At 68.6% G+C, this 54113-nt stretch carries 59 protein-coding genes (1 of these 59 running past the window's edge); 24 read left to right on the top strand and 35 right to left on the bottom strand.

The window, feature by feature from the left end; translation table 11 throughout:
* The 5 genes from VEC04_RS05895 to VEC04_RS05875 form a co-directional block, all read right to left on the bottom strand.
* Nucleotides 1–772: the start of an ATP-binding protein gene (locus VEC04_RS05895; protein ID WP_324774783.1), read on the bottom strand. It extends 1172 nt beyond the left edge of the window; only the first 772 of its 1944 coding nucleotides appear in the window; it begins with the start codon at nt 770–772; its stop codon lies off the left edge, out of view.
* A gap of 65 nt (nt 773–837) precedes the next feature.
* Nucleotides 838–1875 (bottom strand): quinone-dependent dihydroorotate dehydrogenase, encoded by a 1038-nt coding sequence (locus tag VEC04_RS05890; protein WP_324774781.1) that lies wholly within the window; start codon nt 1873–1875, stop codon nt 838–840.
* Nucleotides 1866–2222 (bottom strand): DUF952 domain-containing protein, encoded by a 357-nt coding sequence (locus VEC04_RS05885; RefSeq protein WP_324774779.1) that lies wholly within the window; start codon nt 2220–2222, stop codon nt 1866–1868. Before VEC04_RS05885 ends, VEC04_RS05890 begins: the two co-directional genes overlap by 10 nt.
* Complete coding sequence (locus VEC04_RS05880; RefSeq protein WP_324774777.1) at nt 2219–2722, bottom strand: SixA phosphatase family protein; 504 nt, start codon at nt 2720–2722, stop codon at nt 2219–2221. The genes VEC04_RS05885 and VEC04_RS05880 overlap by 4 nt, the downstream gene beginning before the upstream one ends.
* Before the next feature lie 49 nt (nt 2723–2771).
* Nucleotides 2772–3512 (bottom strand): class I SAM-dependent methyltransferase, encoded by a 741-nt coding sequence (locus VEC04_RS05875; protein ID WP_324774775.1) that lies wholly within the window; start codon nt 3510–3512, stop codon nt 2772–2774.
* A gap of 44 nt (nt 3513–3556) precedes the next feature.
* Between VEC04_RS05875 and gloB the strand changes: the two genes are divergently transcribed.
* Nucleotides 3557–4285 (top strand): hydroxyacylglutathione hydrolase, encoded by a 729-nt coding sequence (gene gloB / locus VEC04_RS05870; protein ID WP_324774773.1) that lies wholly within the window; start codon nt 3557–3559, stop codon nt 4283–4285.
* On the opposite strand, the gene VEC04_RS05865 is transcribed toward gloB, so the two are convergent.
* The 8 genes from VEC04_RS05865 to VEC04_RS05830 all read right to left on the bottom strand — a co-directional run bounded on the left by VEC04_RS05865 (nt 4282) and on the right by VEC04_RS05830 (nt 9865).
* Nucleotides 4282–5028 carry a DUF4908 domain-containing protein gene (locus tag VEC04_RS05865; RefSeq protein WP_324774771.1) on the bottom strand — a complete coding sequence of 249 codons (747 nt, stop codon included), beginning with the start codon at nt 5026–5028 and terminating at the stop codon, nt 4282–4284. The two genes, gloB and VEC04_RS05865, sit on opposite strands and share 4 nt — an antisense overlap.
* A gap of 99 nt (nt 5029–5127) precedes the next feature.
* A complete protein-coding gene (gene phbB, locus VEC04_RS05860; protein ID WP_324774769.1) occupies nt 5128–5853 on the bottom strand; it encodes an acetoacetyl-CoA reductase in 726 nt (241 codons plus the stop codon).
* A 94-nt stretch (nt 5854–5947) separates the two neighbouring features.
* A complete protein-coding gene (locus VEC04_RS05855; RefSeq protein ID WP_324774768.1) occupies nt 5948–7018 on the bottom strand; it encodes an NAD(P)-dependent alcohol dehydrogenase in 1071 nt (356 codons plus the stop codon).
* 71 nt (nt 7019–7089) lie between these two features.
* Nucleotides 7090–7638 carry a hypothetical protein gene (locus tag VEC04_RS05850; RefSeq protein ID WP_324774766.1) on the bottom strand — a complete coding sequence of 183 codons (549 nt, stop codon included), beginning with the start codon at nt 7636–7638 and terminating at the stop codon, nt 7090–7092.
* A 109-nt stretch (nt 7639–7747) separates the two neighbouring features.
* On the bottom strand, nt 7748–8119 hold the full coding sequence (locus VEC04_RS05845) for a GFA family protein (protein ID WP_324774764.1): 372 nt from the start codon (nt 8117–8119) through the stop codon (nt 7748–7750).
* Nucleotides 8116–8868 carry a DUF72 domain-containing protein gene (locus VEC04_RS05840; protein ID WP_324774762.1) on the bottom strand — a complete coding sequence of 251 codons (753 nt, stop codon included), beginning with the start codon at nt 8866–8868 and terminating at the stop codon, nt 8116–8118. The genes VEC04_RS05845 and VEC04_RS05840 overlap by 4 nt, the downstream gene beginning before the upstream one ends.
* Nucleotides 8865–9239: a VOC family protein gene (locus VEC04_RS05835; protein WP_324774760.1), complete on the bottom strand. Its 375-nt coding sequence runs from the start codon at nt 9237–9239 to the stop codon at nt 8865–8867. The genes VEC04_RS05840 and VEC04_RS05835 overlap by 4 nt, the downstream gene beginning before the upstream one ends.
* Nucleotides 9240–9286: 47 nt before the next feature.
* A complete protein-coding gene (locus VEC04_RS05830; protein ID WP_324774758.1) occupies nt 9287–9865 on the bottom strand; it encodes a TetR/AcrR family transcriptional regulator in 579 nt (192 codons plus the stop codon).
* 146 nt (nt 9866–10011) lie between these two features.
* Between VEC04_RS05830 and VEC04_RS05825 the strand changes: the two genes are divergently transcribed.
* Nucleotides 10012–10308, top strand: coding sequence for a CC_3452 family protein (locus VEC04_RS05825; protein ID WP_324774756.1), 297 nt, complete (start codon nt 10012–10014; stop codon nt 10306–10308).
* A gap of 7 nt (nt 10309–10315) precedes the next feature.
* Here the strand turns inward: VEC04_RS05825 and VEC04_RS05820 are convergent, their stop codons facing one another.
* The 8 genes from VEC04_RS05820 to VEC04_RS05785 all read right to left on the bottom strand — a co-directional run bounded on the left by VEC04_RS05820 (nt 10316) and on the right by VEC04_RS05785 (nt 20297).
* Nucleotides 10316–11911: a PAS domain-containing hybrid sensor histidine kinase/response regulator gene (locus VEC04_RS05820; protein ID WP_324774754.1), complete on the bottom strand. Its 1596-nt coding sequence runs from the start codon at nt 11909–11911 to the stop codon at nt 10316–10318.
* A gap of 67 nt (nt 11912–11978) precedes the next feature.
* The gene (locus VEC04_RS05815; protein WP_324774752.1) at nt 11979–13340 is read right to left on the bottom strand and encodes a glutamate--cysteine ligase; all 1362 of its coding nucleotides are present in this window, start codon (nt 13338–13340) and stop codon (nt 11979–11981) included.
* Nucleotides 13341–13436: 96 nt separating this feature from the next.
* Nucleotides 13437–14201 (bottom strand): 16S rRNA (uracil(1498)-N(3))-methyltransferase, encoded by a 765-nt coding sequence (locus tag VEC04_RS05810; RefSeq protein ID WP_324774750.1) that lies wholly within the window; start codon nt 14199–14201, stop codon nt 13437–13439.
* Between the two features lie 177 nt (nt 14202–14378).
* A complete protein-coding gene (locus VEC04_RS05805) occupies nt 14379–15542 on the bottom strand; it encodes an acyl-CoA dehydrogenase family protein (protein ID WP_324774748.1) in 1164 nt (387 codons plus the stop codon).
* A 167-nt stretch (nt 15543–15709) separates the two neighbouring features.
* Complete coding sequence (locus tag VEC04_RS05800; RefSeq protein WP_324774746.1) at nt 15710–17497, bottom strand: acyl-CoA dehydrogenase C-terminal domain-containing protein; 1788 nt, start codon at nt 17495–17497, stop codon at nt 15710–15712.
* Nucleotides 17498–17501: 4 nt separating this feature from the next.
* Entirely contained in the window at nt 17502–17987 is a 486-nt protein-coding gene (locus VEC04_RS05795) for a MerR family DNA-binding transcriptional regulator (RefSeq protein ID WP_324774744.1), read from the bottom strand.
* Nucleotides 17988–18156: 169 nt separating this feature from the next.
* On the bottom strand, nt 18157–18579 hold the full coding sequence (locus tag VEC04_RS05790) for a DoxX family protein (protein ID WP_324774742.1): 423 nt from the start codon (nt 18577–18579) through the stop codon (nt 18157–18159).
* 302 nt (nt 18580–18881) lie between these two features.
* On the bottom strand, nt 18882–20297 hold the full coding sequence (locus tag VEC04_RS05785) for a protein adenylyltransferase SelO (RefSeq protein WP_324774740.1): 1416 nt from the start codon (nt 20295–20297) through the stop codon (nt 18882–18884).
* A 225-nt stretch (nt 20298–20522) separates the two neighbouring features.
* On the opposite strand from VEC04_RS05785, the gene nhaA reads away from it, so the two are divergent.
* Together nhaA and VEC04_RS05775 are read left to right on the top strand one after the other, a co-directional pair.
* The gene (gene nhaA / locus VEC04_RS05780) at nt 20523–21734 is read left to right on the top strand and encodes a Na+/H+ antiporter NhaA (RefSeq protein ID WP_324774738.1); all 1212 of its coding nucleotides are present in this window, start codon (nt 20523–20525) and stop codon (nt 21732–21734) included.
* A 234-nt stretch (nt 21735–21968) separates the two neighbouring features.
* A complete protein-coding gene (locus VEC04_RS05775) occupies nt 21969–24599 on the top strand; it encodes a TonB-dependent receptor (RefSeq protein ID WP_324774736.1) in 2631 nt (876 codons plus the stop codon).
* A gap of 124 nt (nt 24600–24723) precedes the next feature.
* On the opposite strand, the gene VEC04_RS05770 is transcribed toward VEC04_RS05775, so the two are convergent.
* From VEC04_RS05770 to VEC04_RS05755, 4 genes are read right to left on the bottom strand one after another with little or no spacing between them, the layout of a single operon-like run.
* Nucleotides 24724–24921, bottom strand: coding sequence for a DUF6894 family protein (locus VEC04_RS05770; RefSeq protein WP_324774734.1), 198 nt, complete (start codon nt 24919–24921; stop codon nt 24724–24726).
* Nucleotides 24918–25697 carry a Crp/Fnr family transcriptional regulator gene (locus VEC04_RS05765; RefSeq protein ID WP_324774732.1) on the bottom strand — a complete coding sequence of 260 codons (780 nt, stop codon included), beginning with the start codon at nt 25695–25697 and terminating at the stop codon, nt 24918–24920. Before VEC04_RS05765 ends, VEC04_RS05770 begins: the two co-directional genes overlap by 4 nt.
* Nucleotides 25698–25744: 47 nt before the next feature.
* Nucleotides 25745–28822 carry an efflux RND transporter permease subunit gene (locus VEC04_RS05760; protein ID WP_324774730.1) on the bottom strand — a complete coding sequence of 1026 codons (3078 nt, stop codon included), beginning with the start codon at nt 28820–28822 and terminating at the stop codon, nt 25745–25747.
* Between the two features lie 9 nt (nt 28823–28831).
* Nucleotides 28832–30007, bottom strand: a complete 1176-nt coding sequence (locus VEC04_RS05755; RefSeq protein WP_324774728.1) for an efflux RND transporter periplasmic adaptor subunit — start codon at nt 30005–30007, stop codon at nt 28832–28834.
* A gap of 227 nt (nt 30008–30234) precedes the next feature.
* Here VEC04_RS05755 and lepA point away from each other — a divergent pair, with 227 nt between their 5' ends.
* Nucleotides 30235–32043 carry a translation elongation factor 4 gene (lepA, locus tag VEC04_RS05750; RefSeq protein ID WP_324774726.1) on the top strand — a complete coding sequence of 603 codons (1809 nt, stop codon included), beginning with the start codon at nt 30235–30237 and terminating at the stop codon, nt 32041–32043.
* Nucleotides 32044–32067: 24 nt separating this feature from the next.
* Here the strand turns inward: lepA and VEC04_RS05745 are convergent, their stop codons facing one another.
* From VEC04_RS05745 to VEC04_RS05735, 3 genes are all read right to left on the bottom strand, one after another.
* A complete protein-coding gene (locus tag VEC04_RS05745; RefSeq protein ID WP_324774724.1) occupies nt 32068–33654 on the bottom strand; it encodes a reverse transcriptase domain-containing protein in 1587 nt (528 codons plus the stop codon).
* Nucleotides 33655–33942: 288 nt separating this feature from the next.
* The gene (locus VEC04_RS05740) at nt 33943–34743 is read right to left on the bottom strand and encodes a hypothetical protein (protein ID WP_324774722.1); all 801 of its coding nucleotides are present in this window, start codon (nt 34741–34743) and stop codon (nt 33943–33945) included.
* Nucleotides 34744–36063 (bottom strand): DNA cytosine methyltransferase, encoded by a 1320-nt coding sequence (locus tag VEC04_RS05735; protein WP_324774720.1) that lies wholly within the window; start codon nt 36061–36063, stop codon nt 34744–34746. It lies immediately after the preceding gene.
* A gap of 131 nt (nt 36064–36194) precedes the next feature.
* On the opposite strand from VEC04_RS05735, the gene VEC04_RS05730 reads away from it, so the two are divergent.
* From VEC04_RS05730 to VEC04_RS05720, 3 genes are all read left to right on the top strand, one after another.
* On the top strand, nt 36195–36656 hold the full coding sequence (locus VEC04_RS05730; RefSeq protein WP_324774718.1) for a DNA mismatch endonuclease Vsr: 462 nt from the start codon (nt 36195–36197) through the stop codon (nt 36654–36656).
* A 27-nt stretch (nt 36657–36683) separates the two neighbouring features.
* The gene (locus VEC04_RS05725) at nt 36684–37103 is read left to right on the top strand and encodes a hypothetical protein (RefSeq protein ID WP_324774716.1); all 420 of its coding nucleotides are present in this window, start codon (nt 36684–36686) and stop codon (nt 37101–37103) included.
* Between the two features lie 84 nt (nt 37104–37187).
* A complete protein-coding gene (locus tag VEC04_RS05720) occupies nt 37188–37892 on the top strand; it encodes an SseB family protein (protein ID WP_324774714.1) in 705 nt (234 codons plus the stop codon).
* 12 nt (nt 37893–37904) lie between these two features.
* Here VEC04_RS05720 and VEC04_RS05715 read toward each other — a convergent pair whose 3' ends face one another.
* The gene (locus tag VEC04_RS05715) at nt 37905–38615 is read right to left on the bottom strand and encodes a Crp/Fnr family transcriptional regulator (RefSeq protein ID WP_324774712.1); all 711 of its coding nucleotides are present in this window, start codon (nt 38613–38615) and stop codon (nt 37905–37907) included.
* A 132-nt stretch (nt 38616–38747) separates the two neighbouring features.
* On the opposite strand from VEC04_RS05715, the gene VEC04_RS05710 reads away from it, so the two are divergent.
* From VEC04_RS05710 to VEC04_RS05700, 3 genes are all read left to right on the top strand, one after another.
* Entirely contained in the window at nt 38748–39560 is an 813-nt protein-coding gene (locus VEC04_RS05710) for an NYN domain-containing protein (protein WP_324774710.1), read from the top strand.
* Nucleotides 39561–39746: 186 nt separating this feature from the next.
* Entirely contained in the window at nt 39747–40949 is a 1203-nt protein-coding gene (dcm, locus tag VEC04_RS05705) for a DNA (cytosine-5-)-methyltransferase (RefSeq protein WP_324774708.1), read from the top strand.
* Nucleotides 40942–41433 (top strand): very short patch repair endonuclease, encoded by a 492-nt coding sequence (locus tag VEC04_RS05700; RefSeq protein WP_324774707.1) that lies wholly within the window; start codon nt 40942–40944, stop codon nt 41431–41433. The genes dcm and VEC04_RS05700 overlap by 8 nt, the downstream gene beginning before the upstream one ends.
* Here the strand turns inward: VEC04_RS05700 and VEC04_RS05695 are convergent.
* From VEC04_RS05695 to VEC04_RS05680, 4 genes are all read right to left on the bottom strand, one after another.
* Nucleotides 41411–42355: a hypothetical protein gene (locus VEC04_RS05695; RefSeq protein WP_324774706.1), complete on the bottom strand. Its 945-nt coding sequence runs from the start codon at nt 42353–42355 to the stop codon at nt 41411–41413. The genes VEC04_RS05700 and VEC04_RS05695 overlap by 23 nt on opposite strands.
* Before the next feature lie 66 nt (nt 42356–42421).
* Complete coding sequence (locus VEC04_RS05690) at nt 42422–42847, bottom strand: hypothetical protein (RefSeq protein WP_324774705.1); 426 nt, start codon at nt 42845–42847, stop codon at nt 42422–42424.
* Between the two features lie 4 nt (nt 42848–42851).
* Nucleotides 42852–43361 (bottom strand): DUF1993 domain-containing protein, encoded by a 510-nt coding sequence (locus VEC04_RS05685; protein ID WP_324774703.1) that lies wholly within the window; start codon nt 43359–43361, stop codon nt 42852–42854.
* A 208-nt stretch (nt 43362–43569) separates the two neighbouring features.
* Nucleotides 43570–44697, bottom strand: coding sequence for a zinc-dependent alcohol dehydrogenase family protein (locus VEC04_RS05680; protein ID WP_324774702.1), 1128 nt, complete (start codon nt 44695–44697; stop codon nt 43570–43572).
* A gap of 165 nt (nt 44698–44862) precedes the next feature.
* Between VEC04_RS05680 and VEC04_RS05675 the strand changes: the two genes are divergently transcribed.
* Nucleotides 44863–45300 (top strand): thioesterase family protein, encoded by a 438-nt coding sequence (locus tag VEC04_RS05675; protein WP_324774701.1) that lies wholly within the window; start codon nt 44863–44865, stop codon nt 45298–45300.
* Here VEC04_RS05675 and VEC04_RS05670 read toward each other — a convergent pair.
* On the bottom strand, nt 45297–45497 hold the full coding sequence (locus VEC04_RS05670; protein WP_324774700.1) for a hypothetical protein: 201 nt from the start codon (nt 45495–45497) through the stop codon (nt 45297–45299). The two genes, VEC04_RS05675 and VEC04_RS05670, sit on opposite strands and share 4 nt — an antisense overlap.
* Nucleotides 45498–45659: 162 nt before the next feature.
* On the opposite strand from VEC04_RS05670, the gene VEC04_RS05665 reads away from it, so the two are divergent.
* Entirely contained in the window at nt 45660–46433 is a 774-nt protein-coding gene (locus VEC04_RS05665; RefSeq protein ID WP_324774698.1) for a YebC/PmpR family DNA-binding transcriptional regulator, read from the top strand.
* Nucleotides 46434–46505: 72 nt separating this feature from the next.
* Nucleotides 46506–47033: an energy transducer TonB gene (locus VEC04_RS05660; RefSeq protein WP_324774697.1), complete on the top strand. Its 528-nt coding sequence runs from the start codon at nt 46506–46508 to the stop codon at nt 47031–47033.
* Between the two features lie 8 nt (nt 47034–47041).
* Here VEC04_RS05660 and VEC04_RS05655 read toward each other — a convergent pair whose 3' ends face one another.
* The gene (locus VEC04_RS05655) at nt 47042–47251 is read right to left on the bottom strand and encodes a hypothetical protein (protein ID WP_324774695.1); all 210 of its coding nucleotides are present in this window, start codon (nt 47249–47251) and stop codon (nt 47042–47044) included.
* 135 nt (nt 47252–47386) lie between these two features.
* Between VEC04_RS05655 and VEC04_RS05650 the strand changes: the two genes are divergently transcribed.
* The 10 genes from VEC04_RS05650 to VEC04_RS05605 all read left to right on the top strand — a co-directional run.
* A complete protein-coding gene (locus tag VEC04_RS05650) occupies nt 47387–48085 on the top strand; it encodes an MgtC/SapB family protein (RefSeq protein WP_324774693.1) in 699 nt (232 codons plus the stop codon).
* Between the two features lie 62 nt (nt 48086–48147).
* On the top strand, nt 48148–48837 hold the full coding sequence (locus VEC04_RS05645) for an MgtC/SapB family protein (protein ID WP_324774691.1): 690 nt from the start codon (nt 48148–48150) through the stop codon (nt 48835–48837).
* A gap of 46 nt (nt 48838–48883) precedes the next feature.
* A complete protein-coding gene (gene ruvC, locus VEC04_RS05640; protein ID WP_324774689.1) occupies nt 48884–49390 on the top strand; it encodes a crossover junction endodeoxyribonuclease RuvC in 507 nt (168 codons plus the stop codon).
* Nucleotides 49387–50001 (top strand): Holliday junction branch migration protein RuvA, encoded by a 615-nt coding sequence (gene ruvA / locus VEC04_RS05635; protein WP_324774687.1) that lies wholly within the window; start codon nt 49387–49389, stop codon nt 49999–50001. Before ruvC ends, ruvA begins: the two co-directional genes overlap by 4 nt.
* 172 nt (nt 50002–50173) lie before the next feature.
* Nucleotides 50174–51208, top strand: coding sequence for a Holliday junction branch migration DNA helicase RuvB (ruvB, locus tag VEC04_RS05630; protein WP_324774685.1), 1035 nt, complete (start codon nt 50174–50176; stop codon nt 51206–51208).
* A gap of 53 nt (nt 51209–51261) precedes the next feature.
* Nucleotides 51262–51642 carry a hypothetical protein gene (locus VEC04_RS05625; protein WP_324774683.1) on the top strand — a complete coding sequence of 127 codons (381 nt, stop codon included), beginning with the start codon at nt 51262–51264 and terminating at the stop codon, nt 51640–51642.
* Entirely contained in the window at nt 51639–52088 is a 450-nt protein-coding gene (ybgC, locus tag VEC04_RS05620) for a tol-pal system-associated acyl-CoA thioesterase (protein WP_324774681.1), read from the top strand. The genes VEC04_RS05625 and ybgC overlap by 4 nt, the downstream gene beginning before the upstream one ends.
* Before the next feature lie 128 nt (nt 52089–52216).
* Complete coding sequence (gene tolQ, locus VEC04_RS05615) at nt 52217–52966, top strand: protein TolQ (RefSeq protein ID WP_324774679.1); 750 nt, start codon at nt 52217–52219, stop codon at nt 52964–52966.
* A 2-nt stretch (nt 52967–52968) separates the two neighbouring features.
* On the top strand, nt 52969–53433 hold the full coding sequence (locus VEC04_RS05610; protein ID WP_324774677.1) for a biopolymer transporter ExbD: 465 nt from the start codon (nt 52969–52971) through the stop codon (nt 53431–53433).
* 5 nt (nt 53434–53438) lie between these two features.
* Nucleotides 53439–54113: hypothetical protein (locus tag VEC04_RS05605; RefSeq protein ID WP_324774675.1), on the top strand; the 675-nt coding region annotated here is incomplete at its 3' end.

Raw genomic sequence — 54113 nt, 5'->3', positions numbered from 1 at the left:
TGATCAGCCGGGCCTGGGCCCGGGCGTTGCCGTCGACGGCGCCGCGCTCCAGTTCCGCCGAACCGGTCAGGATGGCGCTGATCGGCGTGCGCAGGTCATGGCCGACGGCGGCCAGGAAGGCGCTGCGGCCCTCCATGATGCGCTCGGCCGTGGCGCGCTTCTCCTCGGCGTCGATGCGCGCGGCGCTTTCGGAGTCCCGCGCCTGGTTCATGCGCTGCCAGGTCGACAGACAGTAGGTGATGAAGACCCCGACCGCGACCGAGGCTGCGGTCACGAAGGCGGGCGAGGCCCCGTGGGCAGCCATGAAGAACGGCGTCGAGGCGAGATAGAGAAACTGCGGCGTCACCGTCAGCATCAAGACCGAGGTCGAGCGCGGTGCGTTGATCATCGAATAGATCGCGCCGGCCGACAGCAGCATTGAGGCGCAGATGCCGCCCATGGCGCCGCCGACGATCCACAGCGGAATGGCCAGGCTGCCGAAATAGCTGGCGTTTATGGCCAGTATGGCGTGACCGGCCAGACTGCGCAGGCCGCGCAGCCGCTCGGTCTTGCCGTCGTTGATCGGGCCGAAAATCCACAGGTCGATCAGCTGGACCGTGAAATATCCCAGCATCCACGCGGCGCTGAGCGACCAGCCGAGCAGGGGGCTGAACACCAGCGCGCACGCGGCGGCCATGCCCAGCCGCTGCAGCAGCGCCTTGCGCCGCTGGCGGACGGCGCCGGCCCAGCTGTCGGGGGCGGCGGCAGGCATGTCGGCTTTGGCGATCGCCATGCGGCTCCCCCGGATCGGGCTCGTTCGCCCTCGTCGCATCATGCCGGGCTTGCCCTAACGCTCCGTCAACGGGCCGCCGCCGTGGCCTCCGCCGCTGTGGAGAAGCCGTCGGACTTCAGGCGGTCGGCGAGTTCGTGTTTGATCCGTCCAACCAGCCCCGGCCCCTCGAACACGAGCGCGCTGTAGATCTGCACCGCCGAGGCCCCGGCCCGCAGGCGATCATAGGCCTCCGCGCCGGAGTCGATGCCTCCGACGGCGATCAGCGGCAGGCGGCCGGCCGCCGCCTCCGCCGCCGCCTTCAGGGCCGCCCGCGCCCGCGCCTTCAGGGGCGCTCCGGACAGCCCGCCGCTCTCGTTCCGGTCCTGGGAGCGCAGGGTCTCCGGCCTGTCGAGGGTGGTGTTGGCCACGATCAGCGCGTCGATGCCGTGATCGAGGGCGGCCTCGACGATCAGGCCGATCTCCGCCCCGCCCAGGTCGGGCGCGATCTTGAGGAACACCGGCGTGGGATCGCCCCCACGGGCTTCGGCCAGCCGGCCGAGCAGGTCGTCCAGCGCCGCCCGGCCCTGCAGGTCGCGCAGCCCCGGCGTGTTCGGCGACGAGACATTGACGGTGACGTAGTCGGCCAGCCCCTTCAGCCGCCTCAGCCCGGCGACATAGTCGGCGGCCTTGTCCTCCGTCTCCTTGTTGGCCCCAAGATTGGCCCCGATCACCGCCCCGCCCGGGCGCCGGGCAAGGCGGGCCGCGAAGGCCTCGAGACCGTCGTTGTTGAAGCCCATCCGGTTGATCACCGCGCGGTCTTCAGACAGCCGGAACAGGCGCGGTCGGGGATTGCCCGGCTGCGGGCGCGGCGTGACCGAGCCGCATTCGACGAAGCCAAAGCCGAGCCGCGACAGTCCGCGCAAGGCCTCGCCGTTTTTATCCAGCCCCGCGGCCAGACCGACCGGATTGGTCAGACGCAGGCCGGCGACGGTCGTGGCCAGCACCGGATCGTCCGCGCGGGGCGCGGGCAGGGGCGTGACCCTCAGGACCTGGATGGCGAGACGGTGCGCCGTCTCGGGATCGAGCGAACGCAGGACCGCGGCCCCGATGTCGGTCATGGCCATCCGACCGCTCCGTCCTCGAAGACCGGGGTTCCGTCGTCCCGCACCGACAGGGCGCGTTCGGATCGCGCCGCCGACAGGAGCAGGGGGCCGTACACGTGCGGGAACAGGTCGCCGCCCCGCGAGGGCTCCCAGCGCAGCGCCTCGCCCAGGGCCGTCACGGCCACCTCGACCAGCACCAGCCCCCGGCGGCCGGCGTAGTGGCGGCGCGCCGTCTCCGCGAGCTGTGCGCCGCTCGACAGATGGATGTAGCCGTCGGCGCGGTCGACCGCCGACCCGTGATAGGCGCCGGCCGCGCGGGCCGCCTCCCACTCGCTGCGGTCGACCAGCTTGTAGATGGCCGCCGTCATTCCGCAGCCAGGTCGCGCGGCTGCAGATAGCCCTCGAGCGTGCGGCGTCCGGCGGCGTCGACGCTGAAGACCGCCGCCGCACCCGGCGGAAAGCCGCCGGTCATGCGGTCAAGGATCGACGGAGAGGCGGCGCTCTCGATCAGATACTCCACCGCCAGCACGTGAACCCCCGGATTGTGCGCCACCAGCATCAGGCAGCCGGCCTCGTCCTCGGCCGCCTCGACCAGCCGGCGCAGGGTGTCGGCGCCGCCGTTGTACAGCGCCTCGTCATCGCGGATCTGAACGTCGCCGAAGGCGTCGTGGAGCAGGTCCCAGGTCTGGTGCGTCCGCGTCGCCGGCGAGACCAGCGCCAGATCCGGCCGCAGCCCGCGCGCCGCCAGCGCCCGCCCCATGGCGGCGGCGTCGAGCCGGCCCCGCGCCGACAGGGCGCGATCACGGTCGCGGCCCGAGCCGGCGGCCCGCTCGGCTTCGGCGTGCCGCATCAGGATCAGTCTCTGCATGTCCGCCCTTTAGGGCCTGACGGCCGGCCTGCAAAGCAGGGGAAACGCCTCAGGCGCGCACCCGGCGGCTGCGCGAGGCCGGCTGGGGATGGAGGGCGGGCGCCAGCACGGAAGCCGTGGCCACGGCGCTGCCCGGATGCACCCGGGCATAGGCCTGTCGCGTGGCCTCCAGCAGGATGACGCCGGCGGCGCCTGGCATGACCCGGCGGCCGACCTGTTCGAAGCCGTCGGCCAGAGGCAGCAAGGGTCCCCACGGCGGCACGTACAGGGTCTGCGACCAGGCGGTGGGCTCCAGCCCGGCGTCGCGGACCAGCCGCTCCAGCTGGCGGCGGGTGAAGGGGCGGCCGTGGCCGAACGGGGTCGCCTCGACCCGCGACCACAGCCCGCCCCGGGCGGCGGCGATCAGGATGATTCGCCCGGCCGGGGTGAGGGCCCGCACCGCTTCCGCCAGCAGGCCGGCGGCGTCTTCCGCCTCCTCGAGGGCATGAACCAGCAGGATGCGGTCGAAACTCCCCGCCGCAAACGGCAGGCGCCGGTCGTCGACGAGGACGGTTCGGTTGCGCCCGACCGACGGCCACAGCTCGACCCCCTGTCCGCCCGGCATGGCGGCGACGATCCGCCGGGCCCCGACGAAGGCGTCCAGCCACGGGGTCGCATAGCCGACGCCCAGCACGTCGCAATTGGCCGCCTCGCCCCAGGCGTCCTCGAGCCGGCGGGCCAGCAGCCGTCGGGCCAGCGCGCCGGCCGGCTCGCCGTAGAAGGTCCGAAGCTCCTCGATGCTGCGCCGCATCCGGTCACCATAGGCCGCGGAAGGGGCCGCTGCTAGAATGCGGCATGCCCCTGGACGTTCGCCTGTTCCCCTGCCTTTCCGACAACTACGGCTTCCTCGTCCGCGACGTCGCCACCGGCGCTGTGGCGACGATCGACACGCCGGACGCCAACGCCATCCTCGCCGATCTGGAGCGCTCCGGCTGGGGACGGCTGGACCTGATCCTCAACACCCACTGGCATCTGGACCACACCCAGGGCAACGCGGCCGTCAAGGCGGCGACCGGCTGCGGGATTCTCGGCCCGGAGGAGGTTCGCCGGGCGGCTCCGCTGGACGGTGTCGTCCGCGGCGGCGAGACGGTGATGCTGGGCGAAACCGGGCTGGAAGTGACCGATACGCCCGGCCACACCCTCGGCCACATCGTCTACCGTGACCCGGCCGGCGGCCAGGCCTTCGTCGGGGATGTGCTGTTCGCGCTCGGCTGCGGCCGCCTGTTCGAGGGCACGCCGGAACAGATGTGGGACAGCCTGCAGAAGCTCGCCGCCTGGCCCGACGGGACCACGGTCTGGTGCGCTCACGAATACACAGCGGCCAACGCCCGCTTCGCCCTCAGCCTCGATGACCGGCCGCAGATGGCGGCGCGGGCCGCGGCGGTGTTCGCGGCGCGGGAGCGGGGTCAGCCGACGGTTCCGACCACCATCGGAGCGGAGAAGGCGTTCAACCCATTCCTGCGGGCCGCCGACGCTGCGGATTTCGCGACCCGGCGAGCGGCCAAGGATCAGTTCCGCGGTTAGGTGCGGGGCACGATGGCGCGGATCACCCGGGCCGAGGAGGGTCGCCCGGCCATGCCCTCGCCCGGGTCGACGGTGACGGTCAGGACGCCGCGCGAATAGGTCACTCCGGCCCGCGAACCCTCCACGATCGAGATGCGGCGCAGTTCGGCGACATACTGCCGGGCGGTGGGCGAGCGGGCGATGCGGATGACAGCCTCGGTGGTGACGACCAGGGCCTCGACGCACAGGGCTTCCGACTGGTCGCCGTCCAGATCGACCTGGACGAGATGGCCGACGACCTGGCTGACCATGGCGCTGCGCTGGGCCATCAGGCGGAACAGCAGCATCGGGCCGAGCGTCGGCGGGGTCAGGCTCCGGCCCGCGCCGCTGAACGAGGCGGGCGATCCCCCGGGCGCGCGAGACGTATAGACGGTCATGCCGCCGCTGGGCGTCACCCGCAGCACCTGCTCGCCGGCGTCGTTGCGATAGATCACGTCGCCGCGCGGCGCCGCGGTGGGCCTCAACACCCATGTCTCGTCGCGCCGGTCGAAGCGCAGCAGCGGATGGCGTCCGGAACGGTCGAGGATGAAGCCCTCGCCAGACTCCGCCACATAGCGGCCGACGGGCGGCAGGGCCGGCGCGGACGGCCGGCGATCGCGCAGCGACTGGCTCTGCTCGGCCTGGGCGTTGCCGCGGTTTTGGGCGGTGGCGTCGGAGGCGACGAACAGCAGCGACAGCACGGCCGCCGCGAGGGCGATCGCCATCGCGGTCAAAAGCGGCCTGCGCGCCGTTCTGACCCTCGCCGTCAACTCCATGGCGTCCGTCGTGGAATTGCTGCGCGGCGGATTTTGGGCGGCCGCGCCCTAGCCCACCAGATACTGACCGCCGTTCAGCGACAGGGTGCAGCCTGTGACATATCCGGCACGTTCCCCGGCCAGCCACGACACCATATCGGCGATTTCCTCGCCTTTTCCGAGCCTTCCCACCGGGATCTGGGCGACGATTCCGGCCAGGACCTTCTCGTCCATGGCCCCCACCATCTCGGTGTCGATATAGCCGGGGGCGATACAATTCACCGTGACCCCCTTGCGCGCATTCTCCAGCGCCAGCGCCTTGGTGAAGCCGATCATCCCCGCCTTGGCGGCCGAATAGTTGGTCTGGCCGATCTGGCCCTTCTGGCCGTTGATGGAACTGATGTTGACGATGCGTCCGAAGCCGCGGTCGCGCATGCCGTTGATGACCTGCCGCGTCATGTTGAAGACGCTGTCCATATTGACCCGGATCACGTCGGACCACTGGTCGGCGCTCATCTTGTGGAAGAAGCCGTCGCGGGTGATGCCGGCGTTGTTGACCAGGATGTCGATCGGGCCCAGCTCGGCCTCGATCTGCTGCACCGCCCGCTGGCAATCCTCGAACGAGCCGACGTTGCCCTTGACCACCATGACGCCGAGCTCCTCGGCGGTCGCCCGCGCGGCCTCCTCGTTGCCGGAATAGCCGGCGGCCACGGCCATGCCGTCTTCTTTCAGCCGCTGGGCGATCGCCTTGCCGATGCCGCGGGTGCCGCCCGTGACCAGAGCCACTCGTGCCATGTCCGTTTCCCTGTCCTGAGCGGCGGCCTCTCGTCCGGGCCGCCTGCTTATGGATACGCTTTAGCCCGCCAGCCGTTGCGCGGAAAGGACAGGCTCACGCGGCTTTATCGAAGCGGCCCATGTCGATCACGAAGCGGTAGCGCACGTCCGAGCGCTCCATGCGGGCATAGGCTTCGTTGATCTGGTCCGGCGCGATGACTTCGATATCGCAGGCCAGGCCGTGTTCGGCGCAAAAATCCAACATTTGCTGGGTCTCGCGGATCCCGCCGATCAGCGACCCCGCGATGCGCCGGCGGCGCCACAGCAGCGGCATGGCGTAGACCGGCAGGCCTTCGGTGGTCAGGCCCAGCATGACCATGGTGCCGTCGCGCGCCAGCAGGTTCACATGGCTGGCGATCTCGTGCGTGGCCGAGACGGTGTTGATAATCAGGTCGAACGTTTCGCCGGCCGCCTTCATGGCCGCCCTGTCCGAGTTGATCAGGAAATGCTTCGCGCCCATCCGCTCGGCGTCGGCCTTCTTGCGGTCGGAGGTCGACAGCACCGTCACCTCCGCCCCCATCGCCGCGGCCAGCTTGACGGCCATGTGGCCAAGTCCGCCCAGCCCGACTACCGCGACCTTCGATCCCGGCCCGATCCCCCATTGCCGCAGCGGGCTATAGGTCGTGATACCGGCGCACAGCAGGGGCGCGGCGACGTCCAGCGGGATGCTGTCGGGAATGCGCAGCACATAGTTCTGGTCGACCGTGATGCGATCGGAATAGCCGCCCTGGGTCATGGTCTGCCCGACCGCTGCGCCCTTCGGATCGGGGGAGCCATAGGTCTGGGTCATGCCGGGAACGCAGTACTGCTCCTCGCCCTCGAGGCAGGCCGGGCAGGTCCGGCAGCTGTCGACCATGCAGCCGACGCCGACCCGGTCGCCTTCCCGGAACCGCGTCACATTAGTCCCCACCGCCGTCACCACGCCGGCGATCTCATGGCCCGGGACGATCGGATAGCGGGTGTTGCCGAGGTCGTTCTTCGCCACGTGCAGATCCGAGTGGCAGACGCCGCAGAATTTGATGTCGATGGCCACGTCGTCCGGGCCCGGATCGCGCCGGTCGAAGCTGTACGGCGTCAGCGGGGCGTCGGCCGCGGTGGCGGCGAAGGCGCGGGTGGCGATGGGCATGGCGGATTTCCGGAAGCGCGGGGAGGGTGGCGCCTCTAGCTAGGCGCCGCGCCTTTCCGCGGCAACCGCCGTCACTCGCCGAGCGAGACCTCGCGCCGGGTGTCGTCGCCGTAGGTGAGGCGCCGGATGCGCGCCTTCCGTTCGGCGTGGTCGAACTCGATCAGCTCCACCCCGCCGCCGCCTTCTGCATCGGTCACCAGCCGCACCGGCACGCCGGTGTCGTTGTTGTTCAGCTGGATCGCGGCGGCGCCCGTGCTCGACACCACCAGTCCCAGTCGGTCCGGCATCGGCGCGCCTACGCCGGCCGGCGCGTCCAGTGCGATGGACGCCTGGCCATTCTCGAAAGTGCCCATGCCGCCGCGTTCGGCGCCGGTCTCGTCATAGATCCAGACGGCGGCGGAGCGCCCGTGCCGGCGGCCCGTGTCTTCGCCCATCACCACCCGCTCGACCCCGCGGGAGTCGACCAGCGCGATCCGCCGCGCCTTGATCTCGTCCTTGATCGGGTCGCGCGCGGCCCCGCTCACCAGCACCGCGGCGAGGCCAAGTCCCATCGCCACGGTGACTGCCTGCAAACGGCCGACCTGCTTCTGCAGGCGGACGATCGTTTCATCACCGGTCATTGCTGCCTCCTATCGTGCGTGGCCAGCTACCTATCAAAGCAAGGGTCATCGGGTTGCTTAATTCGCCGTAATGCCAGGCTGGCCGCGGAGGGGCGCAGACGTGTTCAGTTCACCAGCCGTTGCGGCCGTCGACGTAGCGCACCGGCACGGCAGCGAGGTCAAAGTCGTCGAACAGCCGCGCGTTCAGGGTGATCCGTTCTGGCCGGTCCTCGCCCTCGTCCGTCGTCCACGCATCCGACTCCGCGAAAACGGCGCAGCCGCACGTCGCGCAGTGATGGAAGGTCATCATCCGGTCGCCCCACTCGTAGGCGACGAGCGTCTCCGGCGTCAGGCTGAGCTCGACCTCCTCCGGCGCGTAATAGGCTGCCACCGTCCCCCGTTTGGTGCAGCTCGAGCAGTTGCAGTGGGTCACCATCTCCGGGGCCGGGGCGGTGAACCGCTGGGCCCCGCAGTGGCAGCTTCCCTGCACCCGGCCGGTCACTGTCCCAGCTTCGCGATCAGCGCCTGCGCCGCCGCCGGATTGCGCACCTTGGCCCCGGAGATGAAGTAGGCGAACACGTCGCCCTTCTTCGCCCATTCGCGGGTCTGCTTCACGATCCCGTCCAGCTCGGCGGAGGTCATTCCGGTGGGCTCATCCTCCCGGCTCGACATAAGCCGGGCGTATTTGAAGTCTGCGGTGTCCTGATCGATGCGCGGCCATTCCGGCGCCTCGTCGTCATGGCCGTAGACGATCGCCGCTCCGTATTCTCGGGCGAGGTCGTAGAACCGCTCGTTGTCGAAGGTGCCGCTGCGGACCTCCAGCGCATGCCGCAGCCGGACCCCGTCCTTCTCCTTCGGCAACAGCTTCAGGAAGCCCTCGAAGTCGACCGGGTCGAACTTCTTGGTAGCCATGAACTGCCAATTGATCGGCCCCAGTTTGTCTCCCAGGGCGGCCAGCCCCTGATCGAGGAACCGTTCCAGGCTCTCATTGCCCTCGGACAGCACCTTGCGGTTGGTGCAGAAGCGGCTGGCCTTGACCGCGAAGACGAAATCGTCGGGCGTCTCGTCGCGCCACTTCATCCACGTCTCGGGCTTGAAGCCGGAATAGTAGGTGCCGTTGATCTCGATCGAGGTCGTGTGCCTGCTGGCGTATTCCAGCTCACGCTTCTGACTCCACTTCTCCGGATAGAAGACGCCCCGCCACGGTTCATAGGTCCAGCCGCCGATTCCGACGCGAATGGTTCCGGTCATGCCGTCTGCTCTCCGCCCATCCATTGTCCGAAGGTGATCCAGAAGCCGTTCAGGTCGCGCACGATGAATTCGCGCATGCCGTGGTAGGCGTCATAGACGTCCTGGATGATCTCGATCTCCTCCGGCAGGCGATCGCGCCACGCCCCGACGTCGTTCACGCCCACATAGAGATCCACGTCCCGGCGGTCATGTTGGGCGGGCCGGCCGCCGCAGTTCAGCATCACCGCGTTTTCGCCCAGCGTCAGTTTCGCCCAGGTCGTCTCGCGCCCGTCCGACGCCGAGCCCTCGATGGTGAATCCGAGCCGTGCGTACCAGGCCGCCGCCGCCTCGACGTCGGGCACATGGATCATCGGCGTGACGGTCGTCGGCATGTCCGGGCTCCTGTCGCCGGCGACCTTCGTCTGCTCGCGCGCGCCGATCAAGCCGCCCCGACCAGCATCCGGTAGGCCGCGGTCGCCTGCGCCCGCGCCGTCTCGTCGTCCAGCAGGCGGCGCGAATGCCCGTAGGCCAGCACGATGCCCTTGAACTGGAACACCAGCACTTCCAGGGTGGCGTCGTCGGCGTTCGGATTCAGCGTCCGGAACTCGCGCTTCAGCACCCTGGCCCAGCGTTGCTGGCTGGCCTTCAGCGTGTCGCGCAGCGGTCCGGGCTGGTCGTCCAGTTCCATCGCCGCCGCCTTCAGCGGGCAGCCGCCGGGGCGGTCCTCGCCATCGATCCAGTCCAACTCGCCCTGAAAGATGCGGTCCAGCCGCTCGCGGCCGGGGGGCAGGGGCTCGGCCGGCCGCCACACCGCCTCGGTGAAGCGCTCGATCATGGTGTCGACCACCTCTGCCTGCAGCGCCTCCTTGGACTGAAAATGCTTCAGCACCGCGCTCTTCGACACGCCCGCGGCGCCGGCGACGTCCTGCAGGCTGACGGCCGCCAGACCGCGCACCGTGACCTGCGTCATCGCCTCTTCGATCAGCCGGGCGTGGGTGGCGGCGCCTTTGGGCGGCATGCAGACCTCCATGACAAAAGTATCCGAGCGGACACTTTTCTGTTGACTCGAAGTGACCGAGCGGTCACTCATATGTGCACGGTCGGTCACTTTCGCACGAACCGGCCGCCTTGAACAGCCCCAGAAGACCAGCCCAGGAGGCTCCGATGCTTCTCATGTCCCTGATCGCCGCGACCCTCGCGGCCGCCCAGCCCGCTCCTCTTCTCGACGCCGCCGCCACCCTCGCGGCCCCGGGCGAGGCCCGCCGCCTCGTCCTCGACGGCCGCTCGTGGTCCTGCGGGCCGGACGGCGCCTGCGTCGCCCGCGGTCCCGGAGCCTCGCAGCCGGTGCTGCGCGAATGCCGCCGCTTCGTCGCCCGCTTCGGCGCGGTGACCCGCTACGAGCGGAACGGCGTCGCGCTCACCGAGGCCGAGCTGGCCCAGTGCAACGCGGCCGCCGCCTGAACGCCGTCTAGGATCCGATCACCGCCTCGATGCCGGCCAGCAGGCTGGCGGCGGTGATCGGCTTGGCGACATGGCTGTCCGCCCCGGCCGCCAGCGCGTCCTCGCGGTGCTCGGCCATGGCGTTGGCGCTCAGCATCACCACCGGCGTCCGCGCCAGGCCCGGGCTGGCGGCTTCATGGGCGCGGATCTCCCGCGTCGCCGTCAGCCCGTCCATGACCGGCATCTGCATGTCCATCAGCACCACGTCGAACGGCCCCGCCTTGAAGGCCGCGACCGCCTCGGCGCCGTCGCCGGCGATCACCACCTCGGCACCCTGGCTGGCCAGGATCAGCTGCACCACGCGCTGGTTGGTCGGGTGGTCCTCGGCCAGCAGCACCCGCAGGGTCCGCCCGGGCTTCGGCGAGCCCGGGGCCGCGGCGTCGGGCTTGCGGGCGTCGTAGTCGGCGAGGCTGCCGGCCCGGTTCAGCGGCAGGACGAAGCGGAACCGGCTCCCGACGCCGGGCGTGGAGCGGGCCTCGATCTGGCCGCCCATCATCTCGACCAGCGACCGGCAGATCGACAGGCCCAGGCCGGTGCCCCCGAACCGGCGGGTGATGGTGCTGTCGGCCTGGTTGAAGCGGTCGAAGAGCCGCGCCGCGTGGGCGGAGCCGAAGCCTACTCCGGTATCCTCGACGGTCAGGGCCAGCCAATGGGCGTCGCCCAGCCCCTCCGGGTCCTCGGACCAGACCTCGACCGAGACCGACACCGCGCCCTCAGCGGTGAATTTGACTGCGTTCGACAGCAGGTTGCCGAGCACCTGCCGGATCCGCGTGCTGTCGCCCATGAACACGCCCCGCGCTTCCGGCGAGCGGCGGACGTGGAAGGCCAGCCCCTTGTCCCCGGCCCGGGCCCGCATCATAGCCAGCGGCTCCAGCGCCTCCTCGAGATCGAACGGCCGGCATTCCAGATCGAGCTGCCCGGCCTCGATCTTGGAGACATCGAGGATGTCCGAGACCAGTCGTTCCAGCGTATGGCCGGAACTGCGGATCAGTCCCACCATCTCCGCCTGCTCGGCGGACATCGGCGTGCGCGACAGCGCGTCGACGATCCCGATCACCCCGTTCAGCGGGGTGCGGATCTCATGGCTCATATTCGCGAGGAAGTCGGACTTGGCCCGGTTGGCGGCCTCGGCCGCGGCCATGGCGTCGCGCAGGGTCTGTTCGGCCGCGACCCGGTCGGTGACGTCCCGCGCCACGCCGTAGATGCGGTCGCCGAACCGTTGCGCCCGCCATTCCAGGGTGCGGTAGTTGCCGTCCTTGTGACGGTAGCGGTTGATCTGGCCCAGCACCGGATCGCCGGGCTTGCGGTTCTCCACCTCGAGCACGCTCTGCCGCGTCGCCGGCATGTCGTCGGGGTGGACCAGCCGCAACAGGAGGGTTCCCTGCATTTCCTCGGGCGTATAGCCCAGCGCGGTCTGCCAGGACTGGCTGACCCTGACGACCCGCCCCTCGAGATCGCGAATGACGAGCAGGTCGAGCGAGACGTCGAAGAACCGCGCCAGTTCCGCGTCATCGCCGGCGAGACCGGCGCCGTCGTACAGGGCGGCGACCGCGCTGCAACTCATGCTGGTATTCGCCTCCGCCTCCGAACGAGCAGGCATAACCCGGTTCGGGTTAAGGCCGCATTGCCGTTCAGTAGGCGAAGTCGCGATAAATGCGTCCGACGTCGCCATGCCAGTCGCCGTGGTACAACTCCAGCAGGCGGTCGGCGGGCGTGACGCCGCTGTCGGCGATGTCCTCCAGCTCCGACAGATAGCCGCGCTCGTCGACCATTCCGCCCGAGAAGCGGGCGCGGTTCTTCAACCCATGCTTGGCGATGTCGACCAGATCGACGGCCACCTCGCGCACCGAGCGTCCGGCCACCTCGGCCTTGAGTCCCAGCCGGGTGACGTCGCGGCGCAGCCGTTCGTGATCGGCGATGTCCCAGTTCTTGACCAGGTCCCAGGCCGCCGCCAGCGACGGCGCGTCGTACAGGACGCCGGCCCACAGCGCTGGCAAGCCGCAGATGCGGCTCCACGGTCCGCCGTCGGCGCCGCGCATCTCCAGATAGGACTTCAGCCGTACCTCGGGGAACAGGGTGGTCAGGTGGTCGCCCCAGTCCTTCCTCGTCGCCCGTTCGCCCGGCAGCGCGTCCAGCTTCCCGTCCATGAAGGCGCGGAACGACTGGCCCGACAGGTCGACATAGCGGCCGTCGCGCTTGGCGAAATACATCGGCGTGTCGAGCGCATAATCCGCATAGCGCTCGAAGCCGAAGCCGTCCTCGAACACGAAATCCAGCATGCCGGTGCGGTCCGGATCGGTGTCGGTCCAGACGTTGGCGCGGGCGCTCAGGAAGCCGTTCGGCTTGCCTTCCGTGAACGGCGAACAGGCGAACAGCGCCGTCGCGACCGGCTGCAGCGCCAGCGAGGTGCGGAACTTGGCCACCATGTCCGCCTCGCCGTCGAAGTCGAGATTGGCCTGGATGGTGCAGGTGCGCAGCATCATGTCGAGGCCCAGCGAGCCGCGCTTCGGCATATAGGCGCGCATGATGTCGTAGCGCCCCTTGGGCATCACCGGCACGTCCTCGCGCCGCCACAGCGGATCGAAGCCGGCCCCGAGGAAGCCGAGGTTCAGCTGGTCGGCGACCTGCTTGACCTCCATCAGGTGCTGGCCGGTCTCGTTGCAGATCTCGTGCACGTCCGGCAGCGGCGCGCCCGACAGCTCGAATTGCCCGCCCGGCTCCAGCGAGATCGAGGCCGTGTAGCCCTCGCTGTTCTCGCGCTCGAGGGCGATGACATGGTCGCCCTCGTACACCTGCCGCCAGCCGAAGCGGGTCAGGCCTTCCAGCATGGCCTTGATGCCGGTCGGCCCGTCGTATTCGGGCCGCCGCAGCGTCGACTTGTCGAAGCCGAATTTCTCGTGCTCGGCGCCGATGCGCCATTCGGACTTGGGCTTGGACCCCTTCGACATGGCGCCGATCAGGTCTTCGCGGGTCAGCGGTTCGGCGTCGGCCATGCGGTGTTCCAGCCCCTCTTGTCGCCGCTAGATGGGCGGGCGAACGGCCCCGCTCAAGCCCCAATCTGCTGCGGCATGGATAAGGCCGCCTTGGGTCTACCGTTCCCAGTCGCCGACCGCCGCCTGCCACAGGGTCAGCGCCGCCGTCGCCGCCGTATCCGCCCGCAGCACCCGCGGCCCCAGCGACACCGCCGCGGTGAAGGGCAGGGCCCTCAGCCGCGCCCGCTCCTCCGGCGCGAACCCGCCCTCCGGCCCGATCAGTATGGCCCAGGGTTCACCCGTTCCTCCCCCGCCGGGGGAGGGGGACCGTGAAGCGGTGGAGGGGGCGGCCGACGCGAGAGCCGTCATCGCCGGCGCCCCGCCCGTCTCGTCGCAGAACATCAGCCGCCGCGACGCGTCCCAGCCGTCCAGCAGCGCCTCCAGCTTCACCGGCAGGTCGATCGCCGGCACGTCCAGCCGTCCGGTCTGTTCTGCGCTCTCGACCGCGATGGCCTCCAGCCGGTCCATCCGCACCCGGTCGCCCTGCGTCCGCCGCGTCGTCACCAGCCCGATCCGCGCCGCCCCCAGCTCGGTGGCCTTCTCGACCGCGAACTCCAGCGCCGCCTTCTTCACCACCGCGATCAGCAGATGCACGTCCGGAACGGTGGTCTGCGGCCGAATCTGTTCCTCGGCCTTCAGCACCACGCCCTTCTTGAGCGCCTCTGCGATCACACACCGCCACTCGCCGTCGGCGCCGTTGAACACCAGCAGGGCGTCCCCCGCCTTCAGCCGCATCACCTGCGTCAGATACCGCGACTGATCCAGCGTCGGCAGGATCGCCGCGCCGGCGGACAGGGGCTGGGGGACGTGGAGGCGGATCATGGTTGGCAATTACCCATCCGCGCCCCCTCCGTCATCCTCGGGCGTGACCCGAGGATCAGACCGTCCGGTGCGCGGTCGTGGTCGGGACGGCTCAACGGCCGGTGCGAGGTTATCGACACCGAGCTGCGGAACGTCTGGCCCTCGGGTCGAGCCCGAGGGTGACGGTCTTGGAGAGTGTCAGAGCGTCCGCGCGATCAGCAGCTTCATGATCTCGTTCGTTCCGCCGTAGATCCGCTGCACCCGCGCGTCCTTGTACAGCTGGGCGATCGGATACTCGTTCATGTAGCCGTAGCCGCCGTGCAGCTGCAGCATCTCGTCGATGACCTCGCCCTGGATGTCCGTGACCCAGTATTTGGCCATCGAGGCGGTGGCGGCGTCCAGCCTGCCCTGCAGGTGCAGGCCCAGGCAGTGGTCGACGAACACCTTGGCCACCGTCAGCTTGGTCTTCACCTCGGCCAGTTTGAACTGAGTGTTCTGGAAGTCGATCACCCGCTTGCCGAACGCCTTGCGCTCCTTGACGTAGGCCAGTGTCTCGCTCAGCCCGCGCTCCGCCGCCGCCACTCCCTGCACGGCGATGTTCAGCCGCTCCTGCGGCAGCTGCTGCATCAGCTGGATAAAGCCCTGGCCCTCGCCGCCGCCGATGATGTTCTCGCCCGGGACCTTCACCTCGTTGAAGAACAGCTCGGAGGTGTCGTTCCCCTCCATGCCGATCTTGTGCAGGTTCCGGCCGCGCTCGAAGCCTTCCGCGCCGTCTGTCTCGACCACGATCAGGCTGGTGCCCTTCGCTCCCTCGGCCGGGTCGGTCTTGGCCACGACGATGACGAAGTTCGCCAGCTGGCCGTTGGTGATGAAGGTCTTGGACCCGTTCACCACATACTGGTTGCCCTGTTTGATGGCGGTGGTCTTGACCCCCTGCAGGTCCGAGCCCGCACCCGGCTCGGTCATGGCGATGGCCCCGACCAGCTCGCCCGAAGCCAGCCGCGGCAGCCAGCGCTGCTTCTGCTCCTCGGTGCCGTAGTGCCAGATGTAGGGGGCGACGATGGCGTTGTGCAGCGAGATGCCGAAATGGTCCGCGCCCTTCCAGCCCAGCTGGCGCATCAGCACCACCTCGTGCCGGTAGTCCCCGCCGATGCCGCCGTATTCCTCCGGCATCGACAGCCCCAGCAGCCCCGCCTCCCCGGCCTGCGTCCACAGCTCGCGCGGCACCGAGGAGTTGGCGATCCACTCCTGCACCCTCTCAGGCGGCGCATGCTCGTCGATCCATTTGCCGACGCTGTCCGAGAAGAGGCTGATCTCCTCTTCCTGCATGAAGTCGGGTTCGGGGACGTTGAGGACGTTCATGGTGACACTCGCCTTTTCCCTCCCCGTCCCGGGGAGGGTGGTCGCGAAGCGACCGGGTGGGGACGGCTCGATGACGCGGGCCCCACGTCCTGAAGGACCGGCCCGCCCCACCCGGTCGTCGCTGACGCGCCGACCACCCTCCCCGCCCGGGGAGGGAGAAAATCAGATCAGAACGCCTCCGCCGGCAGGGCCATCAGCACATCCGCCCCGCTCTTCAGCTTGGCCAGATGCGCCCCCGCGTCCGGCAGGATGCGCTCGACGAAATAGCGGCCGGTGGCCAGCTTGTTGGCGTAGAACGGATCGCTCGGTCCGCCGTCCACCGCCTTCTGCGCCGCGATCGCCATCTGCGCCCAGACATAGGCCAGCGCCGTCAGGCCGAAGATGTTCAGATAGTCGGTGCTCGCCGCCCCCGCGTTGTCCGGGTTCTGCATGCCGTTCTGCATCAGCCACATGGTGGCCTCCTGCAGCTTCTTCTTGGCGTCGGTCAGGCCGTCGATGAACGGCTTCACCGTCCCCTCGTCCCCGCCGTACTGGGTGGTGAAGGCGTCGATCTCGGCGAACCAGGTCATGATCGCCCGCCCGCCGTTGGCCGGCAGCTTGCGCCCGACCAGATCCAGCGCCTGGATGCCGTTGGCCCCCTCGTAGATCATGGTGATCCGCGCATCGCGCAGATACTGACTGGCCGGAAAATGCTCGGTGTAGCCGCTGCCGCCGTGCACCTGCATGGCCAGCGACGCGGCGTGGAAGCCCTTGTCGGTCAGATAGGCCTTCAGCACCGGTGTGATCAGGCCCATGTAGTCGCGCGCCTTCGTCGCCACCGCCTCGTCTTCCGAGCGCTGCAGATCGGCCTGTAGCGCGGTCCACAGGATGAAGGCCTGGCCGCCTTCGACGAAGGCCTTCGCCTCCATCAGCATGCGCCGCACGTCGGGGTGGACGATGATCGGATCGGCCGGGCCGTCCGGGTTCTTCGGTCCGGTCAGCGAGCGGCCCTGCAGCCGGTCCCTGGCGAACTCCGCCGCCGCCTGATAGGCGGCCGTGCCGATCGACAGCCCCTGGAGGCCGGTGCCGAGGCGGGCCTCGTTCATCATGACGAACATCGCCGCCATGCCCTTGTTCTCCTGGCCGACCAGCCAGCCCTTGGCGCCGTCATAGGCCATGACGCAGGTGGCGTTGCCGTGGATGCCCATCTTGTGCTCGAGCCCGGCGCAGCCGACGCCTTCGTTGCGCTCGCCCACGCCGCCGTCTTCGGTGACGAAATACTTCGGCACGACGAACAGGCTGATGCCCTTGATCCCGGCCGGGGCGCCCTCGATCCGGGCCAGCACCAGATGGATGATGTTGTCGGTGAAATCGTGCTCGCCCGAGCTGATCCAGATCTTCTGCCCGGTGATCGAATAGCTGCCGTCGCCGTTCGGGACCGCCTTGGTGCGGATCATGCCCAGATCGGTGCCGCACTGCGGCTCGGTCAGGTTCATGGTGCCGCCCCACTCGCCGGTGGCCAGCTTCGGCAGATAGGTCGCCTTTTGCTCGTCCGAGCCGTTGGCGTGCAGCGCCTCGTAGCAGCCGTGGGTCAGGCCCGGATACATCGAGAAGGCGGCGCTGGCCGCGGCCGTCATCTGCCCGAACGCCATGCCGACGATCGAGGGCATGCCCTGGCCGCCGTATTCCGGGTCGGAGCTCAGCCCCGGCCAGCCGGCGGCGACCATCTGCTGATAGGCCTCCTTCCAGCCGGTCGGGCCGGTGACCTTGCCGTCATCCCATTTGCAGCCTTCCAGATCGCCGACCCGGTTCAGCGGGGCGATGACCTCCTCGGCGAATTTGGCGCCTTCCTCGAGGATCTGGCCGACCAGTTCCGACGACACGTCGGCGAATCCGGGCTGGTTGGCGTAGCGGTCGATCTCCAGCACCTCGTTCAGGATGAACGTCAGGTCGCGGACAGGCGCCTTGTAGGCCATGGAGTTACGCTCTCGCTTTGAAAGGCTGGTGGTGGTTGTCAGGGTTCAGCCGCTCGCGCAGCAGCGAGGCGTATTCCTCGGCCCCCGGCAGCAGGTCCGGACGGTGCTCGGCCAGCTTGCGCTCCATCACGGCGCAGGCCTCCTCGGCGGTCTCGATGGCCGCGTCGAGGTCCTCACGCTGCTGCTTCAGCGCGGCGATCTGAGCCCGGTGTCGGCGCAGGGCGACGGCCATCTGATGGGCGTTGTGGTTGTCGTGGTCGTAGAGATCCAGCATCTCCTGGATCTCCTGCAGCGAGAAGCCGATGCGGCGTCCCCGCAGGATCAGCTTCAACCGGGCCCGGTCGCGCGCGTCATAGACCCGCGTCTGCCCTTTCCGCGCCGGGGTCAGCAGCCCCTTGTCCTCGTAGAAGCGCAGCGCCCGCGCCGTCGCCCCGAACTCGCGGCACAGCTGGCGGATCGAATAGGTGCGATGATCGTCGGCGGTCGCCATGCGGCAGTTCTAGACCGAACTTGACGTGCACGTAAAGGGAAGGATTGAGGCGAGGCAACAGGCAACAGGCAACAGGCAGCAAAAAGGGAGACGACATTGGCTGGCGTCTCCCTCAGGCGGCATTCAAGGGCTCGGCGACCCTGCTGCCTGCTGCCCGTTGCCTCGCGCGTCAGCGCACTTCGCGGGCCCGATACCACAGCACCGGCGCGGTCATGGCGATCAGCACCAGATTGGTCAGCGCCAAGCCACCCTCGAGGCCGAGGGCGTGCACGCCCAGCATGATTGTCTCCAGCGCCAGCAGGCCGGCGGCGGCGGTGACCAGCAGCGGCCGGCCGTGCTTCCACGACACCAGCGGCGCGAGGATCAGCACGGCGAGCACGATCTCGGCGACGCCGAGGCCGCGCACCATGTTCGCCTCGACCAGCGCCGGCCAGCGCATCAGCTCGACCAGATTGGTCATCGGCTCGCTCAGCTTGGCGTAGCCGGCGGCGATGAAGAACATCGCCAGCCAGCCCTGCAGCGTCCAGAGCGTCAGATTGCGGTAGCTCGCGGCGAGGCGCGAGCGGGCGGGAGTGAGAACCTGAGAAGTCATTTTAGGGGACGCCGGGGGAGCGGCGCTCTTTTGATTGGCAACAGTGGCGAGGTTGGAACGGCCCAGCCTGTCCGCAAGGGCGCGAAGCGAGACCGTAACCATCCGTGACCGCCTTCTGCGAGAGCCCCGCGGCCAAAGCGTGGCCGTATTCATAAATCCTTGTAATGCGGCAGCGGTTTCGGGCGTCTTAAGAGCGCGGCGGCGCGAACAGATCAGGGGTGGCACGGCGAAGGGCCTTCCGGGGAGGAGCCGGCCAGCGCCGGCGGCATCATCCATACCGCCACGCTGCTGCCAGCCTGCTGTCAGCAGCCGGTCAGGCTCCACGCCTCGCGGGCCCTGGCCAGCCGCTCCAGCTTGGCGTGGAACGGCCCCCAGTCGTCGCCCGTGTCGATCGCGGCCCAGATCGCCTCGACCTCGTCGATCAGCATCTCCTCGGGCTCCGGCGCGGCGAACACCGCATGCTCCAGCCGCTCGGGCCGGTCCGGCTCGTGCTCGAACAGGGCGAAGCGGAAGGCGTCGAACGCCTCGCCCTGATAGAGCCTGCCGCGCGGCCCGCCGAGCGCCCGCGCCGACGAGGCGAAGCCGCCGAACCAGTCGAAGAACAGCGGCTCCCAGCGCAGCGCCTCGCCGCCCTCGCGCAGCAGCGCCAGCGTCGTGTCCAGCAGCCTCTGGTCCGCCGCCTCGCCCAGACTCGACACGCCCAGCCGGGCCAGAAAAGCCGCCCGCAGCTCGCGGACATAGGCCGGGCCGAACCCGTTCAGCGCCCCGGTCAGCGGCTCCGCGTCCGCCACCAGCTTCAGCGCCCCGCCCAACTGGGTCAGGGCCCAGAACACCGCCTCCGGCTGGCGCGCGAAGGCATACAGCCCGAACTGGTCGAAATAGGCCGCCGTGAATCCCGGCTCATAGTGCGGCAGGAATCGCCACGGCCCGTAGTCGAAGCTTTCGCCGGTGACGTTCAGATTGTCGGTGTTGAGCACCCCGTGCACGAAGCCGGCGGCGATCCATCGCGCCGTCAGCCGGGCCGACGCCTCGACCACCGCGCGCAGGAAGCCCGGCGTGTCTCCGCTGGCGACGCCCGGGTGGTAGAGTGACCGCGCGTGCTCGATCAGCGCCTCGATCATGTCCGGTCGGCCGATGTAGGCCGCCCGCTGGAAGGTGCCGAAGCGGATGTGGCTGTGCGACAGCCGCACCAGCACCGCCGAGCGGGTGGGAGAGGGCTCGTCGCCGCGCTCCAGAGCCTCGCCGGTCTCGATCAGCGAGAACGCCCGGCTGGTGGGCGCGCCGAGCGTCTCCAGCATCTCCGCCGCCAGCACCTCGCGCACGCCGCCCTTCAGCGTCAGCCGCCCGTCCGCGCCCCGCGACCACGGCGTCTGCCCCGAGCCTTTCGTGCCGAGATCCAGCAACCGGCCGTCGCCGGCGCGCAGCTGCGCCGCCAGGAACCCCCGCCCGTCGCCCAGATCGGGATTGTAGGTGCGGAACTGATGCCCGTGATAGCGCATCGCCACCGGCCCCGGCTGGCTCGGCAACGGCTCGAACCGGCCGAAATGGGCGATCCATTCCGCATCCGTCAGCGTCTCCAGTCCGACCGTCGCCGCGGCCCGGTCGTTGCGGAAGCGCAGCCGGGTCTCGGGGAAGTCCGCCGCCCGCACGGCGTCGCCATACTCCTCCCCCAGATCGAAGAAGCGCGGCTCGGGACGGTAGGCGGGGGAGGGGGGCATGGAGGCCAGATGCGGTCTTGAGCCGCCGAGAGCAACCGGCGCGGTACGTTTCCGCGGCGTCTTGAACCTCCGCGCCCGCGCCGTATTGTCTCCGCAGAGATCAGGCCCCTCCGTCGTTCACGGCGCCCCGGGGCCAGGCCGGCGCCCGCATCGCGGCGCGAACCCGGTCCGGCGCCCGTCGATAACCGGGCGCCACGACAGACCCTTCCAACCCGGAGGCCCGCCGTGGCGCGCAAGATCACTCTCGACTTCCTCAAGACCGAGGCCGCCTCGGGCGCGGTGCTCGGCCTCGCCGCCCTGGCGGCGCTGATCGTCGCCAATTCGCCGCTGTCCCCGACCTATTTCGCCTGGCTGAAGAGCGAACACGTGCTGCAGGTCGGCCCGCTGCTGCTCGAACTGTCGATCTCCGAGTGGATCAAGGAAGGCCTGATGGCCATCTTCTTCCTCGTCGTCGGGCTGGAGATCAAATACGAGATTCTCAGGGGCGAGCTCAGCGATCCGAAAAAACTGGCGACGCCGGTGCTGGCGGCTCTGGGCGGCATGGTCGCGCCGGCCCTCGTCTATCTGGCCGTCTCCGGCGCCGCCGGCGGCCCGCACGGCGGCTGGCCCATCCCGCTGGCGACCGACATCGCTTTCGCCCTCGCCGTCTTCGCCGTCGCGGCGCGAAAGCTGCCGTCCTCGCTCAGGGTCTTCCTGCTCACGCTCGCCATCGTCGACGACCTCGGCGCCATCGCCCTCATCGCGGCCCTGTTCTCCAGCGGCGTCGAGTGGCAGCCGCTGGTCTGGGTCGTGGGCCTGCTACTCGTCGGCGGCGTGCTGGCGCGTCTGCGCAAGGTGCCGGCGCCGTTCTGGGTGCTCGGCTTCGGTCTGGTCTGGTACCTGACCGTGCTCTCCGGCCTGTCGACGTCGCTGACCGCGGTGGCCTTCGCCGCCATCGTGCCCGTCGACGACCGGCGCTGCGACAGGCAGAGTCCGCTCAAGGAGGCGATGCACGACCTCCACCCCTATGTCGCCTATCTGGTCCTGCCCCTGTTCGCCTTCGCCAAGGCCGGCGTAAGCTTCGGCGGCCTCTCGCTGGAGCAGATGTTCGCGCCGCTGGTCATCGCCGTGGCGCTGGGCCTGTTCATCGGCAAGCAGATCGGCGTCTTCGGGGCGGCCTGGCTCGCGTCGGCCCTGAAGGTCGGCCGCCGACCCACCGGCGCCACCTGGCTGGAGCTCTACGGCGTCAGCCTGCTGTGCGGCGTTGGTTTCACCATGAGCCTGTTCATCGGCGTTCTGGCCTTCCCCGGCGCCATCGACTCGCCGCAGCAGGTCGAGGTCAAGCTGGGCGTGCTGGGGGGGTCGTTCCTGTCAGCGGTCGCAGGCGCGGCCGTGCTGGCGATTGCTGGCCGGCGGCGCAAGGAATTGGCCGACCAAGGCGCGGATACTGCCGATTAGGGGGTGAATATTGACCTAAGGTCAGCGATTTCTGTCGCTTTTGCGTCACAGTCAGGCTTGCGGCATGGCTGAAATAGGGCCGCTCCGGGCCGCGATGCTTGTGGCGGAGTCCGGCTTGGATTACCCCGAATGCTGGAGTTTCCGCGCTCCGCAAGAAGGGCGCGGGCCAGGGATCAGGAAACGCCGCGGCACCCCGTTCCATACGGGAACCCCGGCCCATGTCGGGGAGCGACCATGCGCCTTACCAACCTTCTTCGCACCACTGCGTCGGCGGCCGTCGTCGGCGCAGTGGTGTTCGGCTTCGCCGGGGCCGCCTCGGCCCAGGACGCCGATCAGGACCGCGCCACCACCGTGGACGACATCATCGTCACGGCTCAGAAGCGCGAGCAGAACCTGCAGGACGTGCCGATCGTGGTCACCAGCCTGTCGCAGGAAGTGCTTCAGGACGCGGGCGTACGCGACATCAAGGACCTGCAGATCCTGACCCCGGGCCTGACCGTCACCTCGACGGCGTCCGAGGCCTCGACCACCGCGCGTATCCGCGGCGTCGGCACGGTCGGCGACAACCCCGGCCTGGAAAGCTCGGTCGGGATCGTCATCGACGGCGTCTACCGCTCGCGCAACTCGGTCGGCTTCGGCGACCTGGGCGAACTGCAGCGCATCGAGGTCCTGAAGGGCCCGCAAGGCACGCTGTTCGGCAAGAACACCTCGGCCGGCGTCATCAACATCATCACCGAGGCCCCGTCGTTCACGCCGGGCTTCAACGCCGAACTGACCGTCGGCAACTACGGCGCCATGGCCGCCTCGGGTTCGGTGACCGGCCCGCTCAGCGACACCCTGGCCTTCCGCCTCTACGCCGGCCGCCGCCTGCGCAGCGGCTTCATGGACATCGACACCGGCGACGGCCCCCGTCCCGAGACCGACGACAACAACCAGGACTTCGGCACCGTCCGCGGCCAGCTGCTGTGGCTGCCCAACGACAACACCTCGGTCCGCGTCATCGCCGACTACTCGGGCCGGGATGAATACTGCTGTGTCGGCACCCAGATCCGCACCGGACCGACCTATCCGTTCGTCGACGCGCTCTCGAACGGCACTGGCCAGCGCCCGCCGGCCCCCGGCTTCGGCCTTCTGCCCTTCTCGCGCACGGCCTACGCCAACCGCTCGACCGGCCAGGACGTCGAGGACATGGGCATCTCGGTCGAGGCCAACATCGACATGCCGTCGCTGTTCGGCGGCTCGACCCTGACTTCGATCACCTCGTGGCGCGACTGGGAGTTCGTCAACGGCCAGGACGCCGACTTCACCGGCGCCGACATCGCCTACCGGCTTGAGGACGGCGAGTTCGGCTTCGGCGTCGATAACCTGACCCAGGAATTCCGCCTGGCCGGCCAGACGGATCGTCTGGACTGGCTGGTGGGTCTGTTTGTCACGGCCGAGAACATCGACCGCGCCGACAGCTTCTATCTCGGCGCCGACTATGGACCGATGCTGTCCTTCCAGCTCAGCGCCGCGCTGAACGCCGCCGTTCCCGCCTTCCCGGTCAGCCCGGGCATCATCGGCTGCTTCACCCGCCCCGGCACGACCTCGCCCCAGATTCAGGGCTGTCTGGCCACCGGCGGCGCCATGCCGCCGCCCAGCCCGCTGGCGGCGACCGGCCTGGCCCTCCCGGCCGGTCAGTCGGTCCGGGACAACTACGAGCAGCGGTCCGACTCGTTCGCCATCTTCACCAACAACACCTTTGCGGTGACCGAGCAGTTCGACGTCACGGTGGGCCTCCGCTACACCCTCGACGACAAGAGCCTGCGCGGCCTGCAGACCAACCCGACCGGCGGAGCCTCGGGCACCTGCGCCGCCGGCCTGGCCAACCAGGCCGCCATCGCCGGGGCTATCGGCGCCGCCAACGCGCCGCTGATCCTCGGCCGCCTGTGCCTGCCCTGGTCCAACCCCTTCTATAACAACCGCACGATCTCCGAGAAGGAGAGCGACGGCGAGCTGTCGGGGACGGTCAAGGGCTCATTCCGGTTCACCCCGGAGGCCATGCTCTATGCCTCGTACGCCCGCGGCTACAAGAGCTTCGGCTACAACCTCGACCGCGTGCAGACCGGCATCACGCCCAACGCCTCGCTGCTCTTCCCCTCGGAAGTCGTGGACAGCTACGAGCTGGGCGCCAAGCTGACCCTGCTGGATCGCACCCTGCTGCTGAACGCGACCTATTTCGACCAGCGGTTCGAGAACTTCCAGCTCAATACCTTCCTCGGCACCTCCTTCGTGGTGGAGTCGATCCCCGAACTGGTCTCGCGCGGCGTCGACGCCGACATGCTGTGGTTCACTCCGATCGAGGGCCTCAGCCTGCAGGGCGGCGTGACCTGGACCGACGCCGAGTACGGCGAGTTCACGGCCGCCGATCTGGCCAACCCCGGCAACTTCCCGCAGCTGTCGCTGCTGCCGGGCGCCCGGGCGTCGTTCGCTCCGGAATGGTCGGGCACGCTGTCGATCAATTTCGACCGCAACATCGGCGACAACCTGCGGACGGGCTTCAGCCTCTCCGGCAAGTATATGAGCGACTACAACACCGGCTCCGACCTGCTGCCCTTCAAGCAGCAGGACGCCTTCACCACGCTGAACGGCCGCTTCATGGTCGGCAGCGCGGATGAGCGCTGGACGGCCGAGTTCTGGGTCCAGAACCTGACCGACGAGGAGTACATCCAGGTCGCCTACAACGCCTTCCTGCAGGGCTCGGCGTTCCAGAGCACGGTCCAGCCGAACGGCACCTATTACAACCCGGCGCTCGACAGCCAGACCTATGACGCCTTCCTGGGCGCGCCCCGGACCTACGGCGCCACCCTGCGCTACAAATACTGATCGCGTCGCCCCCGGGGCGAAACGAACGAGCCGGCCGGGGGCGACCCCGGCCGGTTTTGTTTTGGGCGCGCGACTGACGGCATTGACGACCGCTGAGTTCTGTCCCCCGGGGCCGGGCGCTGACTCACGCCTCGCGGGCGAGCCGGCGCGACCTGAAAGACAGCTCGGCGGCGAACAGCCCTGTTCCCGACTCGTCGCGCACTTCCACGGAGAACTCCCGGGCAGCGTCGGGATCCGCGAGCATCACGCCGGTGCTGTCCGTCGTCAGGACTCCGTCGTCGATGGTGTCGAAGAAATAGCGGGGCATGGCGGGGCCGGTCACGGAAGCACCGGGGCTTCCTGCATGACGTCTCCGTGCGCCTTGCAGCCGCGCAGGTGGAGATAGCTGGGCTCGAACCCGCCAAACGCCCGCAACCGCCCGACATCGGGAATGACGAGACGTCGGCCGGCGATCTCGATCAGCCCCTTCTCGCGCAGGACCGCGAGGGTGCGGTTCACGTGAACAGGCGTGATCCCCATCAGATCGGCTAGGTCTTCCTGGGTGCCCGGCAGATCGAAGCTGTCGTCCTCCGCAAGGCCCACGGACCGCAGACGCAGGTGCAGTTCGCAGAAGACGTGCGCCATCTGCTCGTTGGCGCCGCGCTGCCCCATGCTGACGAGCCACTCGCGCAGGGTGCCCTCATCCACGAGCGTCATCCACCAGAGCCCGCGGTTGATGCGGGGGTTGGCGATGAGGCGACCGATCGTCGCCGGAGGAATGTCGACGACTGTCGCGTCCGACAGGGTGCCGATGCTGTGGTCCATCTGCCCCAGAATCTGGACGTGCAGATCGCACAGGTCCCCCGGAACGAAGATCGCCATGATCTGCCGGCGCCCGTCCGGCAGAATCTTGTAGCGGCAGGCGTACCCCGACATCACCAGGTGAACGTCTTCCGGTTCCTCGCCCTCGCCGATCAGGTCGGTCCTGGCCGGAACCGGCCGGGGGGTCGCCGAGACTTCGAGGAGAAACTCGCGATCATCCGCGGTGAGGTCGGTTCCATACGCCAGCTTGCGAAGGAAGGGGTTGGACATCCCTTTCAAACGCCACAGCCCCGGCATTGCTCCGCTCGCCTGCCCCCGCTGGCGACAGATCCCCGCCGTTGCGCCTACTCCGCCTCTGCCGGGGCCGGCCGCCCGGGCGTGTGCCGCTGACTGGCGAACATCTTCGCCATCCGCCGCGAGAAGAAGCCCGAGACGTCGTCGACGATGGTGAAGATCGCCGGGATAAACAGCAGCGACAGGAAGGTCGAGGTGATCAGGCCGCCGATCACCGCGATGGCCATCGGCTGACGGAACTCGACGTCGGCGCCCAGACCCAGAGCGATCGGCAGCATGCCCGCGGCCATGGCCACGGTGGTCATGATGATCGGCCGCGCCCGCTTGTGGGCGGCGTCGAGCAGGGCTTCGAACCGGGTCATGCCCGTCTTCCGCGCCATGACCACATAGTCGACCAGCAGGATCGAGTTCTTGGCCGCGATGCCCATCAGCATCAGGATCCCGATCAGCGACGAGATCGAGAAGCTCGATCCCATCAGCAGCAGGCCGATGAAGGCGCCGCCGATGGCCAGGGGCAGGGCGGCCATGATGGTGATCGGATAGGCGAAGCTTTTGAACAGCAGCACCAGCACCGCATACATCAGCAGCAGGCCCGAGCCGAAGGCGATGGCGAAGCCGGTGACCATCTCGGCCAGGAACTCCGCGTCGCCCGACGGCACCTCGCGCACGCCCGGCGGCAGGTTCTTGACCGGCTCCAGCGCCCGCACCCGCTGAGCGGCCTCGCCCACGGTGATGCCCTCCAGCTCGGCGGTGATGGTGGCCACGCGCGAGCGGTCGCGGCGGGTGATCGAGGACGGCCCGGCCCCGAAGGTGATGTCGGCCACCGCGCCCAGCGGCACCGACGCGCCGGTCGCCGTCGGCACCCGCAGGTTCTCGACCACCGACAGATCCTGACGCGCCTCTTCGCTGAGCATCAGGCGGATCGGAATCTGCCGGTCGCCGAGATTGTATTTGGGCAGGTTCTGCTCGACGTCGCCGAGCGTCGCCACCCGCACCGTCTGCGAGATGGCGCCCGTCGAGACGCCCATCAGCGCCGCCTGGTCCGGCTTGGGCGTCACCAGAATCTCGGGCCGCGCGATCGAGGCGGTGTTGACCACATTGGCCAGGCCCGGGACGTTGCGCATCTCGGCCTCGACCGCGCGCGTCGCGGCCTCGAGGGCGGGTCCGTTGTCGCTGAGCAGCGACAGGCTGTAGGTGGTGCCGTCGCCGGGTCCGCCGCCGCCGCCGCCGCCCGTGCCGATCCGCGCGCCGGGGACGTCGCGGAACTGGTCCACCATCATCCGGGCGAACGCCTGCTGGCTCATCTGGCGCTCGCCCTTGTCGACGAGATCGGCGACGACATTGGCGCTGGCCACGTCGATCGAACTGTAGACGGACTCGACCTCGGGCCGCTGCGACAGCACCTGCGTCATGTGCTGCACGATGGCGTCGGTCTCCTGCAGCGTCGCGCCCGGCGGCAGCTCGACGTTGAACGAGGCGCGGCCCTGATCGCCGGCCGGGAAGGGCTCGGCCGGAACCATCGTGCCCAGGAAGATCGAGCCGATCAGGATCACCGTGCCCGCTGCGAACACCTTCCAGCGGTTGCCCAGCGCCACCTTCAGGGCGCCCAGATAGGGCGCCATCCAGAACGGGTCGGCGTCGTGATGCTTCTTCGAATGCCGGAGCAGATAGGCGCCCATCAGCGGCGTCAGCATCCGCGCCACGACCAGCGAGAAGAACACCGCCACGCAGGCCGCGAGGGCGAAGGCGATGAAGAACTGGCCGATGATGCCCGGCATGAAGCCGACCGGCGCGAACACGGCGATGATCGTCGAGGTGGTGGCCACCACCGCAAGGCCGATCTCGTCGGCGGCCTCGATGGCGGCGTCATAGGGCGACTTCCCGTCGCGCATGTGCCGCACGATGTTCTCGATCTCGACGATGGCGTCGTCGACGAGAATGCCGATGGTCAGCGACAGGGCCAGCAGGGTCACGCCGTTCAGCGACTGCCCCGTCGCCGCCAGCACGGCGAATGTCGGAATCAGCGACAGCGGCAGGGCCACGGCGGCGATGATCGTGGCGCGGATGTCCCTCAGAAAGACGAACACCACCAGCACCGCCAGCGCGGCTCCGATCAGCAGGGCCTCGACCGAGGCGTTGTAGCTCTCCTCGATGTATTCGACATTGGCCGTGACCTGCTGAATGACCAGCTCCGGATGGGCCTCGTCCATCTCCGCCACGACCTCGCGCACGCGGTCGGCGACTTTGACCTCGCTGGCCTCGCGCGAGCGCAGCATGTTGAAGGTGACGACCTGCTGCCCGTTGTGCCGGGCCATCGAGCGCGGCTCGCTCCAGGCGTCCTCGACGCGGCCGAGGTCGCCGAGCCGCACGCTCTCGCCCCCGCCCAGCGGAATGCGGGTCTCGCGCAGCTCCTCCAGCGAACCCGCCGCCCCCGGAATCCGGATGGCGCGTTCCGACCCGGCAACGGTCACCCGGCCGCCAGGCAGGTCGCTGTTGGCCGAGACCAGCGCTTGGCTGACCTGGGCCGCCGTGACGCCCAGCGCCGCCAGCCGGTCCGGATCGATCTCGACCCGGATCTCGCGGTCGACGCCGCCCTGGCGGTTGACCTCGCCGACGCCCGGGATGGCCAGCAGGGCACGGCTGACGTCGTTGTCGACGAACCAGCTCAGCTGCTCCGGGCTCATCGTCGGGGACTGCACCACATAGGTGATCAGGCTGTCGCCGGTGATGTCGATGCGCTGGACCGTCGGCTCCTGCATGTCCTGGGGCAGGTCGCCGCGCAGCCCGGCCATGGCGTTGCGCACGTCGTTGGTGGCGCGCTCGACATCGGTGCCGAGCTCGAATTCGATGAAGGTCGAGGAATAGCCGTCGCTGACCGTCGAATCCATGTGGCGCACGCCGCCCAGCCCGGCGACCGCGTCCTCGATCAGCCGGGTGACCTGGGTCTCCAGCTCGCTCGGCGCGGCTCCGGGCCGTCCGGCCCCGACGTAGATCAGCGGAAACTCGACGTCCGGGTTGTTGTTGATCCGCATCGAGTTGAACCCGACGATCCCGGCGATCGTCAGCACGATGAACAGCAGGATGACCGGGATCGGGTTCCGGATGGACCAGGCGGAGAGGTTGTTCATGGGTCGGTCCTAGCCCGCCTTGGCCGGGGATTTCCTGGCCGCGGCCGGAGTCGCTGCCGGAGCCGCCCGGCGCGCCGGCGCGGCCGGAGCCACCACCCGCACGCGGTCGCCCTCGCCGAGGAAGCCGGCCCCCTGCACGATCACGCGCGCGCCCGCCTCGATGCCATCGACCGCTGTCCACTCGCGGGCCCGGGTCTCGATGACCACCGGCCGGAAGCGGGCGCGGCTCTCGTTGTCGAGGATGTAAACGCCCGGCCGGTTCTCGCGATAGAGCACCGCCGCCGTCGGCACGGTGACGGCGGGATTGGCGCCGACGTCGATGCGGGCGCGGCCGAACATGCCGGGGCGGAAGCCTCCGCCCGCCGCCAGCGAGATGCGCGCCACGCCCAGCCGCGTCTGCGCATTGACCTCGGGCGTGACGATGCGGACCGTCCCCGTCGTCTCTCCGACCTGGTCGGACGAGATGACGGCGCTCTGGCCGGCGCGGACCAGAGCCAGGTCCGTTTCCGGCACCTGGGCGTCCAGCTCCAGCCGGCCGTCGCGGACGATGCGGAACAGCTCGGTCCCGGGCGAGACGATCTGGCCGCGGGTGACGCTGCGGCTGATCACCAGCCCCGACACGGGCGCGCGGATGGTCGCCTGCGCCACCCGGGTCCGGGTCTCCGACAGCGCCGCCCGCGCCGCCGCGAGATTGGCGGCCGACGCCCGCTGGTTGGCCAGGGCGGTGTCCAGCGAGGCCTGGCTGAGGAAGCCGCGCTCCTTCAGTTCCTGGGCCCGGCCCAGCGCCGCCTGATCGCGGGCGGCGTTGGCCTCGGCGGTCTGCACCCCCGCCTGCTGCTGGTGCAGCTGGGCGCGCAGCAGGGCGTCGTTGAGCTGGACCAGCGGCTGGCCCTGACGGACGTAGCGGCCCTCGTCGACATAGACGGCGGTGGCGGTCAGCCCGCCGGTCTCGGCGCCGACCGGCACCTCTTCCCAGGCCGAGATGGTGCCGGAGGCGGTGACGGTGCGCGGAAGGTTCTGCAGCGCGGCGGCGACCACGGTCACCGTCTGGCTGCTGCCGGTCGCGCCGGCCTTGCCCTTGGTCTCCGCCTCCCTGGCCTTCTCGTCGCCGCTGCAGGCCGCGAGCGTCAGGGTCAGGGCCAGGAGGGCCGCGCCGGCCCAGGTGTCTTGCAGTCTGTTCGCCACGTCTGATCCCCATGCGGCGCGGAAGGGGAGCCGCGCCTCCAGGCGCCGCCGGTGCAGCCCCTTGTCATCGGCCGTTGAATAGCCCGTCCCCCAGCTCTTCTCAAACGCGAATCCCCTCCCTTACACCGATGTAATCCGCCACAAAATCAGTGGCAGAGGCCCGCGCGTCGCCGTGCGCCCCGCCGTGTGCGTTGGCGATCCGGCCCCGCCGTGCTACCGGCGCGGCCATGACGACCCCTCCCATCGAACGCATCCGGAATTTCTCCGTCGTGGCCCATATCGACCACGGCAAGTCGACCCTGTCGGACCGGCTGATCCAGCACACCGGCGGGCTGACCGCGCGCGAGATGTCGGCCCAGGTCCTTGACAACATGGACATCGAGAAGGAGCGGGGCATCACAATCAAGGCGCAGACCGTGCGCCTGCACTACAGGGCGAAGGACGGCCTCGACTACGTCCTCAACCTGATGGACACCCCAGGCCACGTCGACTTCGCCTATGAGGTCAGCCGCTCGCTGGCCGCCTGCGAGGGCTCCCTGCTGGTCGTCGACGCCTCCCAGGGCGTCGAGGCCCAGACCCTGGCCAACGTCTACCAGGCCATCGACAACAACCACGAGATCGTCCCCGTCCTCAACAAGATCGACCTGCCCGCCGCCGAGCCCGAGCGGGTCCGCGAGCAGATCGAGGACGTCATCGGCATCGACGCCTCCGACGCCGTGCTCTGCTCGGCCAAGTCCGGCCTCGGCATCGAGGATGTGCTGGAAGCCATCGTCACCCGCCTCCCGGCTCCGAAGGGCGACCCGAACGCCCCGCTCAAGGCCATGCTCGTGGACGCCTGGTACGACCCCTACCTCGGCGTCGTCGTGCTGGTCCGCGTCTTCGACGGCACGCTGCGCGCCGGCCAGCGCGTCAAGATGATGCGCAACGGCTCGACCCATCTGATCGACCGCGTCGGCGTCTTCCTGCCCAAGAACACTCCGGTCGAGAGCCTCGGCCCCGGCGAGGTCGGTTTCATCACCGCCCAGATCAAGGAGGTCGCCCACGCCGCCGTCGGCGACACCATCACCGACGAGAAGAAGCCCACCGCCGAACCGCTCAAGGGCTTCAAGGAAGTTCAGTCCGTCGTCTTCTGCGGCCTCTTCCCGGTCGACGCCGCCGACTTCGAGGACCTGCGCGCCGCCATCGGCCGCCTGCGCCTCAACGACGCCAGCTTCACCTATGAGATGGAGTCCAGCGCCGCCCTCGGCTTCGGCTTCCGCTGCGGCTTCCTCGGCCTGCTCCACCTTGAGATCATCCAGGAGCGCCTCAGCCGCGAGTTCAACCTCGACCTGATCGCGACCGCCCCCAGCGTGGTCTACAAGATCAAGCTGCGCGACGGCTCCGAGATCGACCTGCACAACCCGGCCGACCTGCCGGACGTGATGCAGATCATGGAAATCAGCGAGCCGTGGATCAAGGCGACCATCCTGACCCCCGACGAATACCTCGGCGGCGTCATCAAACTGTGCCAGGACCGCCGCGGCTCCCAGGTCGAGCTCAGCTACGTCGGCTCCCGCGCCTTGGTCGTCTACGAGCTCCCCCTGAACGAGGTCGTCTTCGACTTCTACGACCGCCTGAAATCCATCTCAAAGGGCTACGCCTCGTTCGACTACGAGCTGACCGACTACAAGCCGGGCGACCTGGTCAAGATGTCGATCCTCGTCAACGCCGAGCCGGTCGACGCCCTCTCCATGCTGGTCCACCGCGCCCGCGCCGAGACCCGCGGCCGCGGCATGGTCGAGAAGATGAAGGAGCTGATCCCGCCCCACCTCTTCCAGATCCCCATCCAGGCCGCCATCGGCGGCAAGATCATCGCCCGCGAGACGGTGCGCGCGCTGAGGAAGGACGTCACCTCGAAATGCTACGGCGGCGACGCGACGCGGAAGAAGAAGCTGCTCGAGAAGCAGAAGGCGGGCAAGAAGCGGATGAGGCAGTTCGGCAAGGTGGAGATCCCGCAGGAGGCGTTTATCGCCGCGCTGAAGATGGACGAGGATTGAGAAGCTGGGAAGGTTGTGCCCGGCTCAGCTAAAGCCTGATATCCTCGAGTAGTAGGTCGCCCGTCCTATACGCCCGAGCCCGTAGCGGCGGGAGAATTTCCGAGACGCTCGCCACGCAAGCACGAAACTCGGTATGGCAGTGTCGTGCTCGAGTAGGGGAAAGTTGTACCAGGAGCCGTCCATCAAGAGACGTTCCTGTGGCTTGGGGACTGTGGCACCCCTAAGGGCCGCCATCCTGACGCGTTCTCTTTGCGCCCGTCGAACAACTGACACCAGCCAACCGTCCAGTTCGGAGAGTTGGCTGACGTCAGAGACGAGGGGCAGAAAACCCATGAGTCCCCGCACTCGCTTGAGCCGACTCGTGCCGTTTAGAAAGCTCTCCAGCTCAGCCTTCGACAGTCCGCCGTAAATGTACTTGCGAAGCTCATTGATGCAGGTGACCAAATCCCAGTCCATGAACCCTGGGCCAAACCGGCCCAAGTCCATGGGGTCAGTTGCGTTCCGACGGTGATGGAAGAGGTGGATATGGATGATCTTGGATATCCGCCGCTTAATCCTGGCAATGGCCTTATCCGGAATCGATATGGTGGGATTTCCAGGCCCGGAGACGGTTATCCGATGTCCGACATAATCAATAAAGTTGATCGTCTCGACTAAAGACCCGTCGTCACCATCGATTGCAAAATGCCGGATTTCCCTGCCGGGGCCGTCGCCAAAGAACTGTATACCGGGCGATTTTTTATAGTTGATCGCTAACCCCGCATCGCGGCAGTGCTCTCTGAAGGTCTTGGCAATTTCTAGAGCGTCTGAGTAGGACCGGGTTATTGCTACGACATCGTCAGCGAATCTCGTAAATACGCCGTTCAACCGTTCAAGGGATAGGTCTAGGTCGTGCGCGGCGGCATTCGAAAGGAACAGCGATATGGAGCTTCCTTGGGGCACACCAACAGATCGTCGCTCGAAGGTACCTGATGTGTAAGCTGAGTTTGCAGCGTACCTATGCGTAAGAAACGCCTTGATCGCATTGGTCTCTGCGCCCGAAAGTAAGAACAATCGTCGAGTGAATAGCAGCTTTCTCAAGAAGTTATGGTCAATCCGATCAAAATAACTTGAGAAATCATACTGAATGACGTACGATTTCGCGCTGGACAAAGAACGTCTCAGGTGAAGAACGGCGTCAAATACTGTCTTGTCGTCGCGGTATGCAAAACTATAGCTTGAGCTTATGTTTGCATTTCGTCGTGTTATATTCTTGTGCAGGACGTTCGATAGCGCGGAGTCCGGGATTGCAAACGCCATGATGGTTCTCGATGAGCCATCCGGCTTGGGAATCTCGGACATGACCGCCGGCACTGGCTCGTACTCGTCTTCTTGCAGTTTCCGCCAGACCGACTTGCTAAGATATTTTGCGTGCTTGATGCAGTATCTTGGGTTGAAGTGCGGGTGGAAACTCCACGCCTCCGGCTCGGAAATGCTCGGAGTCCCCGGAACTTCTCCGGTCCTAGTCTGATATTTGTCCGCATAGGAGCGTGCCCTATCTACTTCAAGCCTGTGCTTGTTAAGTAGGGCTTTCGCCTTCTTAACAATTGCTCGTTCGATAAGTTCTTGCACGGCAACCTTGGGGTGCGCACCAACGCCGGTGAGTCAGGGGGTCGTTGCGAATGACGAACGAACCTTGCGAGTCCGTACTACAGAGTAACGTTTCCGGCGTTGGCTAGCGCGACACGCACATGGCACTACGGTAAGATTTGCCAGCAGGAGTTGTCAATGAAGCTTGGCAATGGATTTCCCCGGTAGCGCCAACGATGGAGAATCCCAGCGTGGGTCAGCGCTCCGAACGCAAGTCCAGCGTTCGCGGCAAGAACACCGGCCGAGCACCAAAGCCGGACGAGCGTCGCGTTAGCTTGGCGGGTAGTTCCTTAGAGCATTCGGGTCGAGCTTGTCCGCGGAGACAAGTCTGTAATGGCGCTCGTCCACGACCCGAACCTCGCCCTTCTGCAGGGTGAGTTCGAAGAGCGCTATAACACCGTCGTCCATGAACTGTGCCGAAACCGCGCGGCAGCGAAGGCCGGGAAACTTCTCTTCGACAAACCGGATGTCCTGGGTGGTCTGGACCACCCCGATCTGGTCCTTTCCGCCCTTCGCCTGAACGGGCACGACGTAGTGACAGCCGTACTTGTCGAGCCCGACGTAGAGCTCGTCGATCTCGATCTGGCCAATATCCTTGACGGTGGTCCGGAGATGATTCTGCAGGCTGTACGTCGTGAGGCCCAGGAAGGTGTCGATCAGCCTATTGTAGCGAACGATCGCCAGAAGGGCTTGCTCGTCGTCCAAGGCGTAAGACCGAATGAGCTCAGGCGTCGCATCGGGAATGGCGACCTGGACCAGATCTTCGCGCGGAAGAATTCGCTGAATCTTGACGAGACGGAAGCGATAGCCCGACCGACCGGCTCCTTCGATGATCCATTCCCTGCCTTTTGGCTGGGTCGCCAGAATATTCTCAGGGTATCCGATCCGGTAACGCAGCGCATAGATCACGTCGCCAACGTTCTTCGGCAGCTTGATCGCCAGCTTTGTAGCGACCTTCTCGATTTCCCCGCGCTCGAACGTAAACTCGGTCATTCCCTTCTTGAAGTGATCGGAAAAGATCTCCCCGATCAGGATCTTATAACGGTTCGGCCGGGTTTTCGGACTGATCATCTAGGTCCCTGACAAAGCCCTCGCTGCTTCGATCTCGTGTTGCTTCCGCTTCGTCGCGCCGCTCTTGCGGTCACGACGAAGGGGTTCAAACGAACGTCCGAATAGCTCCGCTGCAGTTTTCATACTTAGCCCGACCAAGGCGGTATTGCCCAGCTTTACGGAACGCGCGGGCATTTCAGGTGAGAGGCCGATGGCGCTCATTACACAAGATGCCACGGACCGTGCCATTGGAGGCGGGACCGCATTGCCGATCTGTCGAGCCCCATGCCACTTGGTTTCGTGGAACCGGAACCAGTCCGGGAACCCGTGCAGGCGGGCCATTTCCCGCACGGTGATGCACCGGTCGAACTTGTAGTGGATCGGGCGCGGGCTGGTGAAGGCGCCACGGGCCGCGTCGGTGCCGGCGCGAAGCGTATTCGAGACTCCGTCCGTCGGGAGTCGGAAAAAGCGCGAGATCGGCTCCACGTCGCCCGGAGCGGTTTCGGAAAACCGCCGTCGCGAGATCGGCGTGTGTTCCGTGCGGGCGCTGGAGGTGAGCACGTGCGGCTCCCAGCAGCGGACATAGCCGTAACCCCAGCTGTCGCGAGTCAGGCATCGCATGGCCGAGGCGTATTCGCTCGGCGTGCCCCAGCTGCTTGTCGCCACCGCATCCGACTCACGGAGCCTGTCGAACTTTTCAGCGTCCGGCAGATCGCCCAGAGCGTCCTTGCAACTGGGGCCCTCGGGGAGCGTCGATTTCCGGCTGCCTGCGGCGCGGGTGATCGCCGCCGGATAGTTCGGCAGGGTCAGACCGGCCTTGGCGCCCATCAGGATCAGGCGTTCGCGATTCTGCGGCACGCCGAAACTGGCGGCGTTCAGCACCTTCCACGGCAGGGTCACGACATAGCCCGCGTCCTCGAACTCGGCGATCAGCTCGTCGAGAAAGGCCCGGTGCCGCCCGACGGTGATGCCCTTGACGTTCTCGAACACGAAGTACGAGGCGTCGAGCTCCCGCACGATCCTGACGAAGTCGCGGACCAGCGCGTTGCGAGGATCGTCCAAGGCCCGCTTGCCGATCATCGAAAAGCCCTGGCAGGGCGCCCCGCCGAACACGACGTCGACCGGGCGGTCGCCGAGGACGGCCAGCCGTCGGATCTCCGTCCCTGTCAGGTCCTGCACGGACCGGGCGATCACCGTCGTTTCGGGGAAGTTGAACGCGTGGGCCGCGGCGTGGATGGGGTCGATCTCGACCGCCGCCGCGACGTCGAAGCCGGCCTGCTCGAACCCGAGGCTCATGCCGCCGACGCCGGCGAACAGGTCCACTCCAACAGGACGGGTCATGGCGCTCTCCCTCGGCTCGATTCTCGCGAATCCTAAAGGGCCGAACGGCCCACGTCGATCGCCTTTTGTTCCTGTAATTTGATTCGTTGCGAGCCGGTGCAATTGGGTAACGCCAATCCCAGATTGAGGTCGTGCCCAGACCGACGCCACCCGAGTGGAGCGATCCTCCCGTCGACGCCAAGCGCAGCGAGATCATGCGCAGCGTGCGCGGGAAGAACACCACGCCCGAGATGAAGGTCCGCTCGGCGCTGCATCGGGCCGGCTACCGCTTTCGCCTCCATCGCACGGACCTGCCCGGGAAGCCGGATATAGTGCTTCCCGGCCGCCAAGCCATCGTCTTCGTTCACGGATGCTTCTGGCACCGGCACCCTGCCTGCCGGGCGGCGAGCTCGCCCTCGACCCGAAGCGCCTTCTGGCAGGACAAGTTCGCCCGCAATGTCGAACGCGACCGGCTCGCCATCGAGGCGCTGGAACGGTCGGGCTGGGCGGTGCACGTCGTGTGGGAGTGCGAGACGAAGGGGAAGGCTCCGACCTTCTGGAGCGGGCTCGAGGCCTTCTTGCGGAAGCGCTCCGACCCCTACGACCGATCCTGACGCACCAGGCCTCTATCCTCCCGCGTCATGACCGCCCCCGCCCCGCTCCCTCCGCCCGTGCCGCTTCCGTCCCCGCCCGCCGCCGACCGCTCCGCCCACTACCGCCTCTCCTCCGACACCTGGGAGATCATCTGCAGGGGGTACCGCGAGGGAGCGACCGCCCCCTTCCTGTCGCGCAAGTGGCGGGTCTCCGAGCACGCCATCCGCCGCCGCATCACCCGCCACAACGCCACCAAACGCGAGCATGGCGACACCCAGGCGATCGGCCAGGCGCTGGCGCGGGAGGCGGAGCTGGAGGCGGCGCGGCGCAACAGTCCGGAAGCCGTGGCGGCGCGGCTGTTCGAGGGCGTCGGGGCGCTGGACGCCGAGGCGTCGTGCGACCCCGCCGTGCTGGCCCGGCTGTCGACCCTGGCCTCGGGCCGCCGCCAGGCCCGCGCCGCCGGCTGACGGTCTGACGGCGGGCCTGTCGACCGCCGCCCCGGCCTGCGCTATCCAGACGCCCCTCTGCCTTCGCGCGTCAGGACCGCCCGCATGACCGACTCCGCCCCCGCCCGGCCCGCCTTCGAGCCTCTCAACGACCTCGAGCGCCTGCTGATGGCCGCCGCCTCGGGCGGGGACGAGGCGCGCGCCGCCTTCGAGGCCGCCGTGCCCGGGGCGCAGCTGTGGGTCCTGCGCGCGCCCGGCGAGACCGCCCCCGACGTCCTGAGCCTGCACACCGTCGACATCGGCGGCCGCGCCGCCACCGCCGTCTTCACGTCGCGCGAGCGGGCCGAGACGGCCATCGACGACGCCGATCCCGTGGCCTTCGAAGGCCGCGCCCTACTGGAGGTCATCCGCGAGAACCGGGCGGTGCTAAACCCCGGCCACGCCTACGGCGCGCGCTGGACCCCCGACGCCATGGCCGCCCTGATCGGCCGCCCCAATCCGGCTCCGCGCGACCGGGCTCCCACCCATGTGACCACCCCCGTCGAAACCCCCGACGGCCTCGTCGAGGCCTTGGGCCGGGAGTTCGCCGCCGACCCGGCGGTCAGGGCCGCCTGGCTGGCCGCCGCGCGCTGGCGGGACGGCGAGGAAGGGTTCCTGCTCGACGTACGGGTCGCCCCGGGCGGCGCCGCCGTCCCCGTGCTGATGAATCGCGCCCTGCAGGGCGTCGCGCTCGACGTCCGCCTCGACGTCGTGGTCGGCTCGCCCGCCGAGGCCGCCGGCGCCGGTCTCGAGATCGTCGCGCCCCGCTAGCGGGATCGGGGGCTAGCCCGCCCGCGCCTCCGGCATCACGCCCGCTCCCTCGATCCGCCCCCGCTCCATCTCGTAGCATTCGCAGGCCAGCCGCTCGAGCAGCGCCCGGTCGAGGATCCGCACCACCCCCCGGGCGTAGGAGATCGCCCCCCGGTCCCTCAGCTGGTTGGCCGCCTCGTTGACCGTGGTCCGCTGCGCCCCCAGCAGCCCGGCCAGCTCCTCCTGGGTGAAGCGGATCGGCTCGCCCGGCGCCAGGTCCGAGGCGGACAGCAGCCAGCGCGCCACCCGCGGCAGGGCCGCATGCACCGCATTGCAGGCCGCGTGCTGCACCGCCTGCATCTGGTAGATGTACGACAGCCGCAGCAGCTGGTTCAGCAGCGGCGGGCTGGCCCGGAACCGCTCCTGCAGCACCCGGGCGGGCATCACATGGACGGTCCCGGGCGTCCGCACCGCCACCTCCCAGCCGCACGGCGTGTCGGCCATGCAGGGCGACAGTCCCGACAGCCCCTCGCGCCCGACCACCGCCGTCTCGATAGCCCAGCCGTCCGAAAACCGCACCAGATTGGCCAGCTGGGCGTCGGCCGGGAAATGCACCTCCACGACCTCCGCGTCCTGCGCGATCAGGATCTGGCCGGCGGCGACGTCCACCGCGCGCAGGTGCGGCCGCAGCGCCGCCTCGTCGGCGCGCTCCAGCGTATCCAGAAAGTGGTTTCCGTAGGCCATCCAGCCTCCCTTGAACGGAGAACAACGGTCACGCCGGGCGTTCGCTCCGTCGGCTATCCGACTCAGCCCCCCGACCCGGTTGACCCGCCCCCGCCGCCGCGCCACACCAGACCCCGACCGGAGACTTCACCCATGGCGACCGACACTTCCAGAGCCGCCGACCGCGCCCCCCGCCTCGCCGTGCTGATCGACGCCGAGAACGCCTCGCCCAAGATCGCCGAGGCCCTGTTCACCGAGATCGCCACCCTCGGCGAGGCCAGCGCCCGGCGCATCTACGGCGACTTCGCCTCCGCCCAGATCGCCGGCTGGACCCGCGTCCTCGCCCGCTTCGCCATCCAGCCGCAGCAGAATTTCGCCAATACGAAGGGCAAGAACTCCGGCGACATCGCCCTCGTCATCGACGCCATGGACCTGCTGCACTCGGGCCGCTTCGACGGCTTCTGCCTCGTCTCGTCCGACGCCGACTTCACCCGCCTCGCCTCGCGCATCCGCGAAGAGGGCGTCGACGTCTACGGCTTCGGCGAGCGCAAGACGCCCGAGAGCTTCCGCCAGGCCTGCACGCGCTTCATCTACACCGAGAACCTGACCGGCCGCGCCGTCTCCGGCGACGCCGACGACGAGCCCGCCGCCCCCGCCTCCAGCGCCTCCGGCCGCGGCCGCAAGTCCGCCGCCGCCCCCGCCGAGCCCGGCGCCACCCCCGCCCCCGGCAAACGCCCCCCGTCCGAGGCCGCCCGTCTGATAGCGACCGTCATCGCCGACATGGACGAGGACGGCGCCGGCTGGGTCAACGCCGGCGGCATCGCCAACCGTCTCAGGAACGCCTACCCCGACTTCGACCAGCGCACCTACGGCTACGCCAAGCTCTCGGATTTGATCAGAGCCACGGGCCGGTTCGAGGTGGAGACCAGCGCCGGCGGGGCGATGCGTGTGCGGGACAGGGCGTAGGAGGGACCCCCGCCCCGTCCCGTCATCCCCGGGCTTGTCCCGGGGATCCATGGTTGCGGAGCGCGTCCGGTGTGAAGCGACGCTCCGGTAGGAATCCGGAAACCTGTTCATGATCAGGTTGTTCCCGACTTGTTCTCCTGGCGGAATCTCTCCAACCTGCCACGCTGAACAAGCGCGGAGTCGACCGTGTCGGAGTATGCTCTGATGGTGAAACAGGCTGGCCAGGCGACGGCCGACAAAGCGGTCGATCTCGGCTTGATCCCCGGACCCGTGCGTCCGGCGGCGAAGCAGCCGGCACTGAAACTGATCCAGGGCGACAAGGACTCGGACTCGAGCGACTTCACCTTCATCGATCTGTTCGCCGGCATCGGCGGTCTGCGCCGGGGCTTCGAATCGATCGGCGGCCGCTGCGTCTTCACCTCGGAGTGGGACAAGTACAGCCAGAAGACCTACCGGGCGAACTTCCCCGACGACGATCATGAGATCAACGGCGACATCACCAAGATCGAAGCGGCGGATATCCCCGCCCATGACGTTCTGCTCGCCGGCTTCCCGTGCCAGCCGTTCTCCATCGCTGGCGTGTCAAAGAAGAACGCGCTGGGGCGGGCTCACGGCTTCGAGGACAAGACCCAAGGGACGCTCTTCTACGACGTCGCCCGCATTATCGCCCACCATCGCCCGGCGGCGTTCCTGCTGGAGAACGTCCGCAATCTCGTCAGCCATGACAAGGGCAAGACCTTCCAGACCATCAAGGATGTTCTGACGGAAGAGCTCGGCTACACGATCGATTTTCGCGTCATCGACGGTCGCCACTGGACGCCCCAGCACCGCGAGCGGATTTTCATCATCGGCTTCCGCGAGGATCAGGGCTTCCGCTTCGCCGACATGAAGCTTCCCGATGCGGCTCCCAAGCTTCGCGAAATCCTGCACCGGGAAGGCGACGAGACGGAAATCCCGGATCAGCGCTTCACGTTGGGCAATTCAGGTCGAGTGTCCGAGAAATACACGCTGACCGATCACCTCTGGAACTATCTCCAGCGCTACAAGGAAAAGCATCAGGCCGCTGGCAACGGCTTCGGCTTCGGTCTGGTGGGGCCCGATGACGTAGCCCGCACGCTGTCCGCTCGCTACTTCAAGGACGGCTCGGAAATCTTGGTGAAGCAGGGAGACGGCAAGAACCCCCGCCGCCTGACACCCCGCGAATGCGCCCGCCTCATGGGCTTCGATTCGCCGCGCGGCGGCGAGTTCATCATCCCTGTCTCTGACACGCAGGCCTATCGCCAGTTCGGAAATTCTGTTGTGGTGCCGGCTGTGAAAGCCGTCGCCGAGCATATGAAGCCGCACCTCTTCGCCGCGCTTGGGAAACGGCCGAAGGCGGCTGTTGGCTGACGTCGTCGACCCGGCGACCCGCAGCCGGATGATGTCCGGCATCCGGGGCAAGAACACCAAGCCGGAGATGTTGATCCGCAAGGCGTTGCATGCGCGCGGCTTCCGCTACCGGCTGCATTGCAAGGACCTGCCGGGAAACCCGGACCTGTGCCTGCCGAAGTACCGAGCGGCGATCTTCGTGCACGGCTGCTTCTGGCACGGGCACGGCTGCCACCTGTTCAAATGGCCGAAAACGAGGCCGGAGTTCTGGCGGGAGAAGATCGGGCGGAACTGTGAGGTGGATGAGGCGGCTTCAACGATGTTGCTCGACGCCGGCTGGCGCGTCGCAACCGTGTGGGAGTGCTCGTTGAAAGGGAGAGGTCGGCAACAGCTCTCGGAAATAGCAGAGCGCCTTGACCGATGGTTGCTCAGCGATATCAACCAGATAAACGTCGTTGGCGACGATCATCACGGGGCTCTCGTCATATTGCCCCGAAAGCCTTGACACCGACCCGCGAAAATTCGGCCATGTCTGCGCCGAACATGGCCAAGGGCCGATAGAACAGTCCGCCTTGAGCGTTCTGCCTTTCCCTAGTGGTGTCCTCGAGGGCGTCAAAGGTCGCTTCCGGCAGGTAGATTGCAGAGGCCTTTGTCCCAAGCAGCAGGGTGGTTCGTCCCCCGTTGAACTCTGATGCCCGATTGAAGAAGCCCACACCGACCTTGGGAGGGTTGCAATCGTGTAGGCCTCTGAGGAGTCTCTCGCGCGCTCCATAGCTTTTGATCTCGACGTTCAGGGTCTGTGGCGGGTTCGTGGATCCTGCGAGGATTTGTACGTCCGCATTTCCCTCACCCCCGGTCTTGGTTGCGGGGACATTCGCTGCTTTGAGGGCTTCACGGACCAGCCCCTCGTTCAGGCTTCCGGCCCGGGAAACGAGGCTGCTAGAGGCGGACTTTGCGAACTGAGCGTAAGGCCCAGTCAAAAACTCCACGAGTTCGCCCTCATTAAGGGGGACGAAACCGCTCTCGTTCCCCAAGGTCTCTCGGATGAAGCGCCGCAGTTTTGGCCCCATTACCTCCCTGACCAAGGTCGAACAGCACTCATTCGCCTGAGCAAGGTTCGAGGAAGTCACCCCGTGCCCAAGCCGGTGTGTGATGATCGCGATAACGGCGTCGGTGCGAGGCAAATAGCCTTCTGTCGCAGTGATCAGATCGGGGAAGATCGTGAACAGCGCGTCGAGGACTTCTTTCTCGGTACCACTGCGTTCATCGTGCAATTCGAGCAGTTGGCCGACGGGCAGAGCCGATATCTCTTTAGCAACAACCTTCGCTGACCGCCCTCGATTTGCGGCCTTTCTGCCATTGCCAAACCCCATCAGTGCGCCTGCTTCGACGTCCGACAGAGCGGCAAATTTGACTAATGCAGGCATTCATTTTCCCCAAGGCCCGATCCAAGCCTCGCTGCATCTATCAGACAAGCGCTTGGCTGGCTCAGCCTACCCCTTCCTGAACCGCCCCGCCTCCGCCTTCAGGCTCGCGCCCCAGTCCGTCGTCGGGTGATCCGGCTCGGCCACGAACGGCAGCGTCCCCGCCACGCCGCGGGCGGCGAGGGCCAGCGGCAGGGCGAACAGGGGCAGCAGGCGCAGGGGCTTGCGGCGTTTGTCCGTGACGTCCCAGCCCTCGGCCTCGAAGGCCTCGGCCAGTTCGGCGGGGGAGCGGCGGTGCAGGTCGCGCAGAGGGTCGGGCCAGTCGGCGGGCAGGGGCACGTCGGCGGCCTCGGCCGGGGTCAGGCCGAAGGCGGCGCGGGCGACCTCGTCGACCTCCGGGTGCTCGTCGATCCGGTCGGGGTCGGCGAGGCGCGGCTTCATCAGCGCCTTCAGCTCCAGGGCGTCGACGCCGGGCAGGTCGATCAGGCGGCGCACCGGATCAGGCCGGGGCGCCGAGGAAGTCGCGTTTGCCCAGCGGCACGCCGGCGCCGCGCAGCAGGCCATAGGCCGTGGTCAGGTGGAAGAAGAAATTGGGCAGGGCGAAACCGATGACATAGCCCTGACCCTTGAACGGCCATTCGCCGCCGGGGAATTTGAGGACCACGTCGCGGTCTTCCTGACCGTCGACGGCGTCGCGCGGCACCGAGCCGATGAAGTCCAGGGTCGAGGCGATGCGGGCCTGCAGCTCGGCGATCGTGGTCTCCGTGTCCTCGTTGACCGGGGCCTCGACGCCGGAGAGGCGGGCGAGGCACAGCTTGGGTCCGTCGCAGGCGATCTGCACCTGTTTGACCAGCGGGTGCATGTCGTCGATCAGCCGCCGGGCCAGCAGGGCCTCGGGTCTGTCGCCGGTCTCGGCGGCGTGGGCGGCGGCCTTGTCCAGCATGGCCGACAGGGCCTTGAGGCTGCGGGTGAAGATAGGGACCGTCAGGTCGTAGAGTTCGGTGGCCATGGCGAAGTCCCACAGTGTTTCTGGTCCTGCCGCTCTAGCTTGGAGGCGACACATCCCACAATCCCAAGCCGTCATCCTCGGGCTTGACCCGAGGATCAGACCGTCCGGTGTTCCGTTGAACGGTGCACGACCGGAGTGGCCGGGCCGGCTCCTCCGCGCAGATCGCCTCCCGCCCCTGATCCTCGGGTCAAGCCCGAGGATGACGAGCTCAGGGGAAGGTCACCACCGTCCGCACCGCCTCGCCGTCGGCGAGGGCGTCGAAGGCCTCGTTGATCCGCTCCAGCGGAATGGTCCCGGTCAGCAGCCGGTCCACCGGCAGCCGCCCCTCGCGGAACAGGCCGATGAAGCGGGGGATGTCGCGGCTGGGGACGCAGGTCCCGATGTAGCTGCCCTTCAGCGTCCGCTCCCCGGCGACCAGCTCGACCACATTGACCGCCAGCGCGGCTTCGGGCGGGGGCAGGCCGGCGGTGACCGTGGTCCCGCCCCGCCGCGTCATCTTCCACGCCGCCTCCAGCGCCATGACGCTGCCGGCCATCTCGAACACGAAGTCCGCCCCGCCGCCGGTCAGGGCCCGGACCTGCTCCACCGCGTCGGCGTCCGCCGCATGGACCGTCCGCACCGCCCCGAGGCTCCGCGCCAGCGCCAGCTTGTCCTCGCTGAGATCCACCGCCACCACCGGACTGGCCCCGCTGGCCAGCGCCCCCAGCACCGACGACAGCCCGACTCCGCCGAGCCCGACCACGGCGACCGACTGCCCGGCCCGAACGCCCGCCGTATTGACCACCGCCCCCACGCCGGTCAGCACCGCGCAGCCGAACAGCGCCGCCTGCTCGAACGGCAGGTCGGCGTCGACCTTCACCAGCGAGCGGCGCGACACTACCGCATGGCTGGCGAAGGCCGAGCAGCCGAGATGATGATGCAGCGCGCCGTCCTCGCCGTGCAGCCGCACCCCGCCGCCGAGCAGCTCGCCCTTGCCGTTCGCCGCCGCCCCCGGCTCGCACAGCGCCGGCCGCCCTCCGGCGCAGGGATCGCAACAGCCGCAGCTGGGCATGAAGACCATGACCACGTGATCGCCGACGATCAGATCGTCGACGCCGGGGCCCAGCGCCTCGACCACGCCGGCGGCCTCGTGGCCCAGCGCCATCGGCATTGGCCGCGGACGGTCGCCGTTGATCACCGACAGGTCCGAATGGCACAGGCCGGCGGCCCTGATCGCCACCAGAACCTCGCCCGGCCCCGGCGGATCGAGCGTCACCGTCTCCAGCCCCAGCGGCCGGCTGTCGGCATAGGGGCGGGCGGCGCCCATGGCTCTGAGGACGGCGGCGGTGGTCTTCATGGAGGCGAGGCTAGGCGCTTGACGCCGCGTCCGCCAAGCCCAAGGCTCGGACCCAAGCGGACTCGACCGAAGCCCGCACCAAACGCGCTTAAGCAGCGAGGCACGTCATTCCCGCGAAGGCGGGAACGCGCGCCGAGCGGTAGCGCGCCAAAAAGGGGAGACATCATGACCGGGACGATCGAACGGACCAGACGCGGCGACTACCGCCGCTTCCAGGCCATCTCGACGCGCTGGATGGACAACGACGTCTACGGCCACGTCAACAATGTCGTCTATTATTCGTGGTTCGACACGGCGGTGAACCGGCTGCTGGTCGTCAACGGCCTGCTCGACATCCACCACGGCAAGGTCATCGGCCTCGTCGCCGAGACCGGCTGCCGCTACTTCGCCCCGACCGCCTTCCCGGACGAGATCCAGGCCGGGGTCCGCGTCGCCCACGTCGGCACATCGTCGGTGCGCTACGAGATCGGCCTGTTCCGCAACAACGAGGACGAGGCCGCCGCCGTCGGCCACTTCGTCCACGTCTACGTCGATCGCGACAGCAAGCGGCCCGTGCCGGTGGACGACAGGATGCGGGGGTTCCTGGAGAGTCTGAAGAGCTAGTCGTCCAGCCGGCCCATCAGGGCCAGCGCGCCGACGGCGGTGAGCACGCCGAGGGCGAAGGCGGCGACGATGGCGCCGGTGGCGACGGCGGCGGGGACGGTCACCGGGCGGGCCTCGTACCACTCGACGATGTCGGCCTCCTCGAGGTCCCGGTCGGCGTAGAGGTCGGCGTCCTGGATAACGTCTTCGGTGGTCATGGCGGGCTCCGGGAGGGTCAGTGCCGGAATGCCCCGCAACGCTGGCGGTTCCTGCCCGTGACAGCCGCTCCGCCATCGGCTAGACGGCGCGCCGACGAACAGCGACCGCGCTCAAGCAGCGAGCGACCGCGTCGCGAGCGAGAGCGCACCCAAGAGATCCTCATGGCCGGCCATTCCAAGTTCAAGAACATCATGCACCGCAAGGGCCGCGCCGACGCGCAGCGGTCCAAGCTGTTCTCCAAGCTGTCGCGCGACATCACCGTCGCCGCCAAGTCGGGCCTGCCCGACCCGGCCATGAACCCGCGCCTGCGTCTGGCGGTGAACAATGCGAAAGCGGAAAGCCTGCCCAAGGACGTCATCCAGCGCGCCATCAACAAGGCCTCGTCCGGCGACGCCGACACGATGGAGGAGATCCGCTACGAAGGCCGGGGTCCCGGCGGCGTCGGCATTATCGTCGAGGCCCTGACCGACAACCGCAACCGGGCCGGCTCCAACATCCGCGCCGCCTTCACCAAGAACGGCGGGGCGCTGGGCGAGATGAACTCGGTGGCCTTCATGTGGGACCGGGTCGGCCAGATCGTCTATCCCGCCGAAGCCGGCACCGAGGACGAGATCATGGAGGCCGCCATCGAGGCCGGCGCCCAGGACGTCGAGAGCGATCTGGTCAAGCCGGACATCTACGAGGACGCGCCCGGGCACACCATCTGGACGAAGTTCGAGGACCTCAACGAGGTCGCCGAGGCGATGTCGAAGGTGCTCGGCGACCCGAAGTCGACGGCCATCGTCTGGAAGCCCCAGTCCGAGGTGCCGGTGACCGGCGAGGCGGTCGGGACGCTGATGAAGCTGCTCGACGCGCTCGACGCCGAGGACGATGTGCAGAACGTCTATTCGAACGAGGACATCTCCGACGAAGACCTGGCGAAATACGCGGGCTAGATGAAGACCGGGGGGCCAGAGACATCAGGGGGCGGACGGCGCGGACGCGGGATTGATGTCGCGGTCTGGGCGTTGGCCATCGCGGCTCTCGTCGGCCTGGCGGGCGCCATCGCCTGGTTTCTGTCCAACGCCACCTTCATCATCCGCGAGGTCACCTACGGGGACGACGCGGTCGATGTGGAGGTGCTGATCCCGGTCGCTTCCGCTCCCGGGTCCTCGCCCCCGGACGCCATGTCCCCCGACGCTCCGGCGCCGGATCTCGCGCCCCTGGATGAGGCCGCGGCGGCCCGCCAGCTGGATTCAGCTCGGGTGACGCGGCCGAAATGGGTGCGCCAGCCCGCGCCGTTCTTTCCGGCCCTCGCGGCAAGCCGCGGCATCGAAGGCGGCGACGTCACCCTGCGCTGCGAGGCCATGGCCTCGGGCGAGCTGGGCGCGTGCGAGGTCGTGCGCGAGAGCCCGCCGGGCGCCGGCTTCGGCGAGGCGGCGCTGGCCTCGATGCGGCAGGCGCGCGTCCGGCCCTACAGTATCGACGGTTTCAGGACCGACAGCCGGATCGCCTTCACCGTGCGCTTCCGCATGGCGCCGGAACCCCAGCCCTAGTGCCAGGCTCAGCTGGCGAAGCTGCGCAGCTCGTCGGTGACCCAGCCGTCGGGATTGCGCACCGGGCGGCCTGGACGGCGCAGGCGGATGACGCCGTGCAGGGCGTCGGTCAGGTCGAGCAGCTGGTCTTCGGACAGTTCCACGGCGGCGCGCAGCACCTCGGCCCTGAGCTGGTCATAGGCGTCGATCGGCAGGCGGCGTTCCATCGGGCGGCCCATGGCGGGATCCGGCAAGTGCGGCGGAGGGGCCGCAGAGGGACATAACCCGGACAGCAACGTCGGGTTCCCAACATTGTAGCGCCATGGCTGGAACCCGGGGCGGAACGGCTGGCGGGGCCTCCCCGTTGGCTGGTCATGGACCTGTCCTCCCTGCCCGATTTCGCCCTGCCGTTGCTCGCGGCCGTGCTGGCCGGCGGCCTGGTCGGCTTCGAGCGCGAGTGGCGCGGGCGCGCCGCCGGCTTCCGAACCCATATCCTCGTCTGCCTGGCCTCGGCCCTGCTGATGGAGGCGGCCGTGTCGCAGGGGGCGTGGCGGTTCGACATCCTGCCCGGCGCCCAGATCGTCAGCGATCCGGCCCGGATGGCTCACGGCGTGCTGACCGGCATCGGTTTCCTCTGCGCGGGGGTGATCTTCCGCGCCGGCTTCTCGATCCACGGCCTGACCACGGCGGCGTCGCTGTGGATCACGGCGGCGATCGGCCTGCTGCTCGGCGCCGGCCTGTTCGCGCTGGCGGCCGCCGGGACGGTGCTGACCGTGATGGTCCTGCTGATCCTGCGGCTGGTCAGCCGCCGCCTGCCGCAAAAGGCGGTCGTGGACGCCGAGATCGTCTGGCGGCGTGACGCGGCCGGGGCCGAGGCGGCCGTCGAGGCGGTGGTGACGGATCTCGACCGGAGGTGGCGAAACGACCGGTTCGAACTGATAGACGGCGGCGAGAGCGTGCGCCGAACCTTGCGCCTCAAGGCCGGGGACGGCGCGGCGCTGAAGGCGCTGGCGGCCCGCCTCAGGACCGTCGAGGGCGTGACCGGCTACAGGCTCGATCCCCGCGACGACTGACGGCTTGCCCGTCCGGCGGCGACGGGCCTAGGCTCACGGTTCGTCGGTTTACGGAGTGAATTTTGATAAATTGGAATCTGGTCTGGCCGGTGCTCGCGGCCATGACGGCGGGCGGGTTGATCGGGGTCGAGCGGACCTACCACGGCCATCCGGCGGGTTTCCGGACCCACATCCTCGTGAGCCTGACCAGCTGTCTGCTGATGCTGGCGGCAATGCACCAGTCGACCTGGGCGTTCGTCGCCCTGCCCGGCCAGACGGTGGTCATCGACCCGACGAGGATGTCGCACGGCCTGCTGACCGGCATCGGCTTCCTCTGCGCCGGGGTGATCTTCCGCGAGGGCTTTTCGGTGCACGGCCTGACCACGGCGGCCTCGCTGTGGGTCACCTCGGCCATCGGCGTGCTGTACGGCGTCGGCATGCTGGAACTGGCGCTGATCGGCTCCGCCGCGACGCTGGCGGTGTTGGCCGTGCTGCGCCTGCTCGACGCCAAGCTGCCGCACGTCGGCGTGATGGACGTGGCCCTGCGCTGGAAGCAGGGGGCCGCGCCCAGCGAGAAGGCCCTGCGCGATCTGCTTCGGGCGCGAGGTCTCAAGGCGGTGCGGATCGGCCATGTGATGAGCCCCGACTGCCTGATCCACGAGCATGTGCTGAAGGTGAAGGGGCCGATGCCAATCGACGCCGACGCCCTCGTGGCCCAGCTGTGCGGCCACGAGGGCCTGGCCGGTTTCTCGGTGCTGCCGCGGGACGAATAAAGCCGGTCATTGTCCGCTAACCCTCTTTGCGGCATGACTGGAACGGATGGCGAACGAAACGACTCGAATCCTGGGGCTGGACCCCGGTCTGCGGCGCACCGGATGGGGCGTGGTGGCGGCCGAGGGATCACGCCTGCGCTGGATCGGCCACGGCGTCGTCGCCCCGCCCGAGACCGCGCCGTTCAGCGTGCGCCTGCTCCATCTGCTCGAGGCGATCGCTGAGGTCTGCGCCGCCCACGCCTGCGACGAGGCGGCGATCGAGGAGGTCTTCGTCAACATGAACCCGGCCTCGACGCTGAAGCTCGGCCACGCCCGCGCCGCCGTGATGCTGGCTCCGGCGCGGTGCGGCCTCAGCGTCGCCGAATACTCGCCCAATCTGATCAAGAAGGCGGTGGTCGGCGCCGGCCACGCCGACAAGACCCAGATCGCCTTCATGGTGAAGCGGCTGCTGCCTTCCGCCGGCGAGGTGAAGGCCGACGCCGCGGACGCCCTGGCCGTGGCGATCACCCATGCGCAGCTGAGGAAGCGCGCCCTTCTCGCGGGGGCGGCATGATCGGCCGTCTCCGGGGCGTGCTGGCCGAGGTCGAGACCGACCACTGCCTGATCGACTGCGCCGGCGTCGGTTATGTCGTCGCCTGCGGCGCGCGCACCCTGCAGCGGCTCCCGGCCCCCGGCGACGAGGCGACCCTGCACATCGAGTCCAGCTGGTCGGCCGAGAACGGTCCCCGGCTCTACGGCTTCCTGAGCCGCGACGAGCGCCGGGCCTTCACCACCCTGACCGGCATCCAGGGCGTCGGCCCCAAGGCGGCGCTGTCGGTGCTGGACGTCCTGCCGCCGGGCGACCTCGCCTCCGCCGTCGCCCGCGACGACAAGGCCGCCGTGGCCCGCGCCAATGGCGTCGGCCCCAAGCTCGCCCTGCGCATCGTCACCGAACTGAAGGGAAAGCCGCTCGGCGACGTCAGCTTCACCCCCTCCGCGCCGGGCGCCCGTCCCGCTCCCGCGCCGGTCCCCAGCGTCACGGGCGAGGCCGTCTCGGCCCTGCTCGGCCTCGGCGTGGCCGAGGTCAACGCCCGCCGCGCCGTCGACCAGGCCCTGATCCGCCTCGGCGACGACGCCGACCTGTCGGCGGTCATCCGGGCGGCGCTACAGGAGTTGGGGCGGTGAGTCCCATTCTCCCCCCCGTCATCCTCGGGCATGACCCGAGGATCAGACCGTCCGGCGCCTGGTGGAAAGGCGGTGGTCGCGATCGCGGGGCCGTCGTCCTCGCACAGACAAGCTTTGCCTCTGATCCTCGGGTCAAGCCCGAGGATGACGGCTGCGGGGGGAGGGCGGCCCCATGACCGACGACCGCATCATCTCCCCCGAGCCCGCCCCCGGCGAGGCCTATGACCGCGCCTTGCGCCCGCAGACCCTGTCCGAATTCGTCGGCCAGGAGCAGGCCAAGGGCAATCTCAAGGTCTTCATCGACGCCGCCCGCGGGCGCGACGAGGCGCTCGACCACGTCCTGCTGTTCGGCCCCCCCGGCCTCGGCAAGACCACCCTGGCCCAGATCGTCGCCCGCGAGCTCGGCGTCGGCTTCCGCGCCACCTCCGGCCCGATCCTCGCCAAGGCCGGCGACCTCGCCGCCATCCTGACCAATCTCGAACCGCGCGACGTGTTGTTCATCGACGAGATCCACCGCCTCGCCCCGACGGTCGAGGAGATCCTCTATCCGGCCATGGAGGACCACGTCCTCGACCTGATCATCGGCGAGGGGCCCTCGGCGCGGTCGGTGCGGATCGATCTGGCGCCGTTCACCCTCGTCGGCGCCACCACCCGCGCCGGCCTGCTGGCCACACCCCTGCGCGACCGCTTCGGCATTCCGCTGCGGCTCGAATTCTACACCGCGGACGAACTGGTGAAGGTGATCATGGGCGCGGCCCGCAAGATGGGCGCGCCCATCGGCGAGGACGGGGCGCGCGAGATCGCCTCCCGCTCGCGCGGCACGCCCCGCGTCGCCGGCCGCCTGCTGCGCCGCGTCCGCGACTTCGCCACCGCCGAGGGCGCGGGCTCCATCGACCGCCTCGCCGCCGCCCGGGCGCTGAGCCGGCTCGAGATCGACGAGGCCGGGCTCGACGCCAACGACCGCCGCTTCCTCAGGGCCCTGATCGAGAACTATGGCGGCGGGCCCGTGGGCATGGACACCCTCGCCGCCGCCATCGCCGAAGCCCGCGACGCGGTCGAGGACGTCATCGAGCCCTATCTGCTGCAGCAGGGCTTCATCCAGCGCACTCCGCGCGGCCGCATGGCCTGCGCCCGCGCCTACGCCCACCTCGGGCTGGCCGAGCCGCCCCGCGCCCCGGAACAGGGCGGCCTGTTCGGCGGCAAGTGACCCTTCACGAGGCGGGCGAACCCCGTCATGCTCGCGCCTGAACGGGAGGGGGCATGGCGCCACGCAGGATCAGGGTCGAGCGGTTGATCGCCGTGCTGGGCGGGGCCGTAGTGGGTCTCGGCGTCCTGCTGCTCTGGCTGTTCACGCGCGACGGCGGCCTCGGCGGCGATCCCTCCGTCGAGGAGCGCGCCGGCGTCCAGCTGCGCCAGCACATCGGCCCGGAGGCGGTGGTCCGCTACACCGAACGGGGCCGCCGCCGCGCCGTCTGCGGCTACGTCTCGGCCGGCGACGAGCTGGTTGTGTTCATCTCGCGGCCCAACCGCATCCTGCTGGAGACCGATCCCCTGAAGGTCGAGTTCGACGAGATGCTGCGCGACGTCTGCCCGGGCTTTCTGACCCGGGCCCCCGGCTCGACCGTGAGAGCGCGGCCATGACCGACCGCCCCACCGCCGGCTGTTTCGAGGACCGCGAGCACCGGCTGCCGGTCCGCGTCTACTACGAGGACACCGACTTCACCGGCCTGGTCTATCACGGCGCCTATGTGCGCTTTTTCGAGCGGGGCCGGTCGGACGCCCTGCGGCTGATGGGCGTCGGCCACGCCGAACTGCTGGACGGCGACCAGCCCATGGCCTTCGTCGTCTCGAAAATGCAGCTGAACTTCGTCAAGCCGGCCCGGATCGACGACGAACTGCTGGTCCGCACCCGCTACGAAGCCGTCAGGGGGCCCCGGCTGCTGATCTCCCAGACCATCACCCGCGGCGCCGACGCCCTGTGCCGGGCCGATGTGGAGGTCGTCTGCATCCACATGGACGGCCGCCCGCGGCGTCCCACCAGGTCGCTGATCGAGAAGGTTCGACCGTGGCTGACGGGCGAGCCCTGACGACATTGCGAACCTGTCACGTGCAGTAAGGTGACGGGGTGGATAGACCTCGCTAGACCGGCCTGAATCGCCACATATCCGCCACGCGGGTCCGGTGCACAGGACGCACGGACCAAGAGGATGACCGAATGACCATCGCCGCCGAAGCATCGTCGATGATGCTGAACCCCGTGAGCCTGTTCATGGAGGCCGATATCGTCGTGCAGGCGATCATGGTCGGACTGGTGGTCGCCTCCCTCTGGTCGTGGGCGGTGATCATCGACAAGGCCGTGCGCTTCGCGACGCTGAACAGCCAGGCCACGGCCTTCGAGAAGGCTGTCGGCTCGGGCCGCTCGCTGGAGGAGATCGCCTCTCAGGCCGGGCCCGACCCAGTTCATCCGCTGCCGCGCATGCTGGTCATAGCCCTCGCCGACTGGCGCGAGGCCCGTACGCGCGGGCCGCTGACGGAAGGGCAGGGCAATATGCTGATGGCCCGTATCGACCGGGCGCTGGACAGCCTGATCGCGCGCGAGGGTCAGCGCGTCGAGGGCGGCCTGGGCGTGCTGTCGGTGGTCGCCACCTCCTCGCCTTTCATCGGCCTGTTCGGCACCGTCTGGGGCATCATGAACGCCTTCGGGGCTATCGCCGCCGCGCAGAACACCAACCTCGCCACCGTGGCGCCCGCCATTTCGGAGGCGCTGTTCGCCACCGCCCTGGGCCTCGCCGCCGCCATCCCGGCCTATATGGCCTACAACAAATTCTCGATCGACGCGGGCAAGTTCACCGGTCGTCTGGAGAGTTTCGCCGACGACCTGCAGGCCGCCGTGGCCCGTCGCCTGGGCGCCCCGGCCAGCCCGCCGCCGCAGCCCGCGGCCGACTACAGCCGTCGGGAGCTCTGAGCATGGCGATGGGCGGAACGGGCGGCGCGGGCGGACACGTCCGGGGCCGCAGACGGGCCCGCAAGCGGCCCCTCAGCGAGATCAACATCACGCCGCTGGTCGACGTCATGCTGGTGCTGCTGATCATCTTCATGATCTCGGCCCCGCTGCTCAGCGCGGCGGTGCCGGTGGACCTGCCGGACACCGAGGCCAGCGCGGTCGATTCGGTCAGCGAGCCCGTCGTCGTGACGGTCGGCCGCGACGGCGAAATCTTCGTCGGCGAGACCGCCGTGGCGTGGGAGGACCTCGTGGCCCGCGTTTCAGAGGCGGGCGGCCCGGACGCGCGCGACAAGCCGATCTCACTCCGTGGTGACGGCCGCGCCCCCTATCAGGCGGTGATGCGGGTCATGGCGCGCCTTTCGACGGCCGGCTTCACCAAGCTGAATCTCGTTTCCGACACCGCCGCCTCGTCCAGCGAGGAGGGCTGATCGCCTTGGAACGTCCCGGCCCGGCCCTGATCGGTTCCGTGGTCGTCCATGCGGCGGTCATCGGGGCGGTGCTGCTCGCCATGATGTTCGGCGGCGCCCGTCCGCCGCGGCAGATCATCCAGTCCATCCCCGTGTCGATCCTCTCGGAGGAGATGGTGCTGGGCGGCCCCGCCGACGCGCCCTCCGAGGCCCCGGCGTCCGACGTCGAGGCCGCGCCGCCGCCGGAGGCGGTCGAACCGCCGCCGCCGACGCCCACCCCGGCGCCGACTCCGCGCCCTCCCGAAAAGGCGCCCACGCCCCGCCGCGACACCCGTCCCACGCCGCCGCGACCGCCGGTCACGCCTCCGCCGGCGAAGAAGCGCGAAACGCCGCGCCCGCCGCGCGAGGAAACGCTCGATCTCGGCAAGCTGGCCGCTGAGCGGCCCAACCGCACGCCCAACCGCGGAACCACGCCGCCTTCCGGCGAGCGGTCCACCGGAACCGCCGGCCAGACGAGCGGGCCGGTGATCTCGTCGATGTTCGAGCAGGTCTATCCCAACTGGAACGTCTTCGTGGTCTGCGACATGGAGGGCGGCGACGACCTGCGCATCCAGTTCGACGTGACCCTGTCGCCCGACGGCCGCATCACCGAAGGGCCGACTCTCGTGGGCGCGCGCGGCAATTCCGTCTATCAGGCCGCG

Source organism: Brevundimonas sp. (genome assembly GCF_035626535.1).
Taxonomy (GTDB): domain Bacteria; phylum Pseudomonadota; class Alphaproteobacteria; order Caulobacterales; family Caulobacteraceae; genus Brevundimonas.
This window is presented reverse-complemented; position numbering and strand designations above follow the sequence as displayed.

Coding starts and splice junctions, on each gene's coding strand:
- VEC04_RS05890 (WP_324774781.1), bottom strand. CDS start 1,875: ATGGCCATGACCGACATCGGGGCCGCGGTCCTGCGTTCGCTCGATCCC.
- VEC04_RS05885 (WP_324774779.1), bottom strand. CDS start 2,222: ATGACGGCGGCCATCTACAAGCTGGTCGACCGCAGCGAGTGGGAGGCG.
- VEC04_RS05880 (WP_324774777.1), bottom strand. CDS start 2,722: ATGCAGAGACTGATCCTGATGCGGCACGCCGAAGCCGAGCGGGCCGCC.
- VEC04_RS05875 (WP_324774775.1), bottom strand. CDS start 3,512: ATGCGGCGCAGCATCGAGGAGCTTCGGACCTTCTACGGCGAGCCGGCC.
- gloB (WP_324774773.1), top strand. CDS start 3,557: ATGCCCCTGGACGTTCGCCTGTTCCCCTGCCTTTCCGACAACTACGGC.
- VEC04_RS05865 (WP_324774771.1), bottom strand. CDS start 5,028: ATGGCGATCGCCCTCGCGGCGGCCGTGCTGTCGCTGCTGTTCGTCGCC.
- phbB (WP_324774769.1), bottom strand. CDS start 5,853: ATGGCACGAGTGGCTCTGGTCACGGGCGGCACCCGCGGCATCGGCAAG.
- VEC04_RS05855 (WP_324774768.1), bottom strand. CDS start 7,018: ATGCCCATCGCCACCCGCGCCTTCGCCGCCACCGCGGCCGACGCCCCG.
- VEC04_RS05850 (WP_324774766.1), bottom strand. CDS start 7,638: ATGACCGGTGATGAAACGATCGTCCGCCTGCAGAAGCAGGTCGGCCGT.
- VEC04_RS05840 (WP_324774762.1), bottom strand. CDS start 8,868: ATGACCGGAACCATTCGCGTCGGAATCGGCGGCTGGACCTATGAACCG.
- VEC04_RS05835 (WP_324774760.1), bottom strand. CDS start 9,239: ATGCCGACGACCGTCACGCCGATGATCCATGTGCCCGACGTCGAGGCG.
- VEC04_RS05830 (WP_324774758.1), bottom strand. CDS start 9,865: ATGCCGCCCAAAGGCGCCGCCACCCACGCCCGGCTGATCGAAGAGGCG.
- VEC04_RS05825 (WP_324774756.1), top strand. CDS start 10,012: ATGCTTCTCATGTCCCTGATCGCCGCGACCCTCGCGGCCGCCCAGCCC.
- VEC04_RS05820 (WP_324774754.1), bottom strand. CDS start 11,911: ATGAGTTGCAGCGCGGTCGCCGCCCTGTACGACGGCGCCGGTCTCGCC.
- VEC04_RS05815 (WP_324774752.1), bottom strand. CDS start 13,340: ATGGCCGACGCCGAACCGCTGACCCGCGAAGACCTGATCGGCGCCATG.
- VEC04_RS05810 (WP_324774750.1), bottom strand. CDS start 14,201: ATGATCCGCCTCCACGTCCCCCAGCCCCTGTCCGCCGGCGCGGCGATC.
- VEC04_RS05805 (WP_324774748.1), bottom strand. CDS start 15,542: ATGAACGTCCTCAACGTCCCCGAACCCGACTTCATGCAGGAAGAGGAG.
- VEC04_RS05800 (WP_324774746.1), bottom strand. CDS start 17,497: ATGGCCTACAAGGCGCCTGTCCGCGACCTGACGTTCATCCTGAACGAG.
- VEC04_RS05795 (WP_324774744.1), bottom strand. CDS start 17,987: ATGGCGACCGCCGACGATCATCGCACCTATTCGATCCGCCAGCTGTGC.
- VEC04_RS05790 (WP_324774742.1), bottom strand. CDS start 18,579: ATGACTTCTCAGGTTCTCACTCCCGCCCGCTCGCGCCTCGCCGCGAGC.
- VEC04_RS05785 (WP_324774740.1), bottom strand. CDS start 20,297: ATGCCCCCCTCCCCCGCCTACCGTCCCGAGCCGCGCTTCTTCGATCTG.
- VEC04_RS05775 (WP_324774736.1), top strand. CDS start 21,969: ATGCGCCTTACCAACCTTCTTCGCACCACTGCGTCGGCGGCCGTCGTC.
- VEC04_RS05765 (WP_324774732.1), bottom strand. CDS start 25,697: ATGCCGGGGCTGTGGCGTTTGAAAGGGATGTCCAACCCCTTCCTTCGC.
- VEC04_RS05760 (WP_324774730.1), bottom strand. CDS start 28,822: ATGAACAACCTCTCCGCCTGGTCCATCCGGAACCCGATCCCGGTCATC.
- lepA (WP_324774726.1), top strand. CDS start 30,235: ATGACGACCCCTCCCATCGAACGCATCCGGAATTTCTCCGTCGTGGCC.
- VEC04_RS05740 (WP_324774722.1), bottom strand. CDS start 34,743: ATGATCAGTCCGAAAACCCGGCCGAACCGTTATAAGATCCTGATCGGG.
- VEC04_RS05735 (WP_324774720.1), bottom strand. CDS start 36,063: ATGACCCGTCCTGTTGGAGTGGACCTGTTCGCCGGCGTCGGCGGCATG.
- VEC04_RS05725 (WP_324774716.1), top strand. CDS start 36,684: ATGACCGCCCCCGCCCCGCTCCCTCCGCCCGTGCCGCTTCCGTCCCCG.
- VEC04_RS05720 (WP_324774714.1), top strand. CDS start 37,188: ATGACCGACTCCGCCCCCGCCCGGCCCGCCTTCGAGCCTCTCAACGAC.
- VEC04_RS05715 (WP_324774712.1), bottom strand. CDS start 38,615: ATGGCCTACGGAAACCACTTTCTGGATACGCTGGAGCGCGCCGACGAG.
- VEC04_RS05710 (WP_324774710.1), top strand. CDS start 38,748: ATGGCGACCGACACTTCCAGAGCCGCCGACCGCGCCCCCCGCCTCGCC.
- VEC04_RS05695 (WP_324774706.1), bottom strand. CDS start 42,355: ATGCCTGCATTAGTCAAATTTGCCGCTCTGTCGGACGTCGAAGCAGGC.
- VEC04_RS05685 (WP_324774703.1), bottom strand. CDS start 43,361: ATGGCCACCGAACTCTACGACCTGACGGTCCCTATCTTCACCCGCAGC.
- VEC04_RS05680 (WP_324774702.1), bottom strand. CDS start 44,697: ATGAAGACCACCGCCGCCGTCCTCAGAGCCATGGGCGCCGCCCGCCCC.
- VEC04_RS05675 (WP_324774701.1), top strand. CDS start 44,863: ATGACCGGGACGATCGAACGGACCAGACGCGGCGACTACCGCCGCTTC.
- VEC04_RS05670 (WP_324774700.1), bottom strand. CDS start 45,497: ATGACCACCGAAGACGTTATCCAGGACGCCGACCTCTACGCCGACCGG.
- VEC04_RS05665 (WP_324774698.1), top strand. CDS start 45,660: ATGGCCGGCCATTCCAAGTTCAAGAACATCATGCACCGCAAGGGCCGC.
- VEC04_RS05655 (WP_324774695.1), bottom strand. CDS start 47,251: ATGGGCCGCCCGATGGAACGCCGCCTGCCGATCGACGCCTATGACCAG.
- VEC04_RS05650 (WP_324774693.1), top strand. CDS start 47,387: ATGGACCTGTCCTCCCTGCCCGATTTCGCCCTGCCGTTGCTCGCGGCC.
- ruvC (WP_324774689.1), top strand. CDS start 48,884: ATGGCGAACGAAACGACTCGAATCCTGGGGCTGGACCCCGGTCTGCGG.
- ruvA (WP_324774687.1), top strand. CDS start 49,387: ATGATCGGCCGTCTCCGGGGCGTGCTGGCCGAGGTCGAGACCGACCAC.
- ruvB (WP_324774685.1), top strand. CDS start 50,174: ATGACCGACGACCGCATCATCTCCCCCGAGCCCGCCCCCGGCGAGGCC.
- VEC04_RS05625 (WP_324774683.1), top strand. CDS start 51,262: ATGGCGCCACGCAGGATCAGGGTCGAGCGGTTGATCGCCGTGCTGGGC.
- ybgC (WP_324774681.1), top strand. CDS start 51,639: ATGACCGACCGCCCCACCGCCGGCTGTTTCGAGGACCGCGAGCACCGG.
- tolQ (WP_324774679.1), top strand. CDS start 52,217: ATGACCATCGCCGCCGAAGCATCGTCGATGATGCTGAACCCCGTGAGC.
- VEC04_RS05610 (WP_324774677.1), top strand. CDS start 52,969: ATGGCGATGGGCGGAACGGGCGGCGCGGGCGGACACGTCCGGGGCCGC.